Raw genomic sequence first — 57671 nt, forward strand, 5'->3', positions numbered from 1 at the left:
TAAATATGCAAAAGATAAAGGTATGTTAGATAGGTTAGGTGTATTTCATATTGATTATGAAGCACAATATAGTGAAACTACTAAGTATGTAGATAGAGTTTTTGAATCATTACCTAAAGAGGTAGAAAATTTAAGATGTTGTGTACCTTTAAAATGTCCTACATCAACAAGTATGTTTGAAACTTATTGGAGACCTTGGGAAGAGAGTAAAAGAGATATTTGGGTTAGAGAACTCCCTAAAAAATATCTTTCAAAAGATGATTTTGATTTTATAACAGATGATATGAGTGATTATGATTTCCAAAAAAGGTTTTCTCTTTGGTATCATCAAAAAAGAAAGGCAAAAAAAACTTGTGTATTGATTGGAATAAGAGCTGAAGAGTCGCTTGATAGATGGAGAACAATAGTAAGCGATAGAAATATTAATAAATATAAAAAAGTATCTTGGACTACAAAGATGTATGATAATGTTTACAATGCATATCCAATATATGACTGGAAAACAGAAGATATATGGGTTGCAAACGCTAAATTTGGATGGGATTATAACAAGTTGTATGATCTATTTTATTATGCAGGAGTTCCTTTAAACAGTATGAGGGTTGCATCTCCATTCCATGATGCTGCGAAAGCGAACTTGTCATTATATAGAGCAATTGATCCTAATATTTGGGGCAAGATGGTTAGTCGTGTAAATGGAGTAAATTTTACTGCTATTTATGGTAATACAAAAGCTATGGGATGGAAAAATATTACAAAGCCTAAACATTTTACTTGGAAACAATATGCAATGTTTCTTTTAGAAACTTTACCTAAAGAGATTGCAGATAATTATAGAAAGAAACTTGAAACAAGTATAAAGTTTTGGAAAGAAAAAGGCGGTGTATTAAGTGAAGAAGCAATAAAAGATTTGCAAGACGCAGGAATAAAATTTGAAATTGGAGGTAAAACTAATTATAAAACAGATAAAAAACCAGTAAGAATGGAATATATTGATGAAATAGATAGTAGAGATTTTAAATTAATACCTACTTGGAAAAGATTATGCGTAACAATATTGAAAAATGATCATGTTGGCAAATATATGGGTTTTTCTCAAACAAAAAGAGAGGCAGAAAAGAGAAAAATGGCAATGAAGAAATATAAAAATTTATAACAAGGAGTCTAACAATGAAGATAGATAAACTTATACAAGGCAAAGATAATCAGATTATATTTGGAACTATAGGGAGTTTATTAACTGATAAAAAAGTCCATGAAGAACTTGGAATGGCAATAACTTCTAAAGATAATGATGAATGGTATGTTATGTATAACGGTAATGATCTTTTAGGTTTTGCAGTTACAAGAAAAACCAAATCCACAAAGGCATTACATATTAGATTTTTGTATTTACTTGATATTGATCAGGCACATAAATTTAAAAAGTTATTGATAAAAGAGATAATAAAAAATGCTACCAATGACAATTTAAAAGCAGTATGGACAAATGATAGAAAAAAAGAGAGAGCATGGAAAGATTTAAAATTTAATTTTACTGAAAGAAGCAGGGGAGAATTTGGGCGATGGGAGAAGAAATTATAATACTATATATTTAATCAAAGATTAAGATATATAGTATTATAATTATGTAAAATATATAAGGAGTTGACAAATGTCATTTAAAAGTCCAATTTATAATGTTAAAGCTATTCCATTAGAAAAGATTAGAGCAAATTCATATAATCCTAATAGAGTTGCTCCACCAGAAATGAAACTTCTTGAAAAATCCATTTGGGAAGATGGATATACACAACCTATAGTATGTTATTACATTGAAGAGAAAGATATTTATGAAATAGTTGATGGATTCCATCGTTACACTGTTATGAAAACATCTAAAAGAATCAGAGAAAGAGAAAAAGGATTGTTACCAGTTGTTGTAATAGATAAAGATGAAAGCAATAGGATGGCATCTACTATTAGGCATAATAGGGCAAGGGGGACACATGATATTGATTTGATGGTTAATATAATTCAAGATTTAGTTGAAAGTGGTATGAGCGATCAATGGATAATGAAGAATTTAGGGATGGATGCAGATGAATTATTAAGATTAAAACAGATTAGTGGTATTGCTGCACTTTTTGCAAATGAAGAGTTTTCTAAAGGTTGGGAAAAGATAGATGGCTAATTGGTATGGCTACTCTATAAAGCAAAAATTTTTACTTTATGAAGGGAAAAAATCTTGTTTGTTTAGGGTGCCTTATAGTAAGTATAGATTTTGGCATCCTAAAAAACTTGTTAAAAATTCAAATAGCGATTTTTTTAAAATTTTATATACTGATGGTTTTAAATTTAGACTTTTTAAATCTAAAAAAGAGAATGATAATTGGATTAATTATGATGAAAAATCAGTTAGTATTGATGAATTAAAAAATTTTATTGAAAATCCTATAGTTTTAGAACTAAAAAGAGGTTCAATAGTTGCACAAACAGAAAATTCATATCTTTTTGGCTATATAGATTCAGATCGTAGATTTATAAAATTTTGGATAAGCAGAAACGATTGTCAAAAAGTAAAGGATACAATATTAGTATATTTAATGAGAGATGAAGAGTATGAAATAATTATCAATGATGATGATATTGAAGAAAAAAGAGAAAAAATTGATAGCGTTGACTTGTATTGTAACTATAAAGCAAATAAAGCTTTGCTAGATAGATTTGGAATAGATTTATCGCCAGAAAGATTGCCAGTCCCTAAAGATGTAAAGATTGATAAAGCTTTGATTGATGATGATTTATGTAATTATAATGAGACAGGTAAGTTACAAACTAAAACCACACTATTTTTACATCAGCAAAAGGCAGTAGCAAAAGTTTTACCAGCAAGGTATAGTGCTTTATTTATGGATATGGGAACAGGAAAGACAAGAACAACAATAGAGATTTTAAAAATAAGACAAAATAAATATAGAAAAGTTTTTTGGATAACTCCAGTATCGTTAAAATATAATGTATTAATGGAGTTTTTAAAGCACACCAATCTATCAAGAGAAGATATATATTTATTTGACGATAAAACAAATAATGAAATGGAGATAAAACAGAGATTTATAATTGTAGGAATAGAATCAATTGCATCTTCTGATAGAGTATATTTAGCATTGAAAAAGTTTATAGAAAAAGATGATTTTATTATTGTTGATGAGAGTAGCTTTATAAAAGGTAACTCAAGAAGAGTTAAGAGAGCAAAAAGAATTATTGAATTAACAAGAGACACAAGATATAGAATGATTTTAACAGGTACTCCAATTACACAAGGAATAGTTGATTTATATACTCAAATGTATTTTTTATCGCCTAAGATTTTAGGATATAGGAACTTTTATCATTTTGCACGAAATCATCTTGAGTATGATAAAGAAATAATAGGTAGGATAGTAGCAGAATATAATGAAGATTATATTGCAGCAAGAATCAATCCTTATATTTATCAAATCAGCAAAGAAGAGTGTTTAGAGTTAAAAGGCAAAAATTATATAGAAAAATATTTTTATATGACTGAAGAGCAGGAAATTGAATATAAAAAAACAAAAGATTATTTTTTTGAGAGATTTATATCATATGACATAGATTCAATTTTTCCACTATTTAATGAACTTCAGCAAATAGTAGCAGGTTTTAGATATAAAGAAAATGATGAAGTCGAAATTATAGATGATATAAGAGTTTATGTTTTACTTGAAGTTATCAACGAGATTGAACTAGATAGAAAAATAATAATATGGACTAAATATAGAATGGATATAGTGTTTATAGAAAAGATGATGAATGAAAAATTTGGAAAAGATAGTTATGTAGTATATGATGGAAATCTAAATGAGGAGAAGAAAAACCAGGCAATAAATAGATTTAAAACTGATAAAAAAGTTAGATTTTTTATCGCTATGCAATCAGCAGCTGCATTTGGATTAAATTTAGTTGAAGCCAAATATGCAATTTTTTACAATAATAGCTTTAAATATTCACAAAGGATTCAAGCGGAAGATAGAATTTATAGAATTGGGCAGGATAGTAGCGTAACATATATTGATATTATTTGTGATGAAAGTATTGATACAACTATTAACTATTCATTATTTTTGAAAAGAAATGTTGTCGAATACTTTAAAAATGAAATTAATGCAATAAAAGATAAAAAACTTAAAAAAGCACTATTGGAAGCAATTATAAATGGTGATTTAGATAGTTATGATGAAGTTAAGAAAAAGGCACAAAAAAGCAGTGCAGCTAAAAGGATGGAAAAAATGAGAAGAAAAAGAGGAGTTATACCAAGAGATGAATATATAAAAAATTCATTAATGCATAAAGCACCTTGGAAAGAGTTAGGTATCAGCAGGGCTACTTGGTATAGAAAATATAAAAATAAAGCGATATGACTTTTATGTATTTTTATATAAGCCATTAAAGGAAGAGAAACAATGAAAGAAAAAGAGAGTTACAAAAGCATATTTACACTTACAGAACTTGCAGACTATTTAGGAGTAACCAGACAAGCAATATCATCATACAAGAAAAACAATCCTAAAAGATTTGAACTTATATTACTTGGATATGCTGCTAAGAAGTTAGATATTAGCTATGACGACTTAAAAGAGCTGAATAAACTAAAAGGTTGCATTGTAGCAGATAATAAGAGGAATGATTATAGATATTTTTACAATATACAAGAGTTAGCAGATTTTTTAGAAGTAGCATTAGATACAGTAAGAGCATATAGAAAGAAAGATACATCACCTTATAAAAGAAATGAATTAATAAAATTAGGATTTGCAGTATATAAACTAAATGTTAATTTTAATGATTTAATAGAATTTGATAATTATAAAAAATCCAAAGACAAGTTAAGCAAATAGACAATATTTTATTAATATATATAAAAATATTGTCTAAATACTTGACAATCTAAGAAAAAATTGCTATAATAACGGTAACAAAACAATAAAGGAGTTACCAAATGGCATACATAGACAAAGAAACAGCAGCTAAAATCAGAAAAGAGATAAGAGCAATCGCTAAAAAGTACGGTTGCAAATTAAGCGCAAAAGTTAGAGATTACAGCAGTTTTGATGTTGTGATTACAGAGGGTGAACTTGATGTTGTTGCAGATTATCAAATCAGCGAAAACGAGTTTAAGAGAAACATTGTTAAAAAAATTGCAGAAAAAAGCCTTGAACTTGATGAAAAAGCCTTTATTGCAGAGCTTGAAAAATTAGTGCAGGGAGTACCTTATCCATACGAATACCATAACTCATATATGAGATATGTGGATCTTCTAAAAGGTAAAATCAATATCCAAAATGCTCAAAATGTTTTTACGGGCAAAACAGGCAAAATGATAGCAGAAATTGAAAAAGCCATTAGAAAGATTGGTAATTGGTACGATAGAAGCGATTCAATGACAGATTACTTTGAAACAGCATTTTATTACGATATAGATGTAGGAAGCTGGGATAAGCCTTACAAGCTAATCAAAAAAGCAAAAGCAGCATAAGGGATAGCCAAACGGCTAACCCTTTGAGACATGTATTATAGCGATGACATTATAGCAAAAACCAAATGAAAGGAGAAGAGACATGTATTATAGCAGCGGTGAAAGTCCAATTGAGACGATTTTTGTAGCGGTAGTAGTTTTTAGTTTGCTTATTTTGGCACATATTTAATGACACTCTCCCCCCGACTGCGAATGCAGTCGGGGCATCGCCAAAATCTTCAAACCTTAATAAAACTTTAAGTCTAATATAAATATATTAGCAATACTACTTTAAGCAAGGAGGAGCTTTACAAATGCAAACAATCCAGATAGAGATAGAAGATCCACTATATAAAGAGATAGTAAAAAAAGGCATTGATATTAAAAAAGAGCTAGAGGAAAATATCCGTAAAATTGTTTATGCCAAAGAGTATAAAATGGCAGAAGAGATCAAAACATCATTGCAAGATTTAAAAGAGGGTAAGTCAAGACCATTGAGTGAGTTTTTAGATGAGATTTGAAACTCTTCCGTTATTTGAAAAACAGGTTAAAAGACTTTTGAAAAAATATCCACACATAAAAGAGGATATAAAAAACTTTGCTAATGATTTTACTGAACTGCACCAGAAAGCAACTCCTATTAAGAAGAGTATCTTTAAAGTTAGAATAGCAAACAGTGATAAAAACAAAGGTAAGAGATCAGGTTATAGAGTTTACTACTATTATAAAGTTGATGATGTTGTTTATTTGCTAAACATCTATGATAAATCTAAGATAGAGATGATAGATGAAAAGATTGTATTTGAAGAGATAGAAAAATTTTTAGATAAAGAGTATTGATCCACAAACGAGCTATCAAAATAGCCCTGTAAAAAATCGCTCCAAAGCCAAAAATCACTTCTGGACAACCAAGCCACATATGAGCGGCTTGATCCGCCCTTTTTCTCTTTATAGCCAAAATTCCTCCTCAAAATTCCCGCTCTGTTGCTCTCCCAAGTCATAGACACCTTACGCAAGCTTTGCTTGCTCAGGTGTAATCGAGCGTAAACCCCTTAACTGTGGGATTTAAAGCCATTCTTTCCTTTTGATATTCACCTAAACCGATTGATACTTTTTTGAAAAAAAGCTTGTTAAATCCCTATATTTAGGGCTTGAAAGCGATTTTAAAAAATTAGCATTGTCAAGAACTAGTCAAGAATTAATCAAGAGCTAATCAGGAACGATGCAGAATTATCAAGAACTAATCAAGAATTACACAGAATAATCAAGAATTAGTCAAGAACCAATCAAGAACGATACAGAATAATCAAGAATTAGTCAAGAACTAATCAGGAATTTATCAAGAATGATATAGAATGTTCAAGAATAAAGATATGTATTGATTATAAATAAAAAAGTAGTTAGGAGTTAAAAAAATGGGCAGCAATAAAACAGCGATACAGTTTTTAAAAGAGTTTAAAAAACAGAATGAACCTAAAGTTGGTAAATCGATTTTTTGGAATTATGAACATGAAATAAAAGAACTAATATCAGATGGCTATACAATAAGACAGATCCACCAATATTTAAAAGAATATCGTGAGTTAAGAGTATCAGAAAAAACTTTGTATGATTTTATTCGAAGAAACCGAAACAAATTCTTTTCAGATGAACAACTGCAAAAATCACAAACCACTACAGCAGCTGCAGCACCATCAAAACAGATAGCTGAAAGCACAGAAGAACCATCATTAACTATTAATGAGCCTACTTCAAAAGATTTTGGAGAGTATTTATCTTGTTTTAGAGAGAGCGGAAGAGGCGAAGAAGATAAGCTTTTAAGAAGTGAATTTTTAAAAGTGATGAAAGCAATAACTAAAGATCTAAAAAAAGATTTTGCAGCTATTAAATCAGAACTTAATAGTCATGATCTAGTTGGCTATTTCAAATATAGCTTAAAACAGATCAAAAAAGAAGATGATTTGATAACTCCTGCAATGTATCTGCATTTAATCGGAGATCATCATCCGTTAGAACCACTACCCGAACAAATTCCTACCAAACGATAAAAATATGTATATATAACGAAACAAATTAATTTAAAAAAAGGAGATCAGATGACACTTGTAGTTGCAAATACAAAAGGCGGAGTAGGTAAATCTATTATTTCTCACATGGTTTTACCAGTTCTTTTTTTAGAGGATGATAAGACGATCAATGTTTATGAAATTGATGATAACAATCGCACTTCTTTAAAAAAGAATAGCGATAATCTAAACTTCAAGTCAATCAAAATAAAAGAAATGGAAGATGATATAGACAATGTAAAGATGGATACCATTATAAATGATGATAGTATAGTTAATATAATTGATTGTGGTGGTGGCAACGACACAATTGCAATTCTAAATCATCTTGCAAAAAGTGATATGTATGGTTTAGTTTATATTGTACCAGTCAATGATGATATTGAACAGTTTGAAAATACTAAACAAACTATTGATTTGATCTATTCCAATGATAAAGAGGCAAGAATTTTTCTTATATTTAACCGAGCTCATTCAATCGATTTTCAAGATGTAAAGCAGCAGTTTATTGCTTTTTTTGGCTCAACACAATATGGCATTGAAGGTAGAATGAAAGATATTGAAGAGCGGATAGAGTCTGAATTTGTATTAAGAGATTCGCAGATTTATGGCATTTTAAAAAATATTTACAAAGTAACTTTGGCAGATGAGTATCCAAAACTTAAATACACAGTCGAAAAATCACGCGAGTTGCAAGAAGAATGGGCAAGACAAGCAAAAGAACAGGGGAGAGATTATTTTAAAAAGAAAATGAGTTATCTAAGATTTGCAAAGGATGTTTTAGATCTAGTAGATGAAATCAAGCCTCTGAAAAACATGATCGAAAGGATAGATTGATGGATAGAAAAAATCTAGCTTTGGTTGATACAAAACAGATCAATGAGATGATCGATGAGTTGAGATACCTAGAGGGAACTTTAATCCCTCTACTTGGTGAAAATTCATCACTAATAAAACGGCTTGAAAATATAGCGGTCCAGCTTGATAATGCAAATAGCAATTTGGATAAGTTGATTGGGGATAAGCTAAATGAGAGTTTAACAGATATCACAATGGTAAACAAATTGCTATTTTATACGATAGTATCAGATCCAGAAGCTTTAGAAGATTCAGTTAGTTTTGCTAAAAAAGTGAAAGACAAGAATTTTCTTGAATGGTTAAAACAAAAAGGGTTATAGCCCTCTATATACAAAAGGAGAATTGACATGAAAAAATTGATTATTAGTGGTATGGCAGCAGTTTCTATAGTTTCTATGTTGCAGGCCGCAGGTAACTACTTTCCTACTCATGCTTGTGCTCATATCGACAAAAAGACAGAAAAGGTAAGAAAGGTAAATTTTTATTGCAAGGCATACGATGATAATGATGAGATCATAGACATTTTTAGAAAAAATGTTAAATTGCCTTATGAAGAGTTTAAAATATTTAACGGCATGCATCTTCAGTACAAAAACTATGGAAGTGGAGATACTATAACCTGTGCAGCTGATAGCAATAACAATAATTCAAAATTGTGTAATAGTATATTTTATAGCACAACTGCAAGCGATGCGGTAGCAAGTGCAATTTCTTCTCCATTTACTGCAATTTCAGGGTTGTTAACAAGCGCTGCAGAGGGCAAATATAATGGTGTTGTGAAAGTTACGAAAACATTTGATAGAGAAAAGTTTGAAGAAGTCATTAACAAAAATAACTTGTATAAATATCAAGATATATATGAATCTATTTGCAAACGAAAAATAGAGTTAGAAAAAAAATATCCCTTTGCAAAGGGTAATGTAATATCAATATCAGATTTAAAAGATATAGATGATATAGCTAATTATGACTATATATCATTCTTTAACACAAAAGAAGCAGAGCTTGAAAAAATAGTACAAAAGAGAGAGGAAGAACGCAAAGCGAGACTGGCCAAACAAGAGGAAGAACGCAAAGCGAGACTGGCCAAACAAGAGGAAGAACGAGCAAAAGAAGAAAAGGAAATAAAAAAGCTGGTGAAACAAGCTAAAAGTGGTGATTTTGAGGCACTATATAAAATTTATAAAAGATCACTAGGTAAATCAGCTACTATTACAACAGAAAATGAGTTTGGCGATAAAATGACTGTAAAAACTTGTAAGATATCAGTTTTGTCGCCAAATCCAAGTTTTATTGAAAAAGTTGCTTTGACATCTCTATTGTTGAATACTCATAGTATAGAAGTTCCTAAAACAGCGCTAGATTCTAATATAAATTCCCAAGTGGTTGCAGGAGTTATTTTAAAAGAAATTAAATGGGGGTGGTTGCCACCTAGAATTTCTGTAAATTCATCATCGCTCAATATTAAAGGGAAAAAATTGACTATAGATGTTGATGTTAATTTTATTGCAAATAAAATAGGAAATTATTTAAATCCAACAAATGCTACTACGGCAAAAAAAAGAAATATACTTTTGAATTCATTTTTGCTAACAAGAATTAATTATCCATTTAGCAAGATGGGGGGTAAATGTAATCCAGAATTGAATGGTGTTAGTATAGTTGAAAATTTAATAGTTATTTCAAGTAAATTTAATGATCCAAAAGCAAGTAAACTATTATACTTGTTTGCTAGTCAAGCTAGTTACAAAGATATTACAAAATATCTTTTAAGTGATCCTAATGTAAAAAAAGCTTTCAAAATGATTTTGGAAAAAGTTAAATAAACTCTAGTGGTTAGAACAAAAAGGGATATAAAACCCATATATATAAAAGGAGCATAGTCATGAAAATTAAAACTTTAGTTGTTGCTATTTTTATAGCATTTATTGTTGATAGTGCCAACGCATATTTAGAAGATATTCCGTCCATGCGTAAAGTTGGTAATGCAGAAAGGGGATATAAGACTTTTATGGACGCTGGCTGTATAGGTTGTCATAGTGTAAAATCAACTGGTTTATCTGCAACAATGAAGCCTACAGAAGCTGCAGAATTATTAGGTGCTAATCCACCAGACTTAAGTAATGTAGGTTCAATTTTTGATTCTCATTTTTTAGCTGCATTTATTAAAAATCCAGCTCATGCTTTGAAAGTTGAGCATAAATTTACTGGTAAAAAAAAGTATCCATATCCAATGGTGCCGTTTCGTAGTATTAATGGCGACCTTGACCAAGAAGTTGCAGATATTGTAGCCTATTTAAAATATATTGCTAAAAAACCAGAAAATATTACTCCTAAAATGGCATTTGAAACAGCATGTGGACGTTGCCATTCGTTAAGAACTTTTAATTGGACACAAATTGGCAAAAAGCCTAAATTTAACAAAAGAAGTAGAGAGCTTTCATTTGAATTAAAGGTAGCTGAATATCAAGAATATTTAGCTGAATACCTTAGTAAATTACCGCCAGACCTTTCAGAGATAGCTCAAAAAAGGCAAAAAGAATATTTAAAACAATTGATTAAAGATCCTCAATCAAAAATACCAGGTACTGCAATGCCACGTGTTGGAGTGACAGAAGAAATGATTAATAAAATAATTCAATACTTGTTTGAAGCGTCTTTTTCTAAAAATTTTAATCTACACGTAAAATAGTAAAAAAGTAGGAAGAAAATTAATCTTCCTGCTTTTCTCTTTTAATAAATAAATCTTCCAAAAACTAACTACTCCAAAAAATATGTATATAGATATAACCAGATTCAAATCAAAGGAGTAGATTATGAAAAAAATGTTATTTGTTAGTGGAGTAGTTGCTATTTTGTTGAATGGATGTGCTGTTGTTAATGATATTCCAAGCCCAAAAGAGCTTTATACAAAAGCTTTTTATGCAGATAAAATAGATCCAACAGACATAAAAGCTTATGATGAATCTCATTATAAACAAGATGTATTGTTTGCTATGCCAAACGCTCATACTTATCAAGAAGCTTTGCAACAATATAAACAATTGCTTTCTTCTGCAAGACCTATTTTTAATCGAAGATCTGCTGTGCTTGCAAAAAAATTAAATACTCGTTACCGTTCTGTTGGTGGGATGAGTTGTGAGTATTTTAAAACTTGGATTAATTATGATAAAGGCTTACCAGTTTTTGTTATGAAGCATGAGCTAGGACAAAATGTAGAATGTGTTCCTGTCAACTACAGATCTGATTCAGGCTACAATAGACTAGATCCTAAACAACAAATGGGATTTTTATTTATAGACCCAAGTAAAAAAACAATTTACAGTGATAGAAATGCAGTTTTTGTAAAGTTTAAACCAAAAAAGATCGGTGATACTTATTACCTAGTTTTGGATGATACAAACATAAAAAATAGAAGCATATTATCGGAAGCAACGATGGTTGTTGCCAGTGGTGGTGATGTAATCATGAATGGCCAGTTTTTTATGGACAATGATGAGCTGATGGAGCTTGTAAATTTAAGTTTCTTTGATGCACTTAGACAAAATGAAAAACATGCAGAAAATTTTGTTAATATACAAACAGGAAATGACTTAAATTATGTAGATTCTAGATCAGAATATTATCGACAAAAATATCTTGAATCTTTGAAAAATAAATGAAAGGCAAACTATGAAAAAGATAGTAGTAATGTTAATAATGAAAGGCAAACTATGAAAAAGATAGTAGTAATGTTAATGCTGATGGTAATTGGTGCTTTTGCTGAAAATTCTAGCATTTTTAATTATGCTGAATATGAAAAAGCTTGCGAACAGGGTGATAGTGTTGCCTGTGTTGTATTGAGTAGTTATGAACTTATCATTAACAAGAATAAAGGTAGTTCTAATAAATTAATTTCTAAAGCTTGTTGGAGCGGAGATCCTACTGCTTGCAGTATTATAAAACTTAATACTGGCAGATCATGTGATATTATTGAAGATACTGTACTTTGTAATTTAACCAAAGAAGATAAATATTGTAAGTGTTTTTATGATAATTTTGCAAATATTAATTCAAAAGATAATAATTTTGCATTTATTTTAAAATTTATTTTAAAATTTCCAGTTCAAGTTGAAGATGGCCTGTTTTGGACAGGTGTTGAAATCATTGATTCATCTACTATACTTTTTAACTTTGAACTTAATGAGCAAACATTACAATTTATTAAAAAAGGGATGAATGAGAATCATTTAAATTGGAATGATGTTAAAAGAATAATTAAAAAAGAGGATTTGCTTAATTTGCAAAATAAATTTATTTCAGAATCAGCTCTTGCAACAGGACTTCTGCTTTTTTTGAAAAAGGGAGGGAAAATTAAGTATTTATACAAAGATGAAAAAGGAAATGAATTATTTAGTTACTATATAACAAAATACGATTTTGAACATCTTCCTGAACCAGCTTTAGCTAAACAGGCAGCAGCTATTTATGTTACATCAATTGAAAGCGGACACTATAGTTGTAATACTGAAATTACGAATGGATCAGGTGTTATGAATTGTGGTACTTTTCAAATCAAGTTTAGCTTGAAGACATATGATTATGATTTAGATAATACAGGTAATAATATTGCTGATTATGTTATTGAAGCTCCTTTTTCATACACACTAAATACACAAATTTCAACTATTTTGAAAAAGCGAGGTTATAATATTGGAAGCAATACAAATACAATAACACCATTTGTAAACTATCTAATAGCAGTTATTGATAAATATGCACCAATGCTTTTTATTACTACTAAAAATGACAATATTGGACTTCCAAGAAATAGAATGACTAACTCTAATGTTTTTAGATTTAAAAGTAAATTATATAAAGTTGCTGATGTTGCAAGCACTTTAACAAGATTAGCAAATAATGGTGAAACAGCAAAACTACAAAAGTTAATCGATCTCTTTTTGAGAGATACAATTTTAAAAGACAAACAAAATGAGCAAAATTATAAAAAAGTTCGTAATCGTAATAATTTAAAAAATACAAGTGTTCCGATTTCATCTTCTGATACTGATGATAATGGTAAATTGATATATTTAAATAAATGTGCAGGATGTCATGGTATCGATGGTAAAGGTGCTAAAGATAAAATTTCAGCGTATGGTATGAAAGGAGGAGAATATCTTATTAAAGAATTAAGAGATGATCTCACAAAATATGGAACTATAGATGGAGTATTGTCAATTATACACAATGGAACCACTGGAGGTTTTGGCTATCCGATGGGTACAATGCCTGGAGGACTTCTTGTGGATGAAACAGCTGAAGAAGTAGCTAAGTATGTTGCTAACGATATGAAAAGCAAAAAGCCTACTGTATTTGTTCTATGTGCAGGATGTCATGGTGCAGATGGTAAAGGTATGGGAGGGATGACCCCAAATCTTACAAAATATGGAACTATAGATGGTGTAGTTGATGCCATCAATCGAGGTAGTAAAATAAATAAATGGGTACAACCTATGCCATCTTTTAAAAATGAACTTACAGAAAAAGAGAAACGTGACGTTGCTGCTTATGTTCTTACATTTGGTAAAAAATAGATTAAAGGGGTATAAGCTTTGTAACTTATACCCCTTATATTATATAATCTATGAAAAGACTAAGTAAAGAAAGATAAAAATGATTAAAAAACTGATCACTATTACTGCAATAGCATTGTTGCCAAATTTATTCACTGGTTGCTCTTTTGAGTTTCAGTTTAAAGAACAGAATGATACTATAGAGGTTTATGATGATATCGGACTTACAGTTGGAGTAGAGAAAGCATTTGTGACGGTAATAAGATACAACAAAAGTTTTGAAAGATATTCTGATAAAAAAGATGAACTAATAAAAATAGTAAAAAGCAATTTGTGTAGTAATCTAGAAAGGCGTGTTTTAATCGACAAATACGATATGAAAATTAAAGCATTTTTGCTCTTTAATGATAGAACTGCTGTTATTACCATTTACGATTGTAATTAGAAAAGAAAAAATAGATTAAGAAACAATATAATAAATTAACTCCCCAAAAACTTTCATTTTCTTCTAGTATTACTTAAAATGTATTTTGTGTGTATCTAAACAATGGTTAATGTGTATCTAAGTAGTTGCTAGTGTGTAGTTAATGTGTGCTTTATGTGTAGTTAAGTAGTTAGTAAGTAGTTATACAAAGTAATTCCTCAAATTTCCTCTCCAAAACATACAATTTGATATTTCTCAAGTGCGGTATTTTAAGAAAATAGTGCGGTATTTTGGGAAAAGATACGATGCTTTGTAAAGTTTTCCAAATATATCTTGACTTTTTTATTAAATTATTTTGACTAAGTATGATTTTTTCGTAGTTATTTTTACTCAAAATGAATCTTCTGCAAAGATCTAACTGTTTTTAGAATACATAGCGGCACTTTGGGAAAAACTATCTAACTAAATATGTATATAGATGTAACTAATTTTCCAAAGGAGCAGATTATGAAAAAAACATTTTTGTTGTCGATTGTTGCATCTATTGTGCTGAATGGTTGTAATAGCGATAGTGCTTTGACTACTACAACATCTATTGCAACAACTGATCCAATTACAGTAGATGCAGATACTGTACCTCCAGTTATCAAGCTATTAGGTGATAATCCATTGACTGTGATTGTAGGTAGTGACTATGTTGATCCAGGAGCAACTGCTATCGATAATGTTGATGGTGCTGTTGGTGTTGATATATACAACACTGTTGATACTACCAAAGAGGGTGAATACAGTGTTATATATACTGCAGCTGATAGCAATAACAATATATCTAAAACAACGCGAACAGTAAAGGTTGTAGCTGCCGAAAACGACACACTCTACAACATTGTTTCTAGTCTGAAGTTAGTAGGATATGCTTCAGAAATTGCATTATCAAGTGATGGTACAAAGGCATATATAGCTGATGGTGCTAACGGCTTGCAAATAATCGATATTAGCGATCCTACTAATATTTCTATTATTAACAGTATTAATACAAGTGATGCATCCGCAATTGCATTATCATCTGATGGTGCAAAGGCATATGTAGCTGATGGTACTAACGGTTTGCAAATAATCGATATTAGCGATCCTGCTAATCTTTCTATTATTGGCAATATAGATTTGCCGGGCAATTTGTCAGGAATTGCATTATCATCTGATGGCAACAAAGCATATTTGACTAATACTGTTAACGGTTTGCAAATAATCGATATTAGCGATCCCACTAATCCTTCTATTATTAGTAGTATTGATACTGAACATGCTTTGGCAATTGCATTATCATCTGATGGTGCAAAGGCATATTTAGCTGATGGTGCTAACGGCTTGCAAATAATCGATATTAGCGATCCTGCTAATCTTTCTATTATTGGCAGTGTTAATACAAATGATACATACGCAGTTGCATTATCATCTGATGGAACAAAGGCATATTTAGCTGATGGTAGTAATTTACGAATAGTTGATGTTAGCAATGCTGCAAATCCTGCAATCATCGGTAACATAAATGCATTAAGTTATATAACTGCAATTGCATTATCATCTGATAACATAGCATATTTAGCTGACGGCAACAACTTAAGAATAGTTGATATTAGCAATGCTGCAAACCCTGTTGAAATTAAAAACATTAGTATGTCTCCAGAAACACCACTAAGCGTAACCTTATCAAGTGATGAAACAAAAGTTTTTGCAGGATGTGCTAATTTTGCAGATGAAAATGGCTCACTAAAGATAATCAATCTACCTTAAAAAATAAAAAGAATCTGCTCCACAAAAAATATGTATTCATAATGTAATAAATATTATTAAAGGAGCAGATCATGAAAGTAGGATTTTTTGGTGGTTTATTGCTATTAGGTTTAACTATCATTTTTGCAATGATAGCACTACAAAACAACAAGATAGCTAGAGAAATAGCAATAAAAAATTTTGGCTTAGATAAGCAAGCAATAGATCTAAATGATACCAATCGAACTAAACAACAAAGCGATTTTGATCGCAAGTTTGAAGAGTTTGATAAAAAATTTGAAAACTTCTAAGGAGGCTTGAAAATGAAAAAGATAATAGCAATATCTTTAATTGTGGCAACATCGCTTTTTGCTGATTTATCTACCTCGACACAAAAGCAAGAGCAAAAATCTCAAAGTTTGAGACAACAGCAACAAAGAGGCGAAACGGAACAATTGCAGCACAATAAGCAATTATCACAAGGAAAAGAAAAAAGTACATCAAAAAATATAACTCAAACCCTCAACAAAATAAGATCCACTACTCATACAGTCTCTAAAAGCAGCAGCGGCACTTGGAGAATTGAGTTAAATCCAATCCCTTATATTCTTATGAAAATGAGAGATCTTGGCTGGAATGAAAAAGCCTTTTTTTTAACCAATAGAGATGTTGGAACTTCTTACTATTTAGATGATGACGAAGAGATTATCGATTTAAATGCTCAATCTTATTATGAAGCTAAAGCAAAGATGAGAGGGCGACTAGAAAAAGATGTGATGAAAAAAGTAGCATATTATATACAGCTACTTAATTTTACTGGACAGGTAGCAGAGTTAGCAGCTGATAAAATGCAGCATTATCCAAAAGCAAGTTTTGAAAATATTGAAAAGCTTGCAGAAGAAGCAGTATCTAAAGCATATAAAGAGATTCGACCAAAACGCATAAATATCTACGAATGCAGATTTGCAGGCAATAATGACAGCTATACTTGCAATAATGGGCAATATTCTTTAATTTTAACAGGTAGCGTACCAACTCTTTTAAAAAATGGAATGGCTTATTATTCAAGCACAAACATCGGATTTGCAAAACCTACATTAACTATCACATTTGCTACAAACATAAATGACGCACTTTCAAAGCTTGAACAAGATCAGCAAACAGCCAGTATAGCTAAGATGATAAGAGAGTACACATCAAAATTAGAGAGTCAGGGTAAAACAGAAATTGCCCAAAAAATCAAAAGCAAATTTATAGAGAAAGCATTAACCGAGAATGTATCTAACACAGCTTCCGCAGTTGTAAATGCTATCAATTCTGCTTCTCCGGTTTCAGTTTTGAATATATTCAAGTAAGCAGTTTAAAAAATATGTATATAGATATAGAAAATTAAAAACGAGGAGGAAAACATTATGGAATGGTTTTATCTATCTGTCTTAGCAGCTGCTGTACTTTTCGGAAGTTGGCTAAAAGCAAAAGGCTTTTAAAAAATATGTATATATACAGAAGAAACAATTCTTCTGTATCCAAAAAATTAAAAAACAAAGGAGACAACATGTTAATCGAAATCAAAAACAAAGAGATGGTTAAACATCTTAAAAAATTGGCAGAGGAAGAGGGAGTTGAAGTAAATGACATAGTAAATGATCTATTGGCATTTTCAATGGATAATGCAATCGCAACACTGGCGATGAGAAGAATCGAATACGCGCTGATTAATGAGATCATACCATCTATTAAAAGTGCTCAAGTCAACATTTATGCTGCTAGAAACCAAATTACAAACATGCATGCAGATATCTTAGAGGATGCAGACCGTGCATTGGCAATTTCACAAGAAGCTGGAAAATTGGGAGAAGAGGTTGTTTTTGATAACAGTGATACTGACGATGAATAAAAAGAGGTGAGTCATGAATTATAGTCAAAAATCTATATATGATACACCGCCTGCATATATGCAACATGGTGATCCATATAGTTTTAATTCAAACAATGGATCATTATTCGATAAATATAAATCAAATAGCAACTCTGCTATTGCTGCAGCAAATAATGGTGAGTATCATAAAGATGGAACATTGAGTATGGCAGGTGCATTGGTGGGTGCAAAGGTAGCAGGTAGCGTGCTGGCTGCAGGCGCTGCAGCTGTAGGTGGACCAACAGTTGCGCTTGCAGTGATTGGAACGGCGATGGGAGCCGGCGCACTGATGGGATTGTCTGGAAGCAAGTTGCTAAGTGCTAAAAACTTAATGAAAGTAGCGAAAGGTGTAACAAATATTGCAAAAGCAGGCGTTAGTTTTGCAAAGAAGAATGTTCCTTTAGAAAAAGATAAATTTGATTCTAAAGAACAGACAATAGTAAAGAAAAACCAAGCAGTCAACGTCAAAGAGCAGGTGCAAAAGTTCAAAAAAAACAAGGATGTAATAAACAAGTTCAACAAAGCTATTAAAGATATTAGAAGCGATTTTAAAAAAGGTAAAGATGTCACCAAAGACGTCAAAGAGCTTTACGAACACCGTCCACCATCTCGAAAATCTCTCAAAAAGCTCCAAAATTTGGCAGCCGATAATATGATAAAACGATCAGCAGAACAAAATAACGGAGTAGTCGACAAAAAATTTATCAAACAAGAATATCAAAAGCTTGGTAAAGAGCTTGGATGGAGTGAAAGTCGCGTGAAAGATGAAATTTCGTCAGTGGAAAGGAGAATTGAACATCATAAAGATAAACTTAATATAAAAGAGAACAACAAAATAAGTGGCAAATTTGGAGAGATAATCAACAAAGCCGCTCAACAAAAGTCGAAACAAAATCAATTTTCTTTTAGCACAAAGGAGCAAAAAGGGCTGGGAAAGCTACAACCGAGCCGACAAATGGAAAATGCAACTTTCAAAGCTGCTCAACAACAAGTACAGCAGACACAACAGACGGTTCAACAACAGAAACCACAACAACAAAACGTAAAAGAAGATTTAAATCGAAAAAGCGTAGAGGCGGATCAACAGCAACAGAAAACTGAAGCTGCTAAAAAGTTTGATCAGAAAGTTGAAGCAGTTCAAAAAGACTTTGAAAGTGGTAAGGATGTAACACAGCAAATAAAAGATCTGCATAGTTTTAGAATACCAAAATCAGCTGATACACAAAAGTTGCAACAAGTGACAGCAGACCATTTCATCAAACAATCGGCAGTTCAAAACAAAGGTTTTGTAAACAAAGATCAAATCAAACAAGAGTATCAACAACTTGCAAAAGATAACAATTGGAGCAAAAGCAAGTTGAAAGAGGAGCTAAACTTTGTAGATAAACGAATTGAACATCATAAAGATAATTTGAACATAAAAGAAAATGGCAAAATGGCTGATTTTGTTTCATCTCAACAAAACCAAATGACAAAAGACCAAAGTCAGACAAAAACAGAGATGTCTGCAAAGATGACAGACAAACAGCAAGCAGATAACAGAACAATAGATACTCATAAAATGGTAGCAGCTGCTAATAACCAAAATCAGCAGCAGCAAGACCAAGACAGAAGCAGATAAGGAGAAAAACTATGAACACAAAAACACCAAGCAAACAGACAGAAGAGGGCTTTTTTGCAGCAGCAAAACAGCAGTCAGCGTACCAACAAAAAATGGAAGAGAGCTTAAAACGTAATCAAGTAAAAAACAAAATTCCATCAACTCAAAGTTATGAAAAGGGCTTTTATAATCAGCAAGATCAAGGTATGAGTAGATAGTATAAAAGGGCTAAAAATGCATAAAATAGAAGATAAAATCAGATCGGCAGCAAAAACAGGTCTAGATCGTTCACTCGATAATAATCGATATCGTGCAATGGAGAAGATCGAACACGAAACGCAGATGCGTTTGAAGGCTTTTGCTATTGAAAACGGGGTGTATTTAGCCCCGTTGTTAGTTTTAAATTTTGGATACTTTATTTATGCAATATATCAAAATTCAATGTTGCCATACGGACAAGATTATCCAATTTTTTCATTTACTTTCTTATCTGTTTTTTTTATATCTATAGTATTGACTTTTTTAAATTTAAAAGTTGTAAAACCTCTAATCTCTTCTAAAATTGAAAAACAGCAAGAAGAGCTTACAGAAGATGTTTATGTAAGTGGTAACAAGCTTATTAAGACGAAAGAGTTTAATAAACATATCGATAATTTTATTAAAGCAGAGTACAAAATCTCAGGTGATGAACGGGTAAAAGAACACTTTATTATCGATACTATCGAACTTGCGAATGATGATAAACAGTTTGAAAAAGATCCAGAAGCTATTAAATTGCCTAGAATTGCACTTTCAACTGGACTTTGTATATCGGGTGCGCCTGGCAAAGGTAAATCTGTTTTAATTAATCAAATAATTAAGCAGATACCAGATCATAACAATGTAAAAACCGTAATAATAGACGTAAAAGGTGAGTTCGTAGAGAAATTTTATAATCCAGATACAGATATTATCATATGCCCATCTGATCTAAGATCTTCAAAATTCTCTCTTTATAAGCTCATAAAAACCAAAATTGACACAGGTTCAATAGCTGAAATTCTAGTGCCAGACGACAAAAGCAGTCAAGATCCGCACTGGGTTAATGCTGCAAGAGCGGTAGTGGAGGGGTTATTACTCTATGCTGCTAAAAATGAACTAAGTAATGAAGAGATCTATGAAACTCTTTCAAACTTAGAATTGTTGATGAAAATAAAAGATGACAGTGAAGTTTTTCCAATCGTAGCTAATTTCCTAAGAGTAGACAATAATGGAAATCCATCTAAAGAGAGTGAATCTATCATCTCAACCGCTATCAGAAAAGCTAAAGCATTGCAGTATTTAGCTTATTTAGATGACCTTGAAACTGAAGAAATCGAGTTTAAAAGATGGTTGAAAAATGGCAAGAGTGGAAAGCTATTTTTGCTATCAACTGAAAACCTTAGTAAAGTTTTTGCACCGCTTTATGGAGTTATCACGAGCTATTTAATTTCTACAATCCTTGATGATAGAGACGATCTAAACCGTGATATTTACTTTATATTAGACGAGTTGCCACGACTTGGAAAAGCACTTGGTGAAAACCTTGAAAAAGGGCTTGCAGTAGGACGCTCAAAAGGTTTAAAATTTGTCATGGCAATCCAAAATTTCGATCAGCTCAAAAAAGAGTTTGGTGATAAAGAAGCAGACGCGATCTTTGGAACTACTAACAGCTACATAGTTTTTCAAAATTTTTACGGAGCTCAATTTTTAGAAAAGTTGTTTGGCAAAACTACAGTCATAAAAAATAGTGAAAGTATCTCTTTCAGTGCCGAACCGATGGGAGATAGAATTACTGTAAGTCGGAGAGAACAGACGGAAGCACTTATAAATGACGCTAAAATTCAAAGGCTTGAAAAATTTGAATTTTTTGCAAAAATCGAGGGTAGTAAAGATGTGCTTAAAGCTAAGTTAGCACCAAAATTCATTAAGGGCAAAAAGGCAGAGCGATATTGTGAAAACCCTAAAATGTATATTCGCAATATGGAAGCAGATCGAGAGAGACGAATCAAAAAAATCAAAAACAGATTTGTTAATCTTGAAAATGCAAAATATAGAACAGGCTCAATTAAAGTCGAATTCTAATCCTCAAAAGCCCTAAATATAGGGCTTTAAAAGCAGAAGTAACCAATCTATCGAACGTGAGTGACCAGCTGCAACCATTTTGTCGAACGTGAGAGCATTTTATCTGCTTTTTCATATATTTTAAGTGCTTATTTATTAATATCTAAAAAATAAAATGAATAAAAGTATTATAAAATTAAATGCTATAGAATACTTATTCTATATAGTTAAAGAAATTCAATTTTTTTACCAAACATTCGGTGTTAATGGTTGCAACTGCTATCTTATTCGGTGTTTACGGTTGCAGCTATAATTTTTTTGCAATCGTAACCACTTTTTCGAACGAGATGGACAATCGTAACCATTTTTTCGAATAGCTACTTTTAAAAGCATATTTTTAACTACTAAAATCTATATTAAACTACATTTTATCCACATTTTTACTTGCAAATAACCTTTTAATCCACAAAAAACATAAGATTTTAATAGATTATTCCTAATCTATTGTTACGATTGCTTTCTTTACCTCTTCTATTCCTAATTTGCAGTTACGATTGCTTCATATCCTCATAGTGTTGAAAATTTATGTATATAGGTGAGCAACAAAAAAGAGAATCAAAATTTTTGCTGCTCAAAAAATATGTATAAGAGTAGAGAGCAAAAGACGAACTTTGACTCCTTTTAAAAATTTCGCGCAAAAAAAAGCTTGTAAGTCTTAGCTCTCTACTACTAAAAGAAAGGAGAGGCAAACAATGCTAACACTATTGACAATTTTGGCAGTAGCGCCAATCGTACCAGTTGTTCCATTGCTCCCCCTTGTTGCTCTTTAAAAAGAGCCAGAACACAAATAAAAATAAAAAACAGATGGAGGAAAATTATATATGAAAAAGTTAACAGTCTCTTTAATAGCGGCAATTGCAATATCTGCAGCATCTGCAATGGCAAGTGATACAACATCATCAGATGCAATGACTGATGAACAAATTCCTACTCTAATTGCAGCAGGTGTAAATAGTAACAGTAGTGATGTATATGATATGTCATTGATCACTGAAATATCGTTTGTGGATGCAAATATAAATCTTGCATTTGAATACAGTAAAGATCTCTTATCTTTTCAGGCCAATAAATTGGTAGCAAGTTATGTTTTCAATGATTCAACAACTTCATCAATTGGGGTGAATGCAGGCTTTTTCAAATTCTATGATTTTGATAACAAAGAGGAAGTAGCGGAGGACTGGGAAACAACTCAAATTAAAACAGTTCCAAAATGGAAATCCTCGCCTGTTGGCGGTATAACGGGTAGTGTTGTTTATAACATAAATGAAAAAGTCTCTTTTTTCTCAAAGGCTAGTATTGATCTAGCAGCTGATGATTTTGATACTTTCTTTGATGCACAAATTGCAGTTGCACATAAAGATGGATTGGTTGGAGGCATTAACTACAGAAAAACTGATCTCTTTAAATCTGAAAACAGCAGAGATATGACCACATTTTTTGTTGGTTATGCATTCAACTGGTAAAAGTAAAGCCCGTTCTAACATCAGATCGGGCTTTTTTAAAAAGGAACTTCAGATGGAAAATACTAAACAAAACAAAGATACAAAAAGAGATTATTTTCTCTTTAATAGCGTGGACGAATATTTAAACTATTTATATCAGCTACATGAAAATACAGGCCAGAATAAAAAGGAAAACTACTCTAAAAAAGAAGAAAAAAAGGCTTTAAAATGATATCTACTCCTACATGGATTAATGCAAAATCAGCTTTACAATATCACGCAGATCAAAAGGACAACTACTATCAGAAAGAGGGCGATCTTGGCACTTGGCAAGGCAAAGGGGCAGAGGCATTAGGTTTTGCAGATGGAGAGGTCATTACCAAAGAGGATTTAGAGAAAGTCCTTTTTGGTAAAGATAAAGAGGGTAATCAAGTCCAAAAAACAAGATTAGATAAAGAGGGAGACCGTGCACGAGCAGGGCTTGATCTAACTTTTTCAGCTCCAAAATCTTTATCAATTGCTTATGAAGCTGCACAGGCTTATGGTGATAAAGATGCAGCAAAAGCAATTAGGGAAGCTCATGAGAAAGCAGTTACAAAAGTTTTACAAAAAATTGAAGATAACTATGCTCAAACCAGACTTACAGAAGATGGAATAACACGAAGAGTTGATACTAATAATTTAGTAATCGCTAAATTTACGCATGAAGTAGCAAGACCAGTAAGCGATGGTAACAGTGTAACAGTTGATCCATCTTTGCATACTCATGCAGTAGTTATGAATATGACGCAAACTGAAAATGGAGAATGGAGAGCAATAGAGAGTAAAGCCATCTTTCAAAACTACATCAAACTTGGCATGAACTATCGAACAGAGCTTGCAGCAAATCTTAAAGAGCTTGGTTTTGACATCCGAATTATAGACGCTAAAAAGGGCTTTTTTGAACTTAAAAATGTAGATGACAAAGTGATTGATGAATTTTCCAAAAGAAGCGAACAGTTAGATAAATTAACCAATGAACTAAAAGAGCAATATCCTAATAAAAGCGAAAATGAAATAAAGCAAATGGCAACTTGGAAAAGCCGAGAGTGGAAAGGTGAAATAGACAGAAAAGCAGTTTTGGAAGATAATAAAAGCAGATTAGAAAGTATAGGTTATAGCAAAGAAGATATTTTACAGCGAAATGAGCCTAAAGAACTTACAGATGAAGAAAAAGAGACATTAAAACAACAACAAAAGGGAATTGCAAATAAAGCAATAACCAACGCTATTGAAGCAGTATCAAGTCAAGACAGTGTATTTACATCTGAAGATATTTTGGAAAAGGCGGGAAAATTTGCACTTAAAGATCAACTACCCTTAGACGCACTTAATAAAGCACTTGATAGAAACAAAGAACTTATTAAGCTAACCGATAACTACTACACCACAAAAGAGATTATCAAATCCGAAAAGAGCCTTATAAAAGCAGTTAAAGATAAAAAACACAAAGTTGCATCTGTTTTTACCCAGAAAGAAGCAAAAGAAGCTATTAAAGAATATTCAAGCCAAAAAGAAGAACAAACAGGTTACGGATTAACTGCAGGACAAAAGAGAGCAGCTGCACATATATTAAGTAAAAAAGACCTAGTTATCGGCATTCAGGGCGACGCAGGAACAGGTAAAACGACAATGCTAAAAGCAGTTAACGAGCTTGTAGGTAATACAAAATTAATAGGACTATCTTATACCGGTAAAGCAGCAAGTGAGATCCAAAAAGCCACAGCCAGCAAAGAGGCTTTTAATAAAGCAGGGATACAAAGTCAAACGATAGCAAGGTTTTTATCTAAAGTTGACAAATTAGACGAAGCGGAACTTGTAGCATATAAAAACTCTAAATTGATAGTTGATGAAGCAAGTATGCTTGGAACTAAAGACGCTAAAAAGCTGATAGATTTTGCAAAAAGAGTAGATGCACAAGTTGTTTTAATTGGTGATGTTAAGCAGCTAAAAGCAATTAATGCAGGATCTCCATTTGAACTATTGCAAGAAAATGGAATGAAAACAGCGGTAATGTCAGAAGTGCTTAGACAAAAGGACGCTACATTAAAAGAAGCAGTAAGCCACTTGAACAACTATGACAGTGGAAAAGCGTTTGATGTACTTGATAAAAACGGACTTATAAAAGAAACTGAAAACGGTATAGAAGATGTAAAAAAAGAGTTTTTTAAATTTGATGACAAAGAAAATACGCAAGCAGTAGTATCTGGTAAAGAGAGCTACCGAGATAGTATTATTCTAACCAATACGAACAAACTCAAAGAAGAGCTTAATAATACGATTAGAGAAGAGCTTAAAGATAGAGGTGAAATAGGGAAAGAGGATTTTACATTTACAGTTAGAGAATCAGCCAGATTAAGACCGAGTGAAGTATATTTATCTGAAAGCTATAAAACGGGTAATTCAATATTTATTCAAAAGAGCATTGATGATTCAATAAAAGCAGGTGAAGAATTTGAAATTATAGATGTAAACAATGAAAAAAATAGTATCACTATTTCAAATAGTAAAGGTGATTTTAAACGAACTCTAAATCTTTCAAAATATGGAAATCACTTACAACAATATCAAGAACAGCAAAAAGATTTTTCAATCGGTGAAAAGATAGTTTTTGAAAAGAACGATAAAAAGCTTGGAGTAAGTAACGGAGAGACCGCAATTATCCAAAATATCGATAAAGAGGGTAATTTAACAGTTGCAAAAGACGGACAGGAACTACAATTCAATATCAATAATTACAGTTACATAAATCACGGTTACGCTATCACTACTCATAAGAGCCAGGGGCAAACCGCTAAAAATGTAGTTGCATATATGGATAGTAAGATCCAAAATTTCAACTCTTTTTATGTAAGTGTAACCAGAGCAACAGACAATCTAAAAATCTATACTGATAGTAAAGAGGATCTTAAAAAGTTTGTAGAGGTAGAACAAGAAAAGCTTAACGCAGTTCAGGCAGTAGAGAAATTAGCTAACAAAGAGGAAGAGTGGGGCAAAGAACAGGCAAATAAGATACCCGCAACACCTAAACAGCTACAAACCGCTAACAATATAGCAAAAGCCCTAAATTTAGAGTTTAACGAGACTTCAAAGTTTGCAACGGGGGAGTTCATAGAAGCTAATATTAAAGAGTATAAAAACTATTTAATGCAACAACCGGCAAGCGATAAACAGTTAGATTTTGCTAACAAAATATCTAAAACATTGGGGGTTGAGTTTAATGGAAACACCAGGGCAGAAACCAAAGAGTTTTTAGATAAATACAGCAAGGATTTTACAGAGTTTTTGAATGATAGAACAGGCTATTTGATAAAAACAGATCCAAATAACCTAAACCAAAACGAAAAAGAAGAATACTATCAAAAGTATTATCATGAAATTAGTAGAAATATCGCTAAACAAGACATTAACAACATAGATCGACTATATGAACATCTTGAAAAAACAGACCCAGAAGAGCTTAATACAATTGGAAAAGGCATTAAGCTAGAGAGCTATAAAAAAGCTTTTAGGGTTACTAATAAAGAGATAGTAAACAAGCTAGCCGAAAAATATTTTGGAGATGATTCATTTTTAAAAGATGTTTATGCTAAAAAACCGCTTGAACTTGCAAAAGAATTAAATAATAATGGGATAGATTACAAACACGAAAAAGAGCTTGCAAAAGCGGATCTAATAGCTGAAAAATACGATGAGTACATAACCGATAAAATGGTAAACGCAAATGATGAAAAAGAGTTTAACGAGCTTTTAAAAAAAGAGCAAAATTTCAAAGAGTTTATAGATGATTACAAACAAGAAAAACAAGACGAACACGACTATGATAAATTGATTGATAAAATAGATGAGCATATGCAAAATAAAGATCCTTACAGTGCTGCAAAACTGATAGAAGAGAATAAATATGTATTGAAAGAAGAAGATCTGGAGATAATGCAAATGCAGCTTGACAAAACTTTTGATGAGGCGATGGAGATGGAAACACCTAGAATTGAAAAACAGCTTAAGCAAGAAAAGAAGTATTGGAGTAGGGAAAATGAGAGCTTTTATAATGCTATAGCGGAAAATAAGGATAGCGAAAAACAAGAAGTTGTAGAGGATAATACGAATAGTAGATGATTTTATGTATATATGTAGAAAACAAAAAATAAAAAAGGGGTAATGATGGCAAAAAAAAGTAAAATGGAATATTTTAGAACTGAAATTGAAGAACTGATAAAAAAGGGAGTAAGTATAAGAAGTGCTTGGAAAATAATAAATTCAGAGCTTCCAGACTATGCTAAAATCAGTTATATGGGCTTTTATAATTATGCAAAACAATTTAAAAAGAAATAGATTACCAGGAGGAAAATGCTATCCCTCCTATCGTTTCTTCTAACATATCAATAATCTTTTGTTTATTATAATTTATAAATTTAATATCTTGGTTGTCTAAAATATTTTTTACAAAGAATATAAATTTTTTTATATCTCGATTTGTGTAACCAGGATTTTTGGAAAAGTTTTTAAGTTGTTTAATTGTTTGTTTGAGACCAGTTTCAAAATATTCAATTGCAATTTCATAATTATATTCAACTTCATTTTCAATACAATAACTAAGTTGGTCAATCAATATTTGTTTAGCAGAATTTGATAAAATAAATAGTTTTAAATATAATAATCTTTTATCATATGGTTCATTTTCTTTTTCATATCTACCTATTTTTCCTGTTTCAAGAAATTCTTTTAAATCATTTTCTGTGAAATACTTATGTAATAATGCAATAATAGGTCTTTCTTCTTTTTTCCAATTGTAATATGTTTTATCAGAAATTGATAAAATAGATTTGATTATATCTTTCATTTTTACCTCTTTTTTGATTTTGATACATGTTTAGGAATTTATAATGTAACTATACCAAAAAAATTAATGTAATTGTTGACATTTTTTACACTTTTTTGTAAAATACATAATAATGTAAATAAATGTAATATTTACATTAGCATAACATACATAATACAAAAAAGGAGAAAATATGACAGCAGCAGAGACATTAAAATCATGTAACATAAGCACTGTTGAACAACTCATAAACAAAATAGATGCAGTTGTCGAAATCATGAAAGACGATGCAAAAAGAATCTGTATATCAAAAAAAATTGCAGTTGTAGATTTCGATTTTGCATTTTCTGTTTCAGCAGAAGCGACACTTAAGACGATTGAAAAAGGTGCAAAACTGCAGGGAGTTAAGCGTTTTCTAAACTGTCAAAATATCGATATCGCGGTAAATTGGTTATTACAACGTATAGTTGCAAACATTAAAAATACTTATGATAAAAGATATAAAATGCACTTTGAAAACAACGGGACATGTGAAATAAACGACTATACGTCAAAATACACTATCGATAAACAAATAGAAACAGAAATCGAAAAAATGAAAAAGATAGATAAAGAGAAAATTAAGCAAGGCTTAAAAAAAGTTTGGAAAGAGGTAGACCATGATGATTTTGATATAGCTGATTTTGTTGAATTATGTGAAAAACATGGCTTCAATGCAGAAGAAATTTTGGGGTTTAAGCCAATCGTAAACGCACAAATTAAAACACAGCAAGTTGAGAGTGGCCGCTCTCAACTTTTTTTCGATTTCTAAAATAAAGAAAAAATCATGAAAAATATAGCAAAAAACTGCAAAAAAATCAATGAAATTGATGTTGATACGATATCAAATTTAAATATTGAGCGTGCTGTTTTAAGTACAATTATCTTTGATCCAGTGCGGTATGAAGAGATTGCCGTACAGTTGAAACCGGAAGATTTTTACCACCCTTTTCATCAGCACCTTTTTGTAGCTATGGAGGAGCTTTTTAAGGGTGATCAGCCGATAGATGAAGAGTTTCTTAGGGAAAAATTGACTCAGAAAAATCAGTTTGATGAAGTTGCTTTTTTGGATATTGTTGCATACACTAATCCGCTCTCAAATGCCAATGCTTACATAAAAGAGATCAAGGCAAAAGCACAAAAAAGAAAGCTACTTGATGTAACTACTACAACTAAAAAAATGGTAGCCGACGGTAACAAGCCAGGCGATATTGCAGCTAACATTATGCAGCAAATCGATGAAATATCTAAAGAAATTGATGTTGAAGTAGTTCAGAAAAAAATCGAATATATGCAATCAAAAAATAAAAAAATAGAGAAACTTAACCAATTATTGCAGTCTCAATTTTTGAAGCTAGACGAAGAAAAAATAATACTTAACGAAATTGAAAAATTAAAAAAAGAGATAGGCTTAGACGAAGCACAGAAATGGGATGATAACATTGATGATTGGCTTGATAGATTTGACCTTGACCCAGATGAACTTGAAAACATAGAAGTTGAATATTTAGTCGATAATCTTATTGTTAAGCAAGAAATTTCAATGATTTTTGCACCCGCAGGCACTGGAAAATCCCTTGGTGCGGTAGATATAGCTAATATGTCTCTCATAAACGAAAAAGTTGAGCGTGCACTATATTTTGATTTAGACAACGGAGATGCGACACTTGCAGAGAGAAAAATACATGATTTAAAAAAACAGCACGGTAAAAAATTTAGATACTTTAGATCTGGTACAGATGACGTTTGGCGTGTGATACGCGAAATCTCAAAACGCGATCTAACTAATAGTTTAATTGTATTTGATTCAGCCAAAAATTTCATGCAGGGGAAAGACCGAGATAAAAATAAAGATGTATCACAGTTGACAGAAATTTTCAAGAGATTAAGAGATAAGGGAGCTACAGTTATTTTCTTGCACCATAGCCGAAAGCCACCTGCAGACCAAAATAAATTTGACCAAATATATTCAGGCAGCAGCGCATGGGAAGAAGACACATCTAATAGTTTTTTATTGATTAACAATCCACATAAAAATACTTTTATTTTTGTACCGCAAAAAAACCGGATTGGAAAAATAGAAGAACAAGCTTTTCAACATAAAGATAACCACACTTTACAAAAAGTAGAGCTACAATGGGCAAAAGAGGATGAATTATATGAGAAAATCCGAGATGAAATAATTGATTTTATTGATACTTCCAAGAATAAGCCAACTTTTTCACAAATCCTAACTCACCTAATGGAGATGGGCTTTTCAAAAAATAAATCAAATGAAGTGATCCAGTCCGGCAAAGGTAGGTATTGGAAAGTAGAGAAAGTGAAAAAGAATAACAAAAGCCTATTTTTCATTATCGAACCAGAGACTGCAGAGACAAAATTTGAAATTATTGAATTTGAAGCAGATAACACGGATAAGTCGGACAAGTCCTATTTTAGGGATTTCTCTAAGTCGGATAACTGCGGACAAGTGCGGATAACTGCAAACAAATCTAAGAATTATGTATCTGAACAGAATGATTATAGCAAAATAGATATACCAGTGCCAATTTAAGAGCTAGAGAGCTAGGAGGTGTAGCATGATGTTAGCCCAAGAGCTTGCAGAAATTAAATCAGATATTCAGATTATTAAGCAGTTTGTAATGGATTTTCCGGAGTGGATTCCATTAAGCGATTCACTTGCCAAAGAGTACGGATACAGTGGTGTTGACGGCTTAAGAGAATGGTGTAAAAGAAACATTCACCCGTCACAGTTTCAAAAACGTGGACGCATTTACCATCTGCATAAGTCAGCCCTTTCAATTCTAAAAAAAGGATGAAAGTGCTACCATTTCACATGCCCACAACCAGAAAGCAGAAAGGACTAAAAAGTGAGTCGTAGAAAAGGTTGTGCATACATCTGGGAAAGAAAAGATACCCGTGTTCTTTGGCTTTGTAGATATGTTAACAAGAAGCCTGTTCGAGTAAGCACTGGATTGCCAGATACAAAACAAAACCGCTTATTTTTAAACCGTAATGCTGAATCTGAATTTTGGCGTATTGCACTTGAACAAGGTAAAGTAGAACCAGATCAAATACCAAATAATTCATCTTTATCTATTATTATGCAGCAAGATCCAGCTATGCCAAAACTAAGAGAGTATGGCGAGTATACTTTAAATGCTACATTATCAGGTAGATCAACAAAAACTCAACAAGACGTTAAAAAGAAGTTTAACCGTATTTGTCTATATTTTGGAGATGAAACGCCTATAAATTCAATTACAGCTACAATGATAGCAGAATGGCAAACTAAGCTTAGCCAGGGTAAAGTCTCTTATCAAAATGGAAAGCCATACTCAAATAAAACAATTATAAATTATCGTTCAGTTTTAAACACTATATTGAGTGCAGCAGTAGATGATGGATTAATACAACGCAATCCGATGGAGTCAAGAATAGCTAAAGCCCCACGGATTATTAAAAAAATTCCAACCGTCTATTCACTTGAAGAGATTCGAGCTTTACTTGAATCTTGTCGTCATTATGCCAAAAATGCACGCAATTTTCAAACCGAGTGGGCATGGAAACAGATGTTTTATATGCTAAAGCTTGGTTTTTTTACAGGGTTGCGGTCAGGAGAGCTAATAGCTCTGCAATGGCATGACATCAACTTTGATCAAAATTACATCCATGTCCAAAGGCGAATAAGAGATGGTGATGAAGATTTACCAAAAGGCTATAAAAAACGTTTTGTTGATTTATTGCCACAAGCAAAAGAGGTACTAAAAACTCAACAGTTGCTTACAGGACTTAAAAGTAAGTGGGTATGGCTAACTTATCAAGGCAATCCTTATTCATCTACTGATAGCTTGGATGAAATGTTTAAAAAGGCTTGCAGACATGCAGGTGTAAAAGTTGGTAAATTTTATAATATGCGTCATAGCTTTGCTACATTGATGATAGAAAATGGAATGAGTGAAAGTTGGCTTATTCAAAATACTGGGCATGTTGATATATCAACAACCAGAGATTATTATTTTGGTAAAATAAAGCCTAATTTAGATGCAATTAATAAGCTTGTTGTATAGGTTTTATACACAGTTTATACACAGTTGAAAAATGAAGTGTTTGAAAAGCCCTATTTTAGGGGATTGAAGTGGCGGACAGGGAGGGATTCGAACCCTCGGTACCCGCAAAGGTACGCACCCTTAGCAGGGGTGTGGTTTCAGCCAGCTCACCCACCTGTCCGTGTAATGCTTAAGTGGGTGAAATTATAGCGGCTGAATCTTAATATTCTGCTTAAACAGCCTTGTATTGACTAGATTTTAGAATATTTTCCAGTAGCTTTTGAAGCTGTTCTGCCATTGCACTATTTTGTTTTTTTGCATCTTCAATGCGCTCTTTAAGCTTAACTACCAATTCTACCTTATCCAAAATTTTCATAACAGCTCCTTGAAAATTTATATTTAAGGATGCTCATATATTGGCAACCTGTATATTTCAAGTAAGCAATAATTGTTCCTTTATATATAATACTATATTGGAAAGATTTAGATACAATGCTATAAATAGTTTTTGATTTAGGAGAGTTGTAATGTTTCAGAAATATGCCCCACTGGTATTTGTTATACTTTTTGCACTGTTTGTAGGATGGATGATTTGGGGGATGGAAACAGCAGTTCCACAAGGGAACTGGTAAAAAGTTTTTTATAGAGCTTGTAGAATTTTTTCTACTACTTTAGCTGGTTCTTCAGACTTATAGACAGGTCGTCCTACGACGATTATGTCTACTTTCTCTTTTTTTGCAGTTTCAATATCTGCAACACGTTTTTGATCGTCACTCTTTTCTCCAAATGGACGAATTCCCGGTGTCAAAGTTAAAAATGACTTATCTGTTTCATGTTTAATCATACTGCTCTCATAAACACTGCATACTACACCATCAAGTCCTGCCTGATAGCTTTGAAGTGCAAACTCTTTTGCTTTTTCTTCAATATCAGTTCCGTAAATCTCTTTAAAACTATGATAGTCAAATGAGGTAAGAGCTGTTACAGCCAGTACAAGTGGTCTTTTTTCATATTTATCAAGACGTTCCATAACTGTTTGCATTGCCTTTTTACCAGCACTAGCATGAATATTGAACATATCTACATCCATTTTAGCTATCTCTTCAGCTGCATCAGCCATAGTATTTGGGATATCATATAGTTTAAGGTCAAGAAAAATTTTGAAGTTTGGGTTTATCTCTTTTATTTTATCTAAAAAATCTTGTCCATCACGAATGAAAGAACGAAATCCGACTTTAAGCCAAATATCGTATTTAGCAAGTGTTTGGACGAGTTGAAGATTCTCTTTTGAAGAAGGAAGGTCTAGAGCGACGCATAGTTGCATAGTATTTCCTTTTTGGAAATTATACCACGTCGCTCCCCTTCCTTAAAAGGTTTTAGCCTATAACACAGCTTTGAATTTTAGCAACAATGCTAGGATCTTCCAGTGTTGAGATATCTTGCTTAATCTCTTCACCTTTAGCAATAGCACGAAGAATTCGGCGCATTATTTTACCTGAACGTGTTTTAGGCAAGCCAGGAACAACTTTAATGGTGTCACATTTTGCAATATTTCCAATCTCTTTAGAGATTACTTGATTGATCTCTTTGGCAAGTTCTGCCTCTTCTCCAAAGCTATCCTCTACATCTTTGAGAACAACATAGGCAAATACACTTTCACCTTTGATGTCATCTGGTTTACCAACAACTGCAACTTCTGCAACATGTGGGTGCTTTTTAATGGCAGCTTCTATCTCTGCTGTACCCATTCGGTGTCCTGAAACATTGATAACATCATCAACACGTCCTGTAATTGTGATGTAGCCATCTTCATCAATAATTGCACCATCACCTGAGAAGTATACAGGTTTACCATCTTTTTTGGCATCACCAAAGTAAGACTTTTTAAATCGTTCAGGATCGCCCCAAATAGTTCGGATCATACTTGGCCAAGGTTTAGTAATGCATAGAAGTCCTTGTTCACCAGGCTCTACAGGTGTGCCATCACGCTCAATTACTTCTGCCATAATTCCAGGTAGCGGGAATGTTGCACAAGCTGGTTTAATAGGTGTAGCACCTGGTAGTGGACTAACCATATGACCGCCTGTTTCAGTCTGCCACCATGTATCAACAATTGCACAGCGTCCGCCACCAATTTTTTCATAGTACCACTTCCATGCTGGTGGGTCAATTGGTTCACCAACAGTTCCTAGAACTTTAAGTGAGCTAAGATCATATTTTTCAGGCTCATGTTCACCTGTTTTATGAAGTACACGAATTGCAGTTGGAGCTGTGTAGAACTGGTTAATTTTATACTCTTCAACCATTTTCCAAGCACGTCCTGCATCTGGATATGTTGGTACACCTTCAAACATAACAGTTGTTGCACCCATTGCAAGCGGTCCGTAAACAATGTATGTATGACCAGTGATCCAACCTATGTCTGCTGTACACCAGTATGTGTCATTCTCTTTGACATCGAAGACCCACTCCATTGTCATTTGTGCCCATAAAATATAACCTGCTTGTGCATGCTGAACACCTTTTGGTTTACCAGTTGATCCTGATGTATATAGCAAGAAGAGTGGATCTTCACTATCCATAACTTCTGGTTCACAAGTATCTGCTTCAAGATCAATTAATTCATTGTAGCTGTAATCCCGTCTTTCAATCCAGGTAATATCTTCATGGTTTCTTTGAACAACTAACACTTTTTCAACAGTGTCGCATCCCTCTTCAAGTGCAATATCAACTACAGGTTTTAGCATATATGGTTTACCTTTTCTGTAAGCACCATCAGCTGTAATAACTAGTTTAGCTTCTGCATCAATAATACGATCACGAAGTGCTTCAGCACTAAATCCACCAAATACGACAGAGTGGATCGCTCCAAGACGTGCACATGCCAACATTGCATAAGCTGCTTCTGGAATCATTGGCATATAAAGAACAACGCGATCACCCTTTTTGATACCGAATCTGTTTTTAAGAAGGTTCGCAAAACGACTAACATTACGGTAAAGTTCAAGGTAAGTAATGATTTGTTTATCACCACGGTCACCTTCAAAGATGATAGCCGCTTTGTTTTTGCGAACTTCAAGGTGGCGATCTATACACTGATAGCTGACATTAAGTTTACCGCCTACAAACCACTTATAAAATGGTGCGTTGGACTCATCAAGCACTTGTGTGAAAGGTTCAAACCAGTTAATCTTCTCTTTTGCCCAGTGGCCCCAGAATCCTTCATAATCCTCTTTTGCCCAATCAACCAATTCTTGATATTCACACATATTTTTAATACGTGCATTTTTTGCAAACTCTCGGTTAGGTTTAAATATAGGCTTTCTCTCTTCGCTCATTATTTTCTCCTTTAATTTAGTGTTTTTAAATTTTTAAGTTTAATATACATCATAGCTGTCATAATTGCATCATTAAGAGCATCATGCTTATTTAGTTTTGGAATATCTAATGCTTTGAGCATTGCATCAAAACGTAAATCAACATGTTCTTGATGTATTGTGCCTACTTTTTTATCATAGTATAGCGCAGAAATTTCTATTAATTGATTAGGTAAAGTTATTCCTAAACTTTCTTTAAGCATTTTGTTGACCATAGCTACATCAAATTCCAGATAGTAACCAACCAGTGTTCTAGGTCCAATAAAGTGTAAAAAACGTGCTATAGCTTCATCTGCTTCTATAGCATTTTTCATATCACAAGCTCTGATTTGGTGTATTTTTATACTTTCAGGGTTTATCTCACGGTTACATTTTATGTAAAGGTGAAGAGATGAACTAGTTAAAATACGATTGCCCTTAACCTTTACAGCACCAATTGAGATGATTTCATCACGCTTAACATCCAGCCCAGTTGTCTCTGTATCGAAAACAACCACTTCATCTTTAGGTGGTGTATCGAACAAAAAGGAATAGTGAGGGTCTTTTAATCTCTTTTTCATCCAATTGCGTTTAAGCCTATTTAGCATTACCCCACCATATTTAGTTTAAAGTGATAAGTAATGAACTTTTTCAGTTCACGCACTACCTTTAGTGCATCTTTTAACATGTCACGCTCCAGTTTGCTTAGGTTACGAATATCGACTCTATTATCTGGTTTTTTCCCCTGTGCTATTTGCGACAGTTTATTTTGTAAAATAAATGTAAGAATGACATCAAATGATTCAATAAGCTCTGTTGCAAATTTTCTGTCAATCAGTCCGATTTCATTGAGCTCTTTGATTCGTTCAACTGTTGAAGTTACCTCAATTTTTTGCTCCAATGCCAATGCACGTATACCGTGCATAAGGATGAAACTACCTCCTTTTTTAAGATCAATCTGATCGTTGCCAAATCCTCCTAGCAATCCTAGAGGTATATCAAAACGTTCAACAGCCTGTGCAAATATAGCCAGTGCAGTAGGGTGGTTGCTTATTTTGTTAAAAAGATAGTGTCGTAAATCTTTAAGAAGCTTAGTATTGCCTGCTACACATTTAGCATCAACAAGGATGGCTAGCTTCATCATTGCATCACTCTCTGGTATATCAACCCAATTATCAATTGCTTTTTTAAAATCTTGAAGAGGTTGAGACCACTCTGGATTACTGACCATTACATTACCTGGACATTCTGGAAATCCCAAGCTTTGCAGTGCTTTGCTAAATTGGGTCATCTTCCCTTCAAGTCCATCAGCATAAAAATCATCTTTTATAATGAGACCGTTGTCTTGATCAGTTCTGATGATCTGCTCCTCACGCCCTTCGCTTCCCATAACCATCAGTGCTACATTAGAATGCCACTCTTGAGGTATGATGAGTTCAAATACTTTTGCAAATACTTTGGCATTGAGTTCGCTGATAATACGGGCAATATATCGTGCTTTTATGCCTTTATGATGAAGTGTTCGTACAATGTTAACCATTCCATCCGTTGTACTTTTGAGTTCTTCAATGGAGCTTGCTTTTTCGATTTGAACACTTAGAAGGTAAGCATGGTTGGAAAAATAACTAAGTAAATCTATTTGCTCAATAGTGCCGCAAATATTTTTATTATGTGTGACAACAAGGCGTTTAATGCTATGGCGTGTCATCATCAGCAGGGCATTGAAAAGAAAGTCATCACGTTCTATTGTTATAAGTTTATAGGTTGCAATATTTGCAATCGGCTCTTGTAGTGAGACGCCACCTAAAATAATGTGATGTCTAAGATCACTGTCTGTGACAATTCCTATATGCTGTTGATGCTTAACCAAAATAGCAGTTGCTTTTACTGCTTCCATACCAGCTACTGCTTTTACAATTGGAGTTGTACCTTCGACAATGTATGGAGAGTGGATAAAAATATCACCAATACGTGCCGTAAGAAACTCAGTAAACTCTGTTTGCTGGCTCTGTTTGCGCAAAGCTTGTAGGCGTGTGGCTATATCTTCTAAATAAAAAGTTTTAAAAGCATCATTTGTTTTAATAAGCTCCAAAAAAAGTGTTTTTGGAATCTCATAACAAAGAAGCTCTTCAATCACACGGTAGATACGTTCATTTGAGTGTTGCAAAATTTCACAAGCACCTATAGTATCTAGTGCACCGAAATATTCGACATTTCCTTCCTTGTCACTTGCTTCAACACTACCTTTGATAATAATAGAGATATTATCTGGTTTTTTATCTTCATTAAAAAGGATAGTATCTTTAGGGTAGTAGGCTATATCCATAGCACTCAACACCCGTTCTAACTCATTGTCAGATAGGGAGTCAAATGGGTGAATAGATATAAGAAAGGATTTTTGTTCAACAATACTCATAAATAGTATCCTTCTTTCTAAAAAAGTAGCGATAAGTTTAAATCACTTATCGCTACAAAATGATTAGTGCGATACTGCCCCTTCAGCTCCGATCCCTGTTTGAGAGCGAATGTCTTGCGCTTCAAATGCTTCACGCTCTTTTTCGGCATCAGCACTTTTGTCTGTTACTGAGAAGAACCAGATACCTATGAAAGCAACAGTTACACTAAATAGTGCCGGATATTTATATGGGAATATAGCCTCATCAAACCCTAAAATCTGTTGCCATACAATAGGACCAAGGATAACCAGCATAACAGCTGTTGCAAGCCCCAAACTACCACCAATTACAGCACCGCGTGTTGTGAGATTTTTCCAAAACATTGAGAGGAAAAGAACAGGGAAGTTTGCCGATGCTGCAATAGCAAATGCCAAACCAACCATAAATGCAATATTCTGTTTTTCAAATGCAATACCAAGCAAAATAGCAACAATACCCATTGCAATAGTTGCAATTTTAGAGATGCGCATCTCTTGAACCTCATCTACACGACCACGTCTAAAGACATTTGCATAAAGGTCATGACTTATGGCTGAAGCACCTGCAAGTGTCAGACCAGAAACAACTGCAAGAATTGTTGCAAATGCAACTGCTGAGATAAATCCAAGGAAGAAGTTTCCACCCACTGCATGGCTAAGATGAATTGCTGCCATATTGTTACCACCGATTATCTTACCCGCTGCATCAAGGTATTGCGGGTTAGTTAAAACCATTACCACGGCTCCAAAACCGATGATAAATGTCAAGATGTAAAAGTAACCTATAAAACCAGTTGCATAAAATACCGACTTTCGTGCCTCTTTTGCATCTGCAACAGTAAAGAAGCGCATTAGAATGTGAGGAAGACCTGCTGTACCAAACATTAGTGCAATACCAAGACTAATTGCAGAGATAGGATCACTCACGAGACCGCCAGGGCTCATAATTGCATTATGGTTTGGATGAACTTCAACAGCTTTGGCAAAGAGTTCTTCAAAGCTGAAGCCAAAGTGTGCCATTACAGCGATTGCCATAAATGTTGCACCAGAAAGTAGTAGTCCTGCTTTGATAATTTGAACCCACGTTGTTGCCAACATACCGCCAAATGTTACATATAGAATCATCAAAACACCAACCAGAATAACCGCCAACTCATATGGAAGACCAAAAAGGATTTGGATTAGCTTACCTGAACCAACCATCTGTGCAATAAGATATAGAGTTACAGTTGCAATAGAACCAAATGCTGCAAGTGTTCGAATTGGAGTCTGTTTAAGTCGGAATGAAGCAACATCGGCAAATGTATACTTTCCAAGGTTGCGCAGACGCTCTGCTACAAGAAAGAGAATAATTGGCCAACCTACCAAGAAACCGATAGAGTAGATAAGACCATCATACCCTTTTAGATATACAAGACCAGAAATTCCTAGGAATGATGCTGCTGACATAAAGTCACCTGCAATTGCCAAACCGTTTTGGAAACCTGTAATTCCACCGCCAGCTGTATAGAAATCTTTGGCAGTTTTTGTACGTTTAGCTGCCCAGTAGGTTATGCCCAGCGTTGCAGCAACAAAGACTAGGAACATAATGATAGCTGAAATATTGAGAGGCTGTTTTTGGACTTCACCTTCAATTGCACCACCTGCAAAAAGTGCCAGTGATGAGAGTGTTAGTAGTAAGACTTTTTTCATGAAGCATCCTTTGCAAGCTCTTTTTCAAGTTCCTCTTTGACTTCACGGCTAAGATCATCAAATTCACTATTGGCACGTTTGACATAAACTCCTGTTAGCGCAAAAGCGATAATAATAATTGCTATACCGACAGGAATACCGACAGTTGTAACTTTGCCATCTCCAAGTGGAGTACCTAGCAGTTGAGGATCGAACGCTATGGTTAAAATGAATGCATAGTAGACCACTAGCATAATAATTGAAAGCGTCCAAGCAAAACTGCTGCGCTTTTTAACTAACATCTGATATTTGGGATTACTCCTAATATGCTCTATCATCTCTTTTGTCATAACGACTCCTTTTTAGTTAAAAGTTATAGTTTACAATGAAACGGTACTCATCCCAATCTATTCCAGGTTTAAAATCTCTAGGAAAGTTTCCTCTAAATCTTAGTTGAAGATTTTGAATTCCTTTAGGGTAGTACTTAATATCAAATCCACTCTCTTTGGCAGTCCATGCTTTACCTGTATCGTATGGATTGTTTTCACCAACATCAAAATTGCAGTAGTAGAGTGTAGCATTGGCATTTATACCCATATTTTGAAAGTTATAGTTTCCTGCAACTTTCCAAGCATCAGTGTCTGCAAAGAATTGGTGTCGTGTAACCATTCCCTGTGTAAATGCAGGCATTCCACCCCAAGGGCTTGCTATACTGGAACCAAGTGGATTGTTACTATCTGAACCTGTTGTTGAGTAAGCAACATATCCACTGACATTACCAACTTTTGCTCCAACTTTTGCTCCAATATAGTCTGAATCAAAATCTCCTGCAAGAGAGTCACCTGTATCACTTTCGTGTATATATTGAAGTGATGTTTTCATCTTTACGCTACCTATAGGAATAGCATAATCTCCTTGCAAATAGACAATATTCATTATGTCGTGAGCATAATAGTCCCAAGCTTGGAGAGTCAGGTTTTTAACTCCACTATATTTGACAGCAGCAATTGAGACACCGTCAGTTTCTTTTCCAATAGCATATTCGCCCATATCAATGAATTCACCACTTTTATTATTTGCACCATATCCAGCTGTTAATGCCAATGCTTTATCTGATTCATTTTTTGTTTCAGTAAAATCTTTATAAGCATTAGAGAAAGTACCAGCGGCAAACTTTGTAACATGTGCTGCAATTAAGGTAGTATCTTTTAGATCTGTGTTTGTAAAAAGATAGGCTTCAAAGAGGTTTGGAATCATACGGGCATCATCGCTGCCAGCCATAGGAGTATCTAAACGTTGACGACCAGCTTTAAAGGCACTGTTTTTGTATGTGTACTTTAAGTATGCTTCACCAAGGATTGTATATCCCTCTTCATTTTCCCCAAAAAGTGTAGGATCCAGTGAAGCACCTGGCAGGTTATCTGAGCCTATTCCAAAGCCATTTGTTGTATAAAAGGCTGTACCAAGACTAAATCCATAATAAGGTGCAGTCTCATACTTCAAATGACCACCTGCTGCAATGGCTGATCTGTGAAGTGTAACTCCTCCATCGTAGTCTCTATCTATGTAGAAAACACGAACTTGACCACTTAGTTTTCCACTGCTAAATGCCTCTTCTAAAGTATCGGCACCATAGGAAACTGTTCCAATAGCAGCAATAACTGCCATAGATAAAAGTTTTTTCATGCATACTCCTTATAAGTCTGTACAAGGTTATGCTAAAAATCAAGTGTAGCGTGAGTGTAGCAATTGAAATTTATGTGTAAATTTTGGAAGGAGATAAAAACTTATGTGTAAAAAAGTAACTTATTTATTAACTGCGATTTATGCGGTAACCTACACCACGAATGTTTACTATAAAATCCTCTTTTAGACTTTTTTTAAGACGACTTACTTCAGCTCTTATTGTAGCGTTATCAATAATAGCATCATCCCAAACATAGTGGCGTAGCATTTCAAAATCAACTACATTTCCTTGATGAATAGCAAGTAGTTGAATTATCTGCATCTGTCTTTTTGTCAATGGGACTGGTTCATTATCAAAAAGTAGGGTTTCGCTGGCTTTATCAAAACTGTAACGTTGACTAAGGCGTATATGCTGTTTGTCTCTAATTCCTAACAGTTGGTCTATTTTTTGTATGTGCAAAAGAAGTTCAGGTAGGTGAAATGGTTTTTTAAGATAGTCATAACATCCAAGTTCATATGCTTTTGCTATCTCTTCCATTCCATGCATTGCACTTATAAAGATAGTTGGAGTTTGGATTTTTTCAGATTGAATTATTTCTAAAAGTTTTAAACCATCAATATTAGGTACACTTATATCTAAAATAAGTAGATCGAACTCCTCTTTTTTTAAACACTCCAATGCTGCATTTCCTTCAAAAAATGAAGTAACATCATGATTGTGAAGTTTTAGAAACTCAACGATAGCATCGTTAAGCATCATTTCATCTTCAAGCAGTAGGATTCTCATTACTTTTCCATTTTGAAATTATATAGGTAAATGTTACCACGTTTTCATTGTGTTGTAGTGTAACTCCAATCATATTGCGCTCACATATTCTTTTAACAATGTAAAGCCCAAGTCCAAAACCATTTTCATGTTCACTATCTTGATAAAAAGGTTCAAAGAGTTTTTCTATATTGGTAATCTCTTTGGCTTTATTACTAAAGCTTAGTCTAATTTCATCTTTTTCATTGCAAAGTCTTACAACAATTTCACTGCCAGGCAATGCATATTTAATAGCGTTTGATAAGTTATTATCTACAAGACGAGTAAATTCTTCTATATTCAACCATACTTTTTCGCTTTTTTGAAGGATGAGTTTAAATGACAATCTATTTGATTGAGCTATCTCATTGAAAAAGTCTATACGTTGACGAATAAATGGCTCAGGATCTATTGGTTCTTTTTCATATTCTATACGATGATATCTTAAAAGATAACTTAAATCACCGTAAAGGTTGTGGATCATTTTGGCTGCTGCTTCAATCTTTTGTATGTAACGATTATCTTTCTCATACATTTTCAATAGGTCAATTTGCGCCATTATGATGGCTAGAGGTGTGTTTATTTCATGAATAGAGGTTTTTATAAAAGCATCTTGGGCTTTTACAAGTTGTTCACTATACTCCTTTTGTTGTTGAAGTTTTGCTGTTTTTTTACGTACTTTTTCTTCAAGTGACAAATTAAGCTGAATTAATTCACGATTTCGTTGATGTATGGTTTCAACCATATGGTTAACATAACTTGCTAGGGGAATAAACTCTTTAATCTTTATTCTATGTTTATTAATAACATTATAACGAGTGGCTGCAGCATTAAAAAACTCACTGAAAGTTTTGATCTCATCTTGAATAATTTTATTAATTAGTTTAATACCTGCAAATGCAAAACCAAAAAGTATGGCAGAAAGGGTTAAAATCTCCATAACATATTTTATTAGGCGGTTCTTCATCTCTTCTTCTTTTTCTAGAACCATATTTTCAAGCTCTCCCATGTAAACTCCTGTACCTACCAGCCAGTTCCATGGTTTAAAAATTTCAGCATAAGATATTTTAGGAGAAAACTGTTTTGTAGAAGGCTCTTCCCATTGGTAATATAGGTATCCACCACCATTTTTTGCTTTTTGTATAAGTTCTTTAAGTATGGGAATTCCTGTTGGATCGGTAATTTTCAACATATTTTTCCCTTTAATTTCAGGTCGGTTAGGATCAAATACATTGTAGCCATCTATTGTATATATGAAAATATATCTATTTGCTGGAAGATCTGTATAGAGCTGATTTATAGCATCAATAATATGTTGCTGTAACTTTTCTTTATCTAATGTATCTCGATAATTTTTATATTCATAAGTAATAAATTTTATAACTCTTTTTGTTTGATTTTTGATCTCTTCTTTCTTTTTTTTGAGATAATGGATTTTTAATTGTGTAACTTCAGTATTGAAATCTTTATACTCTTCATAAACTACTAAAGCAGTAAAAAGAAGGGCTAATAATAGCAGTGTAATTATTCCAATAATATTTATATTATTAATACTTAAAATATGTTTCATATTCGACATAAATATTACTTTTTATGTTTATTTTTGTTGTTAGAGTTTGATTGCTTACCCTAAAAGCTTAAATTATACATCAAAAAACCGATATTTTAATAAGAGTAACAGTTTTTAAAAGTATAATTCAAGGTTCAACACATAAATGTGAAAATGATAATTTAAATAGGGCAGAAAAGGTAGTGGATGAGTAATTTGACGAAAAGTGAACGTGAGGGTCTTAACGATCTCTTCTGTTACCTTGAAGTATCAAATTTTCCTATACATAAACGTATTCTGCTTAAAATTAATCGTTTATTAATCTTTATAAAACTTTATATTATCCGCTAATCAAGTAAAATATCAGCTATCTGATATATTTTCTATGATACTCTACATTCTAATCTTCATTTTAAATAGTTGAAATAAAATATAAATCAAGGAAGTAATATGTTTGGAAAAAAATTAAAGACATACGATTATGATCAAGATACACTGAATCAGTTTCAGTATGCAAAAATCAAAACAAACAAAGGTGATATTTGGCTTAAACTATATGTAGATGAGGTGCCAAATACTGTTGCTAATTTTGCTACACTTGCAAAAGATGGATTTTATGATAATCTAAAATTTCACCGTGTAATTAAAGGTTTTATGGCTCAAGGCGGTTGTCCTCACAGTGGTCCTGGAGGAAATCCAGCTAGAGTTGGTACAGGTGGTCCTGATTGGGCAATAGCTTGTGAAACTGAAAAAAATACCCATAAGCATGTAAAAGGAACAATTTCAATGGCTCATGCTGGTAAAGATACAGGTGGAAGCCAGTTTTTTATCTGCTTTGTGCCTTGTCCACATCTTGATGGTGTACATACTGTTTTTGGAGGTATTGAAGATAGCGATGCTGACAGTATGCTTGTTCTTGATTCCATCAACCAAAATGACATAATTGAAACAATAGAGATTCACGCTTCAAGATAATTAAATGGCATACGCATAGTCGTATGCTGTTTTAAAGAACTACTCCCCTCACTTAGGACAGGACATAACAATGTTTGGTTTTTATAGAGTTGCAGCCGCAGTACCAAAAGTCAGAGTAACTGATGTAAGTTTCAATATTGAACATATTATTGATTTATGGAAAATTGCTGCAAAAAATCAAAGTGCAGTCATACTTTTCCCAGAGCTTTCTGTTAGCAGTTACAGTTGTGCTGATCTTTTTTATCAAGAGACTTTGCATAGTGCAGTTGATGTTGGTTTATCCAAGCTTTTGGATGAATCAATCCATTTAGATACTGTTGCCATTGTCGGAGCACCTCTTTGGCATAAAAATCGTCTTTACAATTGTGCTGTAGTTATACAAAAGGGTCAAATTTTAGGTGTTGTGCCCAAAATTTTTGTGCCTGAGCATAAAGAGTATTATGAAAAGCGTTGGTTTTCTAGTGGAAAAGATGTGAAGAATGAGATGATCGAGGTTGCAGGTCAATCTGTGCCATTTGGTGTAGATCTGCTCTTTAAAAGAAATAGTGAGCTAATATTTGGCATAGAGGTTTGCGAAGATTTATGGAGCGTTGTACCGCCTAGTTCTTATCAAGCTCTTGCAGGTGCAACACTTCTTTTTAATCTCTCAGCAAGTGATGAGATTGTCGGTAAAAGTGATTACCGAAAGAGTCTTGTATCTTCACAAAGTGCTAGATGTATGGCTGCTTATGTCTATGCCTCCTGTGGAGTGGGGGAGTCAACTACTGATGTTGTTTTTGGCGGGGATGCTATGATCGCTGAAAATGGAAGTTTGCTAGAGCAGGGTGAGCGATTTTTGGATGAGTCTCAAATAATTTTTGCAGATGTTGATCTAGCTAGACTTAAAATGATGCGTATTAGCGAAAGCAGTTTTAGCGATGGAGAGTGCAGAGAGTTTAGAATAGTAAATTTGTCTGATGTACCTCAAATAGTACAATTAAACAGATTTATAGACCCTCATCCCTTTGTACCAAGTGATAAAAAAGTGCGTACCAAGAGATGTAAAGAGATTTTTTCTATCCAAGCAGCTGCTCTTGCCAAACGACTTGAACATATAGGCTCTGAAGTATGTGTAATAGGAATTTCAGGCGGTCTTGATTCTACATTGGCACTTTTGGCGACATATAAAACTTATGAGATTTTAAAAAAGGACCCAAAAGATATTGTTTGTGTAACAATGCCTGGTTTTGGAACTACCGGACGCACTTTTGAGAATGCTAGAAGGCTTTGTGAAGGGCTTGGTGTAACTCTTAAAACGGTAGATATTACCAATGCCTGTTTGGATCATTTTAAAGTGATAGGGCACGATCCAAATGAGCATACAATAGTTTATGAGAATGTCCAGGCAAGAGAACGCACTCAAATTCTTATGGATTTAGCAAACAAGCTGAATGGAATTGTAATAGGTACAGGTGATTTAAGTGAATCAGCTCTTGGGTGGAGCACCTATAATGGTGATCATATGTCGATGTATGCAATCAATGTCGGAATACCAAAAACCTTAATAAGATACCTAGTAGAGTGGGCGGCTGATACGCACCCTGATATTTCAGAAGTTTTACAAGATATTCTTGCAACACCTGTAAGTCCTGAGCTTTTGCCTTCACAAGATGATGATACTATTTCGCAAAAGACAGAAGAGGTAGTAGGTCCATATGAGTTGCATGACTTTTTCTTGTATCATATGATAAAAAGTGGAGCAACTCCGAAAAAGATTCTTTTTTTAGCCAAAGTTGCATTTAAACAAAAGTATGATGATGAGACTATTAAAAAGTGGTTGAAACTCTTTTTGTGGCGTTTCTTTTCGCAACAGTTTAAACGAAGCTGTATGCCTGATGGTCCAAAAGTTGGAACTATTGCTCTTTCACCAAGAGGTGATTGGAGAATGCCGAGTGATGCAGTAGTAAGTGAGTGGATCAAAGAGTTAGAGAGAGTTGAATAAAATGTTAGTACATATTTGTTGTAGTGTTGACAGTCACTTTTTTTTACAGAAGCTACGGGAAGATTTTCCTAATGAACGGTTAGTTGGATTTTTTTACGATCCAAATATACACCCTTACAGCGAATATAGATTAAGACTTTTGGATGTACAAAGAAGTTGTGATCGTCTTGGTATAGAGCTAATTGAAGGACCATATGATTTTGAAACCTGGATGAATGCAGTTAAGGGGTATGAAAATGAGCTGGAAAAGGGTGCTAGATGTGAAATCTGCTTTGATCGCAGATTTGAAGTTAGTGCAAAAAAGGCTCGTGAAATAGGTGAGAAGAGTATGACTACAACTCTTCTTGTAAGCCCAAAAAAATCGCAAGAACAGCTTAAAAGAACAGGTGAAAGATTTGCTAAAGATTATGGTGTAGAGTTTGTATATGTAGATTACCGAAGCAAAGGCGGAACACAGTTACAGCAGCAGATAAGTAAAGAAGAAAAACTTTACCGTCAGGATTATTGCGGTTGTCTTTTTGGTTTGACAATTCAACGTGAACAGCAAGGCAACTTAGCTGATGAACTCTTCTCTCCTGTTGATGGAAGAGTATTGCCAGGTTCAATTGAAGAGCGTCTTTCTATGTATGAAAATCGTCTGGCTATTGAAGAAAAAAATCAAGACTATAAAATAGTACGTCAGAAGTTTCTTAATTACAGGCTTAAATTTGGCTGGGTAAAACATAAAAAGAAGACTTTGCCAAGCTACATTTTGCCATACTCAGTTATGAAAAGACGATATACTAACGGCAAAGTTGAGATGAAAATAGATGGGCTTTACTGGTTTAACAGAGAAGAGATTAGGTTTATGACACTTGAAAATTACAATCAGCTCTCACAGTGCAGTTACAATAGTGTTAAAGAGCTTATTTTTAATCCGCCATCTTTTGAAACAGATATGCTTGTTAGAGAAAAAGCTGGATTAGGGCTTTGGGATCTCTCTCCAATGATAGTTTTAGAAGAGATTCCAGAAGGAAAACTGGAAATTTTGATAGAATCTGAAGCTTATAGAGATGTCAGAGAAAAATTAGTACTCTTGTGATAAAATAAGATAATTTTCAACCCAAGGACTGTTTAAAAAATGATGGATGTTGTACAAATTCAGAAAATTTTACCTCATAGATACCCTTTTTTATTGGTTGATCGTGTTGTTACTTGTAATAAAGGTGAGTCAATAGAAGCTTATAAAAATATCTCTATTAGTGAACCTGTTTTTGAAGGACATTTTCCTGGTCATCCAATCTACCCAGGTGTTATGATTATAGAAGGAATGGCGCAAGCTGGGGGAATTTTAGCTTTTGAAAGTATGGATGAGAATGATCAAGAAGAGACTCAAGATAAAGTTGTCTACTTTATGAGTATAGATAAATGTAAGTTCAGAAACCCTGTACGACCTGGAGATAAACTTGTTTATAAACTTGAGGTTATTAAGCATAAAGGTGCTATTTGGGTACTTGACGGTAAAGCATATGTTGATGATAAACTTGTGGCGGAAGCAGAACTTAAAGCCATGATTGTTGATAAATAGATTCGGTGGAAAATAATGAGTGTTAAGATTTCACCACTTGCTATTGTAGAAGATGGTGCTCAGCTAGGAGTTGATGTTGAAATAGGTCCTTATGCTTATGTATCGGCTAAGGCAAAAATCGGTGATCGTACGACAATTGGGCAGTGTGCACGCATTGATGGTGATACAACAATAGGCAGTGACTGCCGTATATTCTCTCATGCAGTTGTAGGCTCAATTCCTCAAGACCTTAAGTTTCATGGTGAAGATGTTCAATTAATCATTGGTGATCGTAATACAATAAGGGAATTTACACTGCTTAATCCTGGAACAGAGGGTGGTGGCAGTGTTACTAAAATAGGCAATGATAACCTTTTTATGGGGTATGTTCACGTAGCGCATGATTGTATAATTGGTGATCGCTGTATCTTTGCCAATGCTGCAACTTTAGCCGGTCATGTTGAGATTGGAAATGGAGTAGTTGTTGGAGGAATGACACCTATTCATCAATTTGTTAAAATAGGGGATCTTGCAATGATAGCAGGAGCTTCTGCTTTAAGTCAGGATGTACCTCCTTACTGTCTTGCAGAGGGTAATCGTGCAGTTTTAAGAGGATTAAATTTAACTGGGTTGCGCAGAGCACTCTCTCGTGATGCGATAAACCCATTAAGAGTAGCATATAAAGAGCTTTTTGAGCGGGGTAAACCTTTAAAAGAGACAGCAGAAAAGTTGCTGGAGACCAGTGAGAGCGAAGAAGTAAAAAAGATGTGCCGTTTTGTAATAGAGACAAAACGAGGCATTCCATATGAGAGGAATAATGAATGATAAATAGAAGTTGCAGTTTCTGTGGAGTTAATGAAAGTCAGGATAATCCACTTTTAGCAGGTAACAATGTATACATATGTAAAAATTGTGTGATATCTGCGTATAAAATTCTTTTTGGTGAGCTTGAAGATGAAAAAGAGGTTGTTGATAAGGAGTTAATGACTCCAAGAGAATTAAAAGCTGCATTAGATGAGTATGTAATAGGTCAAGAGCGTGCCAAGCGGATCTTTGCAGTAGCTGTTTATAACCACTACAAAAGAATTTTTAAACAGAACAGTCTTGAAGATGATGATACAGAGATAGCAAAATCAAACGTACTTCTTATTGGACCAACAGGAAGCGGTAAAACATTGATGGCACAATCAATTGCAAAGTTTTTGGATGTGCCTATAGCAATTGCTGATGCAACAAGTTTGACAGAAGCTGGTTATGTTGGTGAAGATGTTGAAAATATTTTAACAAGACTTTTGCAAGCTGCTGACGGTGATGTTAAAAAAGCAGAGCAGGGGATTGTCTTTATTGATGAAGTAGACAAAATTTCCCGTATGAGTGAAAATCGCTCAATTACACGTGATGTTTCCGGAGAGGGTGTTCAGCAGGCTCTTTTGAAAATTATTGAAGGAAGTATAGTCAACATTCCACCTAAAGGTGGTCGAAAACATCCAAATCAGGACTTTATCCAGATAGATACATCAAATATTCTTTTTATATGTGGCGGTGCATTTGATGGTTTGGCAGATATTATTAAACGAAGACTTGGCGGTAATGTTCTTGGATTTAACCAAGAGAAAAGATCTAAACGTGATGATGAGCAGATATTAAGTTTTGTTGAAGCAGATGATTTGGTTGCTTATGGGTTGATTCCTGAGCTTATTGGGCGTTTGCATGTTCTTGCAACTCTTAATGAGATTACAAAAGAGGATATGGTCAAAATATTGACTGAACCAAAGAATGCTCTAGTTCGACAATATAAAAAGCTTTTTGCAATAGATGGTGTTACTTTGACTTTTGAAAAAGAGGCTTTAGAAGCTATTGCAGAGTTGGCAATTAAACGCAAAACAGGTGCAAGAGGACTCAGATCTATTCTTGAAGAAGTTATGGTTGATATTATGTATGATTTACCTGAGTATGCAGGTTATGAAATTGTCATTACAGAAGAAGTTGTGACAAAAGGTGCCAAACCGCTGCATATAAAACAAACTAAAAAAAGTGCATAAATTATAAAAAATATTTTAAAGGCGGGTAGAGCATGTTTTTGGATAAATTGATAGGTTTTTTTTCAAATGATATGGCTATAGATCTTGGTACAGCAAATACTCTTGTTTTGCTAAAAGGTGAGGGTATAATTATTAATGAACCATCTGTAGTTGCTGTACAGACAAATAAATCCGGAGTAGAGCGGGTACTTGCTGTTGGGCATGAAGCAAAAGAGATGGTTGGAAAGACCCCTGGCAATATAAGAGCTATACGTCCTATGCGTGATGGAGTTATTGCAGACTTTGATATGACGGAGAAGATGATCCGATATTTCATTGAAAAAGCCCATCATCGCAAATCATTTGTTCGCCCTCGTATTATTGTTTGTGTTCCTTATGGATTGACTCAAGTTGAACGTAAGGCTGTACGCGAATCTGCATTGAGTGCCGGTGCTAGAGAGGTATTTTTGATTGAAGAGCCAATGGCTGCTGCTATTGGAGCAGGACTGCCTGTAAAAGAGGCTCATGGTAACCTTGTTGTAGATATTGGCGGTGGAACAACAGAGATTGGTGTAGTATCTCTTGGCGGTATTGTTATTAGCAAATCTATTAGAACAGCTGGAGATAAGATAGATAAAGCAATATCTGAATATGTAAAGAAAAAGTATAATCTTTTAATAGGTGATCGTGTCGCTGAAGATATTAAGATAACAATAGGAACTGCTATGCCTCTTGAAGAGGAGTTGACTATGACAGTCAATGGTAGAGACCAAGTCAGTGGATTGCTTAACTCTATTGAATTGACAAGTGAAGATGCAAGAGAGGCAATGGCAGAACCTCTTAGAGAGATTGCTGAAGCATTAAAAAGTATTTTAGAACAGGCTCGTCCAGATCTTGCCGGTGATATTGTTGAAAATGGAGTTATTCTAACTGGGGGCGGTGCGTTGATCAGGCTTTTAGATAAATATCTTTCTGAAGTAGTTAAACTGCCTGTCTATGTTGCTGAAGAGCCGCTTCTTGCTGTAGCAAAAGGGACAGGACGGGCTCTTGAAGAGATAGATCTTCTTCAGCAGCTTGCATATGAATAAATTTTTTTACCGCATACCATTTCTTGTATCACTATTACTGGGGGCTGGAGTATTAGTTTACTACAGTCCCTCTCTTCGTACATATATTACACTCTTTTCATCTAATGTTGAATTATTTTACCATTCAATTGCTCAGTCTATTTCAAATAAAGTTGAGTCTCATACTTTTCAAGCAAAAAAGATTGAAGAGTTAAAAGATGAGTTAAACTCATGCAAAAATAGCTCTTACATATATCGCAGTGATGCAGAACGATACTACTCTCTAAAAAAAGAGCTGTCACATAATAATGTAAATATATCAAATCAAATTGTACAACCACTTGGTTATGCTCAGTTAGGTAATTTTCAAAAGTTGTGGCTTGAAAAATTTAAAGATTATGATCCTAAATATATTTATGGTGTATTAAAAGAGGGAAATGCAGTAGGTGTTATTGTTGAGAGTCAAAACAGACCATTAATGATATTAGCAGGAGATCCTGAGTGTAATTTTGCTGTGTATATAGGAAAAGAAAAAGCTCCTGGCATTGCATTTGGATTAGATGCTCGTACTATGGTGGTTCGATATATTCCTGAATGGATAAAGATTAATGTTGGCGATAAAGTAGTTACAAGTGGCTTGGATCATATTTTTCCTATAGGAGTTCCTGTTGGAGAAGTTTTAGAAACAAAGAAGATGCAAGGATTTCAAGATGCGAAGATACGTCTTTACGGTGATACACTTCATCCAAATTTTCTTCATATAACTTACCCACTTAAAAGATAAATATGGCAAGTTTTAAGAGCTTTTTTAGTAAAATAGTTTTTTTGTATAACATATTATCTTCATTCGATGGTAATATGCTATGTAAAAATAAAAAATTTACTCAGGAGAGGTTATAGATGCCCAAACGAGATGATATTAAAACGATATTGTTGATTGGATCTGGGCCGATCGTAATTGGTCAGGCTTGTGAATTCGACTACTCTGGAACGCAGGCAGCCAAGACGCTGAAAGAGCTTGGTTACCGTGTTGTGCTTATTAACTCCAACCCTGCAACGATTATGACCGATCCTGAGTTTGCAGATCGTACATATATTGAGCCTATTACCGAAGATGTAGTTGCCAGGATTATAGAAAAAGAGGGTGTTGATGCTATTTTGCCAACAATGGGTGGACAAACAGCACTCAATGTTGCTATGAGTATGCATGAAAAAAGTATGCTTGAAGGTGTTGAGTTTCTTGGCGCAAATCCAGAAGCCATTAAAAAAGGTGAAGATCGACAGGCATTCAAAGAGGCAATGATCAAAATTGGAATGGACCTTCCAAAAAGCCAGTATGCATACTCTATGGATGAAGCTATGAATGCTGCCGAAAATATTGGTTTTCCTCTAATTATTCGTGCTTCATACACATTAGCAGGTGGCGGTAGCGGTGTAGCTTATAATATTGATGAGTTTAAGGCATTGGCTGCAGCAGGATTGGAAGCTAGTCCTATTAATGAGATTCTCATAGAAGAGAGTCTGCTTGGATGGAAAGAGTATGAGATGGAGGTTATCCGTGACAGAGAGGATAACTGTATCATAGTTTGTTCTATAGAAAACCTTGATCCTATGGGTGTTCATACAGGAGACTCTATTACTGTTGCACCGGCATTGACACTAACTGATAAAGAGTATCAGCGTATGCGTGATGCAAGTTTCCAGATTTTACGTGAAATTGGTGTTGATACTGGTGGATCTAATGTACAGTTTTCTGTAAATCCTGAAACTGGGCGTATGATTGTTATTGAAATGAACCCTCGTGTCAGCCGCTCTTCGGCATTGGCTTCAAAAGCGACAGGTTATCCGATTGCAAAAGTTGCTACGCTTCTTGCTGTAGGGTTTACACTTGATGAGATTAAAAATGACATTACAGGTACTCCTGCAAGTTTTGAGCCGGTAATTGACTATATTGTTACAAAAATACCACGCTTTACATTTGAGAAGTTTCCTCAAGCAGACTCAACTTTGACAACTTCAATGAAAAGTGTCGGTGAAGTAATGGCAATTGGACGTACCTTTAAAGAGTCTGTCCAAAAGGCACTCTGCTCACTTGAAACAGGTCTTGTAGGATTTGATCCTGTAAATTGTGATGATGAAACACTGCGTCGTGAAATTCGTCGACCAAATGAGAAACGTCTGCTCTATGTAGCTCAAGCTTTAAGAGTTGGGTACAGCATAGAAGATATTCATGAACTAAGCAAGATAGATCCTTGGTTCTTGCATCAGATTAAGCAGATTGTAGATTTGGAAAAAGAGATTGACATTGAAATTCTTCAAAATCCTGAACTGCTTCGTAGAGTAAAAGCAGATGGTTTCAGTGATGCGATGATTGCGAAGCTTATTAATGAAAAAGATAATATGGATTTGAGTGAAAATGATATCTATGCAGCACGTAAAAAACATGGTATTGAGTTAGAGTATCATGAAGTTGATACTTGTGCCGCAGAGTTTAAAGCACTTACGCCATATTTGTATTCTTCTACAAATATAATGAAACTTCCACAGGCAATAGAGCCTGAAAAAGATAATGATGATAAAAAGAAAGTTCTAATCATAGGTGGTGGACCTAACCGTATTGGTCAAGGTATTGAGTTTGATTACTGCTGTGTTCATGCTGCATTTGCTCTTGAAGATATGGGTGTTACTTCAATTATGTATAACTGTAACCCTGAAACTGTTTCAACTGACTATGATACCAGTGATATTCTCTACTTTGATCCAATCGATTTTGAACATGTTAGAAATGTTATTGAGAGAGAAAATCCAGATGGAATAATTGTTCACTTTGGAGGACAAACACCTCTTAAACTTGCAAAAAAGATTACCTCTATTGGTGGAAAGATTATTGGAACCAGTGCAAAGGTAATTGATGAAGCTGAAGATAGAGAGAAGTTCTCTAGTTTTATTAAAAATCTTGGACTAAAACAGCCTGCAAACGGTACGGCATTTACCAAAGAAGAGGCATTTGCAATAGCATCAAATATTGGTTATCCGGTACTTGTGCGTCCAAGTTATGTACTTGGCGGTCGTGCAATGCGAACAGTTTACAATGAAGGTGAACTGCGTGAATATATGGATGAAGCAGTTAGTGTAAGCAATGAGTCGCCTGTTTTGATAGACAAGTTCCTTGATCATGCAATTGAGCTTGATGTAGATGCTATTAGTGATGGTAAAGATGTATATATAGGATCTATTATGCAGCATATTGAAGAGGCTGGAATTCACTCAGGTGACAGTGCATGTTCTCTTCCAACTGTATCTATCAGCGATAAACTTGTAAAAGATGTTGAGAATCAGACTAAAGCAATTGCTCTTGGTCTTGGTGTAAAGGGACTTCTTAATATTCAGTATGCAATATATAAAGATGAAGTTTACTTAATAGAAGTTAACCCTCGTGCAAGTCGAACAGTTCCATTTGTATCTAAAGCTACTGGTGTTCCTTTGGCTAAAGTTGCAACGCGTGTTATGTATAAAGGTGATTTGCGTGAAGCATTAAAGTTTTATGATACATTTAATGTTGTAACTGATGATGGAAATGTGCTTAAACCTAAGCTAAAAGATCATATTGCTGTTAAAGAGGCAGTTTTTCCATTTAATAAACTTTCTGGTTCTGACCTTATTCTTGGGCCTGAAATGAAGTCAACCGGTGAGGTTATGGGAATTAGCAAGTCATTTGGTATATCGTTTGCAAAGAGTCAGTTTGCATCTAAAAACCATCTACCTCTATCTGGTACTCTATTTATGTCTCTTACAGATCACGATAAAGATGAGGCAGCAGAGATTGGTCAACTATTTATAGATTTAGGATTTAAAATTGTTGCAACATCAGGTACTCATAAAGTTCTATCAGAAGCAGGTGTAGAGTCTGAAGTTGTTTTAAAAATATCTGAAGGTCGTCCTAATGTAGAGGACCTACTAAAGAATGGCGAAATAGATATGGCACTGAATACTTCAGATAACAAATCTAGTAAAGATGATGCAAAAAGAATTAGACAGGCTGTTTTACGCTTCAATGTACCATACTTTACAACATTGGCTGCGGCAAGAGTATCTGCTGCTGCTATTAAAGAGATGAAAATTGAGGGTGCATTAGAGCCAAAAGCACTTCAGGACTATTTGAGTGAATAATGAGAGGAGATTGGGTATATTTAACTCAAACAGATACAACAGTAGGGTTTTTATCTCAATCACAAGATAAATTATGTACTGTAAAGGGAAGACCTTCAAATAAACCTTTTTTAAAAGCGATCAGTCGATTTGAAAATTTACACAGTGTCGGGCGGGTTCCCCGACGCTTTCGCTCTTATTTGCGTCGAAGCAAAAAAAGCTCCTTTATCTTGCCTAATGGACAATCTTTCAGAAAAGTATCTGGCTCTCATAAAAGATTTATTGAACAGTTTGGATGGATGTATACAACTTCAGCAAATAAGCATGGTGCTAAGTTTGATGAGGAGTTTGCAAAAAGTGTATGCGATGTTATGGTAGAATCAGATAAAAAGCTTTTTGAGAGTGAACCATCTTCCATTTGGAGACTCTATAAAAGTAGAAAGGTAAGAATTAGATGAGCAAAATTATTACACTGCTGCTTTTTGGTCTTCTTTTTTGGTTAGTATTCGATTTTATTTTTTATGCAGGATTGATGGTTAACTATATAGAGAAGTATGACATTCCAATCTATTTCAATCAATTTTTTATTGAGAGTCAGCTTTGGTGGCTTTGGCCAATAGGCATATTGCTATATGGTGCAGTCTTTATGGTAAGAAACAGCAATATATCGAAAATTATATTTTACATACTCTCTTTTGGGCTTGCTGGACTGACTTGGATTCCTGAGTATGGAGATCTTATAGGTAAAGCTTTATTTGCAAAAGAGAATGTATCGTATCAGTTTAAAACATTTACTATAAAGAGTTCTACATTAATGTTTAGTTCACGTGGTTTGGATTATGTACTGTTACCTGGTAAAAAGAGAGTTATAAAATATCCTTCTTCGTATAGAATTAATAAATAGTGATATAAATTTACTTAATTTTAATATTGAAAACAGCTCCTTCCAAAATATTTTTTGCATTAATCTCTCCATTAAATTTTGTTTGTATAATATTTTTTGCTATAAAAAGTCCAAATCCTGAACTATTTTTTGTTTTGGAAATAGTAGGTGTAAATATATCCTCAATATTTCCATCAATACCGCCACCATTATCTTTAACAGTTATGATGATAAATTTATCTTCTTTTCTTGCATCTATAGTAATGGTTGGGTTTTGGATATTACGTTCTTTAAAAATATTTTGAGCATTTGTAAAAAGTGTAAGTAGTACTTGTTCAAGTTGATTCTTATTACCTATTATACGCAAATCTTTTTCTATATTTTTATATATTGTAATATTATGTTCTTCTATACTATTATGTATAATTTCTAGAGTTTCATCTATAGCTTCTTCAATAGAAAAATACTCTTTCTGATCATTATCTTTATAAAAATTATTGAAAGTGTCAATTGTATTTGTCATAAATTGTATACTTCCTTTCATTAATTTTGTTATTCTTTTTAATTCATCTTTAGAAATATCTTGATTTAAAAATAGTTTAGAGTCTAAAAGCATAATCCAAGAAGATAATTCATTGAGTGGAGCTTTCCATTGATGTGCAATATTATTTACAATATTTTTCATTGACTCTTGTTTGTTATAGTAAAATAAAAGAGTTTCTTGTAACCTATTTTTTTCAATTTCTTGGTTTACTTTTTGTTTGAGTTTAATATTCCAAACTATTACAAATATAATTATTAATAGAGTAAAAGAGATAATTTTAATAATGAGCATATAATCAATATTAGATATATGTCTCATAAACCATTTATTCATTAGTTCATTTTTCTCTTGTTCAGTGATGTTATTTATGCCTTTTTGTAAAATATCTCTTAATATTTCTTGTTGCTTATTTGTCGCTATTCGAAGTTTTACACTAAAATGTTTGTTTTTTACATCAAAAGCTGGTTTTAAATTGCTTATATTGTATTTTTGTATTGTATAGTTTAAAACACCTAAAGTATTCATGAAACCATCAGCTTCATTAAAAGCTACTGCCTTTAATCCATCAAGTGTATTATTTACTAACAGTACCTTTATTTTAGGATAATATTTTTGAATTAACTCTTCTTCTGAGAACCCTTTTATAACTGCTAATATTTTTCCATTAAAATCATTTAAACTTTTGTATTTTTTTGCATTCTCTTCTCTTGTTACAACACTATCTATTACTTCTTTGTAAGGTGATGTAAAAGATAAAAA

At 33.5% G+C, this 57671-nt stretch carries 54 protein-coding genes and 1 tRNA gene (2 of these 55 cut by a window edge); 42 read left to right on the forward strand and 13 right to left on the reverse strand.

Annotation, left to right across the window (positions count from 1 at the left end; genetic code table 11):
- The 27 genes from BM227_RS02330 to BM227_RS12685 all read left to right on the forward strand — a co-directional run.
- Positions 1–1156: the 3' portion of a DUF3440 domain-containing protein gene (locus BM227_RS02330; protein WP_092910793.1), read on the forward strand. It extends 134 nt beyond the left edge of the window; 1156 of the gene's 1290 nt are visible here — the last part of the coding sequence; its start codon lies beyond the left edge, outside the window; it ends in the stop codon at positions 1154–1156.
- A gap of 14 nt (positions 1157–1170) precedes the next feature.
- A complete protein-coding gene (locus BM227_RS02335) occupies positions 1171–1584 on the forward strand; it encodes a hypothetical protein (RefSeq protein WP_092910796.1) in 414 nt (137 codons plus the stop codon).
- 70 nt (positions 1585–1654) lie between these two features.
- Positions 1655–2173 (forward strand): IbrB-like domain-containing protein, encoded by a 519-nt coding sequence (locus BM227_RS02340; RefSeq protein WP_092910798.1) that lies wholly within the window; start codon positions 1655–1657, stop codon positions 2171–2173.
- On the forward strand, positions 2166–4424 hold the full coding sequence (locus tag BM227_RS02345) for an SNF2-related protein (protein ID WP_092910801.1): 2259 nt from the start codon (positions 2166–2168) through the stop codon (positions 4422–4424). Before BM227_RS02340 ends, BM227_RS02345 begins: the two co-directional genes overlap by 8 nt.
- A 42-nt stretch (positions 4425–4466) precedes the next feature.
- Positions 4467–4901 carry a helix-turn-helix domain-containing protein gene (locus BM227_RS02350; protein WP_092910803.1) on the forward strand — a complete coding sequence of 145 codons (435 nt, stop codon included), beginning with the start codon at positions 4467–4469 and terminating at the stop codon, positions 4899–4901.
- A 101-nt stretch (positions 4902–5002) separates the two neighbouring features.
- Positions 5003–5539, forward strand: a complete 537-nt coding sequence (locus BM227_RS02355) for a hypothetical protein (protein WP_092910805.1) — start codon at positions 5003–5005, stop codon at positions 5537–5539.
- A 293-nt stretch (positions 5540–5832) separates the two neighbouring features.
- Complete coding sequence (locus tag BM227_RS02360; protein ID WP_092910808.1) at positions 5833–6039, forward strand: hypothetical protein; 207 nt, start codon at positions 5833–5835, stop codon at positions 6037–6039.
- A complete protein-coding gene (locus BM227_RS02365; RefSeq protein WP_092910810.1) occupies positions 6029–6358 on the forward strand; it encodes a hypothetical protein in 330 nt (109 codons plus the stop codon). Before BM227_RS02360 ends, BM227_RS02365 begins: the two co-directional genes overlap by 11 nt.
- Positions 6359–6933: 575 nt before the next feature.
- A complete protein-coding gene (locus BM227_RS02370) occupies positions 6934–7566 on the forward strand; it encodes a hypothetical protein (protein WP_092910813.1) in 633 nt (210 codons plus the stop codon).
- 48 nt (positions 7567–7614) lie between these two features.
- Positions 7615–8421, forward strand: coding sequence for a P-loop NTPase family protein (locus tag BM227_RS02375; RefSeq protein WP_092910816.1), 807 nt, complete (start codon positions 7615–7617; stop codon positions 8419–8421).
- Positions 8421–8762: a hypothetical protein gene (locus BM227_RS02380; RefSeq protein WP_092910819.1), complete on the forward strand. Its 342-nt coding sequence runs from the start codon at positions 8421–8423 to the stop codon at positions 8760–8762. The genes BM227_RS02375 and BM227_RS02380 overlap by 1 nt, the downstream gene beginning before the upstream one ends.
- A gap of 27 nt (positions 8763–8789) precedes the next feature.
- The gene (locus BM227_RS02385; protein WP_092910822.1) at positions 8790–10268 is read left to right on the forward strand and encodes a hypothetical protein; all 1479 of its coding nucleotides are present in this window, start codon (positions 8790–8792) and stop codon (positions 10266–10268) included.
- A 59-nt stretch (positions 10269–10327) separates the two neighbouring features.
- Positions 10328–11134, forward strand: coding sequence for a c-type cytochrome (locus BM227_RS02390; protein ID WP_092910825.1), 807 nt, complete (start codon positions 10328–10330; stop codon positions 11132–11134).
- Positions 11135–11258: 124 nt separating this feature from the next.
- Positions 11259–12104: a hypothetical protein gene (locus BM227_RS02395; RefSeq protein ID WP_092910827.1), complete on the forward strand. Its 846-nt coding sequence runs from the start codon at positions 11259–11261 to the stop codon at positions 12102–12104.
- Between the two features lie 51 nt (positions 12105–12155).
- The gene (locus tag BM227_RS02400; RefSeq protein ID WP_092910830.1) at positions 12156–14018 is read left to right on the forward strand and encodes a c-type cytochrome; all 1863 of its coding nucleotides are present in this window, start codon (positions 12156–12158) and stop codon (positions 14016–14018) included.
- A gap of 118 nt (positions 14019–14136) precedes the next feature.
- Positions 14137–14442, forward strand: coding sequence for a hypothetical protein (locus BM227_RS02405; RefSeq protein WP_143089678.1), 306 nt, complete (start codon positions 14137–14139; stop codon positions 14440–14442).
- A gap of 486 nt (positions 14443–14928) precedes the next feature.
- Positions 14929–16215, forward strand: coding sequence for an immunoglobulin-like domain-containing protein (locus BM227_RS02410; RefSeq protein WP_177201952.1), 1287 nt, complete (start codon positions 14929–14931; stop codon positions 16213–16215).
- Positions 16216–16286: 71 nt separating this feature from the next.
- Positions 16287–16505 carry a hypothetical protein gene (locus BM227_RS02415; RefSeq protein WP_092910835.1) on the forward strand — a complete coding sequence of 73 codons (219 nt, stop codon included), beginning with the start codon at positions 16287–16289 and terminating at the stop codon, positions 16503–16505.
- 12 nt (positions 16506–16517) lie between these two features.
- Entirely contained in the window at positions 16518–17549 is a 1032-nt protein-coding gene (locus BM227_RS02420; RefSeq protein ID WP_092910837.1) for a hypothetical protein, read from the forward strand.
- Between the two features lie 200 nt (positions 17550–17749).
- Positions 17750–18091 (forward strand): hypothetical protein, encoded by a 342-nt coding sequence (locus BM227_RS02425; RefSeq protein ID WP_092910839.1) that lies wholly within the window; start codon positions 17750–17752, stop codon positions 18089–18091.
- A gap of 13 nt (positions 18092–18104) precedes the next feature.
- The gene (locus BM227_RS02430) at positions 18105–19733 is read left to right on the forward strand and encodes a hypothetical protein (RefSeq protein ID WP_092910841.1); all 1629 of its coding nucleotides are present in this window, start codon (positions 18105–18107) and stop codon (positions 19731–19733) included.
- Positions 19734–19744: 11 nt separating this feature from the next.
- Positions 19745–19930 carry a hypothetical protein gene (locus BM227_RS02435; protein WP_092910843.1) on the forward strand — a complete coding sequence of 62 codons (186 nt, stop codon included), beginning with the start codon at positions 19745–19747 and terminating at the stop codon, positions 19928–19930.
- Positions 19931–19946: 16 nt separating this feature from the next.
- On the forward strand, positions 19947–21815 hold the full coding sequence (locus tag BM227_RS02440; RefSeq protein ID WP_092910845.1) for a type IV secretory system conjugative DNA transfer family protein: 1869 nt from the start codon (positions 19947–19949) through the stop codon (positions 21813–21815).
- Between the two features lie 860 nt (positions 21816–22675).
- The gene (locus BM227_RS02445; protein WP_092910847.1) at positions 22676–23317 is read left to right on the forward strand and encodes a hypothetical protein; all 642 of its coding nucleotides are present in this window, start codon (positions 22676–22678) and stop codon (positions 23315–23317) included.
- Positions 23318–23369: 52 nt separating this feature from the next.
- Positions 23370–23528, forward strand: a complete 159-nt coding sequence (locus tag BM227_RS12680) for a hypothetical protein (RefSeq protein ID WP_177201953.1) — start codon at positions 23370–23372, stop codon at positions 23526–23528.
- The gene (gene mobF / locus BM227_RS02450) at positions 23525–27454 is read left to right on the forward strand and encodes a MobF family relaxase (RefSeq protein ID WP_092910849.1); all 3930 of its coding nucleotides are present in this window, start codon (positions 23525–23527) and stop codon (positions 27452–27454) included. Before BM227_RS12680 ends, mobF begins: the two co-directional genes overlap by 4 nt.
- 45 nt (positions 27455–27499) lie before the next feature.
- Positions 27500–27670, forward strand: a complete 171-nt coding sequence (locus BM227_RS12685) for a hypothetical protein (protein WP_177201954.1) — start codon at positions 27500–27502, stop codon at positions 27668–27670.
- 1 nt (position 27671) lies between these two features.
- Here BM227_RS12685 and BM227_RS02455 read toward each other — a convergent pair whose 3' ends face one another.
- Positions 27672–28178, reverse strand: coding sequence for a hypothetical protein (locus BM227_RS02455; RefSeq protein WP_092910850.1), 507 nt, complete (start codon positions 28176–28178; stop codon positions 27672–27674).
- 172 nt (positions 28179–28350) lie between these two features.
- Here BM227_RS02455 and BM227_RS02460 point away from each other — a divergent pair, with 172 nt between their 5' ends.
- The 4 genes from BM227_RS02460 to BM227_RS02475 are packed head-to-tail and all read left to right on the forward strand — an operon-like array spanning position 28351 to position 32266.
- On the forward strand, positions 28351–28968 hold the full coding sequence (locus BM227_RS02460) for a hypothetical protein (RefSeq protein ID WP_092910852.1): 618 nt from the start codon (positions 28351–28353) through the stop codon (positions 28966–28968).
- 15 nt (positions 28969–28983) lie between these two features.
- The gene (locus BM227_RS12690) at positions 28984–30750 is read left to right on the forward strand and encodes a DnaB-like helicase N-terminal domain-containing protein (protein ID WP_177201955.1); all 1767 of its coding nucleotides are present in this window, start codon (positions 28984–28986) and stop codon (positions 30748–30750) included.
- A 28-nt stretch (positions 30751–30778) separates the two neighbouring features.
- Positions 30779–31015 (forward strand): hypothetical protein, encoded by a 237-nt coding sequence (locus BM227_RS02470; protein ID WP_143089679.1) that lies wholly within the window; start codon positions 30779–30781, stop codon positions 31013–31015.
- 51 nt (positions 31016–31066) lie between these two features.
- Positions 31067–32266: a tyrosine-type recombinase/integrase gene (locus BM227_RS02475; RefSeq protein WP_092910856.1), complete on the forward strand. Its 1200-nt coding sequence runs from the start codon at positions 31067–31069 to the stop codon at positions 32264–32266.
- A 69-nt stretch (positions 32267–32335) separates the two neighbouring features.
- Here BM227_RS02475 and BM227_RS02480 read toward each other — a convergent pair.
- The 11 genes from BM227_RS02480 to BM227_RS02525 all read right to left on the reverse strand — a co-directional run bounded on the left by BM227_RS02480 (position 32336) and on the right by BM227_RS02525 (position 43776).
- Positions 32336–32426 (reverse strand) — tRNA-Ser (locus BM227_RS02480).
- Between the two features lie 51 nt (positions 32427–32477).
- A complete protein-coding gene (locus BM227_RS12695) occupies positions 32478–32621 on the reverse strand; it encodes a hypothetical protein (RefSeq protein ID WP_177201956.1) in 144 nt (47 codons plus the stop codon).
- A gap of 264 nt (positions 32622–32885) precedes the next feature.
- Complete coding sequence (pyrF, locus tag BM227_RS02485) at positions 32886–33569, reverse strand: orotidine-5'-phosphate decarboxylase (protein ID WP_092910858.1); 684 nt, start codon at positions 33567–33569, stop codon at positions 32886–32888.
- A 52-nt stretch (positions 33570–33621) separates the two neighbouring features.
- Positions 33622–35583, reverse strand: a complete 1962-nt coding sequence (acs, locus tag BM227_RS02490) for an acetate--CoA ligase (RefSeq protein WP_092910860.1) — start codon at positions 35581–35583, stop codon at positions 33622–33624.
- Positions 35584–35594: 11 nt separating this feature from the next.
- Positions 35595–36209: a 3'-5' exonuclease gene (locus BM227_RS02495; protein ID WP_092910862.1), complete on the reverse strand. Its 615-nt coding sequence runs from the start codon at positions 36207–36209 to the stop codon at positions 35595–35597.
- Positions 36209–38017 carry a putative nucleotidyltransferase substrate binding domain-containing protein gene (locus tag BM227_RS02500; RefSeq protein ID WP_218147902.1) on the reverse strand — a complete coding sequence of 603 codons (1809 nt, stop codon included), beginning with the start codon at positions 38015–38017 and terminating at the stop codon, positions 36209–36211. Before BM227_RS02500 ends, BM227_RS02495 begins: the two co-directional genes overlap by 1 nt.
- Before the next feature lie 63 nt (positions 38018–38080).
- Entirely contained in the window at positions 38081–39727 is a 1647-nt protein-coding gene (locus BM227_RS02505) for a cation acetate symporter (RefSeq protein WP_092910864.1), read from the reverse strand.
- The gene (locus BM227_RS02510) at positions 39724–40056 is read right to left on the reverse strand and encodes a DUF485 domain-containing protein (protein ID WP_092910866.1); all 333 of its coding nucleotides are present in this window, start codon (positions 40054–40056) and stop codon (positions 39724–39726) included. Before BM227_RS02510 ends, BM227_RS02505 begins: the two co-directional genes overlap by 4 nt.
- A gap of 16 nt (positions 40057–40072) precedes the next feature.
- Positions 40073–41392, reverse strand: coding sequence for an OprD family outer membrane porin (locus BM227_RS02515; RefSeq protein ID WP_092910868.1), 1320 nt, complete (start codon positions 41390–41392; stop codon positions 40073–40075).
- Between the two features lie 127 nt (positions 41393–41519).
- Positions 41520–42179, reverse strand: a complete 660-nt coding sequence (locus BM227_RS02520; RefSeq protein WP_092910870.1) for a response regulator transcription factor — start codon at positions 42177–42179, stop codon at positions 41520–41522.
- The gene (locus tag BM227_RS02525) at positions 42160–43776 is read right to left on the reverse strand and encodes a sensor histidine kinase (RefSeq protein ID WP_092910872.1); all 1617 of its coding nucleotides are present in this window, start codon (positions 43774–43776) and stop codon (positions 42160–42162) included. Before BM227_RS02525 ends, BM227_RS02520 begins: the two co-directional genes overlap by 20 nt.
- Positions 43777–44196: 420 nt before the next feature.
- Here BM227_RS02525 and BM227_RS02530 point away from each other — a divergent pair, with 420 nt between their 5' ends.
- From BM227_RS02530 to BM227_RS02580, 11 genes are all read left to right on the forward strand, one after another.
- Positions 44197–44721 carry a peptidylprolyl isomerase gene (locus BM227_RS02530; protein WP_092910874.1) on the forward strand — a complete coding sequence of 175 codons (525 nt, stop codon included), beginning with the start codon at positions 44197–44199 and terminating at the stop codon, positions 44719–44721.
- Positions 44722–44791: 70 nt separating this feature from the next.
- Positions 44792–46702 (forward strand): NAD(+) synthase, encoded by a 1911-nt coding sequence (locus tag BM227_RS02535; RefSeq protein WP_092910876.1) that lies wholly within the window; start codon positions 44792–44794, stop codon positions 46700–46702.
- 1 nt (position 46703) lies between these two features.
- The gene (locus BM227_RS02540) at positions 46704–47783 is read left to right on the forward strand and encodes an epoxyqueuosine reductase QueH (protein ID WP_092910913.1); all 1080 of its coding nucleotides are present in this window, start codon (positions 46704–46706) and stop codon (positions 47781–47783) included.
- Between the two features lie 39 nt (positions 47784–47822).
- Complete coding sequence (fabZ, locus tag BM227_RS02545) at positions 47823–48269, forward strand: 3-hydroxyacyl-ACP dehydratase FabZ (RefSeq protein ID WP_092910878.1); 447 nt, start codon at positions 47823–47825, stop codon at positions 48267–48269.
- 15 nt (positions 48270–48284) lie between these two features.
- Positions 48285–49073 (forward strand): acyl-ACP--UDP-N-acetylglucosamine O-acyltransferase, encoded by a 789-nt coding sequence (gene lpxA / locus BM227_RS02550; protein ID WP_092910880.1) that lies wholly within the window; start codon positions 48285–48287, stop codon positions 49071–49073.
- Entirely contained in the window at positions 49070–50290 is a 1221-nt protein-coding gene (clpX, locus tag BM227_RS02555) for an ATP-dependent Clp protease ATP-binding subunit ClpX (protein ID WP_177201957.1), read from the forward strand. The genes lpxA and clpX overlap by 4 nt, the downstream gene beginning before the upstream one ends.
- Before the next feature lie 32 nt (positions 50291–50322).
- Complete coding sequence (locus BM227_RS02560) at positions 50323–51357, forward strand: rod shape-determining protein (protein ID WP_092910882.1); 1035 nt, start codon at positions 50323–50325, stop codon at positions 51355–51357.
- Complete coding sequence (mreC, locus tag BM227_RS02565) at positions 51350–52120, forward strand: rod shape-determining protein MreC (protein WP_092910884.1); 771 nt, start codon at positions 51350–51352, stop codon at positions 52118–52120. Before BM227_RS02560 ends, mreC begins: the two co-directional genes overlap by 8 nt.
- A 116-nt stretch (positions 52121–52236) precedes the next feature.
- Positions 52237–55506, forward strand: coding sequence for a carbamoyl-phosphate synthase large subunit (carB, locus tag BM227_RS02570; protein ID WP_092910886.1), 3270 nt, complete (start codon positions 52237–52239; stop codon positions 55504–55506).
- On the forward strand, positions 55506–55943 hold the full coding sequence (locus BM227_RS02575) for an L-threonylcarbamoyladenylate synthase (protein WP_092910888.1): 438 nt from the start codon (positions 55506–55508) through the stop codon (positions 55941–55943). Before carB ends, BM227_RS02575 begins: the two co-directional genes overlap by 1 nt.
- Positions 55940–56389 carry a hypothetical protein gene (locus BM227_RS02580; protein ID WP_092910890.1) on the forward strand — a complete coding sequence of 150 codons (450 nt, stop codon included), beginning with the start codon at positions 55940–55942 and terminating at the stop codon, positions 56387–56389. The genes BM227_RS02575 and BM227_RS02580 overlap by 4 nt, the downstream gene beginning before the upstream one ends.
- Before the next feature lie 10 nt (positions 56390–56399).
- Here BM227_RS02580 and BM227_RS02585 read toward each other — a convergent pair whose 3' ends face one another.
- A protein-coding gene (locus BM227_RS02585; protein ID WP_177201958.1) for an ABC transporter substrate-binding protein crosses the window boundary here: on the reverse strand, positions 56400–57671 show its 3' portion. It continues 1143 nt past the right edge of the window; only the last 1272 of its 2415 coding nucleotides appear in the window; the start codon falls outside the window, past its right edge; it ends in the stop codon at positions 56400–56402.

This window comes from Hydrogenimonas thermophila (assembly GCF_900115615.1).
Taxonomy (GTDB): Bacteria; Campylobacterota; Campylobacteria; order Campylobacterales; family Hydrogenimonadaceae; genus Hydrogenimonas; species Hydrogenimonas thermophila.

What these genes read in the sequence shown, in the direction of transcription:
- BM227_RS02365 (WP_092910810.1), top strand. Translation starts at nt 6,029, where the DNA reads ATGAGATTTGAAACTCTTCCGTTATTTGAAAAACAGGTTAAAAGACTT.
- BM227_RS02510 (WP_092910866.1), bottom strand. Translation starts at nt 40,056, where the DNA reads ATGACAAAAGAGATGATAGAGCATATTAGGAGTAATCCCAAATATCAG.
- BM227_RS02350 (WP_092910803.1), top strand. Translation starts at nt 4,467, where the DNA reads ATGAAAGAAAAAGAGAGTTACAAAAGCATATTTACACTTACAGAACTT.
- BM227_RS02410 (WP_177201952.1), top strand. Translation starts at nt 14,929, where the DNA reads ATGAAAAAAACATTTTTGTTGTCGATTGTTGCATCTATTGTGCTGAAT.
- BM227_RS02395 (WP_092910827.1), top strand. Translation starts at nt 11,259, where the DNA reads ATGAAAAAAATGTTATTTGTTAGTGGAGTAGTTGCTATTTTGTTGAAT.
- BM227_RS02375 (WP_092910816.1), top strand. Translation starts at nt 7,615, where the DNA reads ATGACACTTGTAGTTGCAAATACAAAAGGCGGAGTAGGTAAATCTATT.
- BM227_RS02415 (WP_092910835.1), top strand. Translation starts at nt 16,287, where the DNA reads ATGAAAGTAGGATTTTTTGGTGGTTTATTGCTATTAGGTTTAACTATC.
- BM227_RS02385 (WP_092910822.1), top strand. Translation starts at nt 8,790, where the DNA reads ATGAAAAAATTGATTATTAGTGGTATGGCAGCAGTTTCTATAGTTTCT.
- BM227_RS02515 (WP_092910868.1), bottom strand. Translation starts at nt 41,392, where the DNA reads ATGAAAAAACTTTTATCTATGGCAGTTATTGCTGCTATTGGAACAGTT.
- BM227_RS02335 (WP_092910796.1), top strand. Translation starts at nt 1,171, where the DNA reads ATGAAGATAGATAAACTTATACAAGGCAAAGATAATCAGATTATATTT.
- BM227_RS02540 (WP_092910913.1), top strand. Translation starts at nt 46,704, where the DNA reads ATGTTAGTACATATTTGTTGTAGTGTTGACAGTCACTTTTTTTTACAG.
- BM227_RS12685 (WP_177201954.1), top strand. Translation starts at nt 27,500, where the DNA reads ATGGCAAAAAAAAGTAAAATGGAATATTTTAGAACTGAAATTGAAGAA.
- carB (WP_092910886.1), top strand. Translation starts at nt 52,237, where the DNA reads ATGCCCAAACGAGATGATATTAAAACGATATTGTTGATTGGATCTGGG.
- mobF (WP_092910849.1), top strand. Translation starts at nt 23,525, where the DNA reads ATGATATCTACTCCTACATGGATTAATGCAAAATCAGCTTTACAATAT.
- BM227_RS02535 (WP_092910876.1), top strand. Translation starts at nt 44,792, where the DNA reads ATGTTTGGTTTTTATAGAGTTGCAGCCGCAGTACCAAAAGTCAGAGTA.
- lpxA (WP_092910880.1), top strand. Translation starts at nt 48,285, where the DNA reads ATGAGTGTTAAGATTTCACCACTTGCTATTGTAGAAGATGGTGCTCAG.
- BM227_RS02445 (WP_092910847.1), top strand. Translation starts at nt 22,676, where the DNA reads ATGAAAAAGTTAACAGTCTCTTTAATAGCGGCAATTGCAATATCTGCA.
- BM227_RS02500 (WP_218147902.1), bottom strand. Translation starts at nt 38,017, where the DNA reads ATGAGTATTGTTGAACAAAAATCCTTTCTTATATCTATTCACCCATTT.
- clpX (WP_177201957.1), top strand. Translation starts at nt 49,070, where the DNA reads ATGATAAATAGAAGTTGCAGTTTCTGTGGAGTTAATGAAAGTCAGGAT.
- BM227_RS02420 (WP_092910837.1), top strand. Translation starts at nt 16,518, where the DNA reads ATGAAAAAGATAATAGCAATATCTTTAATTGTGGCAACATCGCTTTTT.
- mreC (WP_092910884.1), top strand. Translation starts at nt 51,350, where the DNA reads ATGAATAAATTTTTTTACCGCATACCATTTCTTGTATCACTATTACTG.
- fabZ (WP_092910878.1), top strand. Translation starts at nt 47,823, where the DNA reads ATGATGGATGTTGTACAAATTCAGAAAATTTTACCTCATAGATACCCT.
- BM227_RS02530 (WP_092910874.1), top strand. Translation starts at nt 44,197, where the DNA reads ATGTTTGGAAAAAAATTAAAGACATACGATTATGATCAAGATACACTG.
- BM227_RS02575 (WP_092910888.1), top strand. Translation starts at nt 55,506, where the DNA reads ATGAGAGGAGATTGGGTATATTTAACTCAAACAGATACAACAGTAGGG.
- BM227_RS02470 (WP_143089679.1), top strand. Translation starts at nt 30,779, where the DNA reads ATGTTAGCCCAAGAGCTTGCAGAAATTAAATCAGATATTCAGATTATT.
- acs (WP_092910860.1), bottom strand. Translation starts at nt 35,583, where the DNA reads ATGAGCGAAGAGAGAAAGCCTATATTTAAACCTAACCGAGAGTTTGCA.
- BM227_RS02400 (WP_092910830.1), top strand. Translation starts at nt 12,156, where the DNA reads ATGAAAAAGATAGTAGTAATGTTAATGCTGATGGTAATTGGTGCTTTT.
- BM227_RS02560 (WP_092910882.1), top strand. Translation starts at nt 50,323, where the DNA reads ATGTTTTTGGATAAATTGATAGGTTTTTTTTCAAATGATATGGCTATA.
- BM227_RS02495 (WP_092910862.1), bottom strand. Translation starts at nt 36,209, where the DNA reads ATGCTAAATAGGCTTAAACGCAATTGGATGAAAAAGAGATTAAAAGAC.
- BM227_RS02425 (WP_092910839.1), top strand. Translation starts at nt 17,750, where the DNA reads ATGTTAATCGAAATCAAAAACAAAGAGATGGTTAAACATCTTAAAAAA.
- BM227_RS02390 (WP_092910825.1), top strand. Translation starts at nt 10,328, where the DNA reads ATGAAAATTAAAACTTTAGTTGTTGCTATTTTTATAGCATTTATTGTT.
- BM227_RS12695 (WP_177201956.1), bottom strand. Translation starts at nt 32,621, where the DNA reads ATGAAAATTTTGGATAAGGTAGAATTGGTAGTTAAGCTTAAAGAGCGC.
- BM227_RS02355 (WP_092910805.1), top strand. Translation starts at nt 5,003, where the DNA reads ATGGCATACATAGACAAAGAAACAGCAGCTAAAATCAGAAAAGAGATA.
- BM227_RS12690 (WP_177201955.1), top strand. Translation starts at nt 28,984, where the DNA reads ATGAAAAATATAGCAAAAAACTGCAAAAAAATCAATGAAATTGATGTT.
- BM227_RS02455 (WP_092910850.1), bottom strand. Translation starts at nt 28,178, where the DNA reads ATGAAAGATATAATCAAATCTATTTTATCAATTTCTGATAAAACATAT.
- BM227_RS02440 (WP_092910845.1), top strand. Translation starts at nt 19,947, where the DNA reads ATGCATAAAATAGAAGATAAAATCAGATCGGCAGCAAAAACAGGTCTA.
- BM227_RS02525 (WP_092910872.1), bottom strand. Translation starts at nt 43,776, where the DNA reads ATGTCGAATATGAAACATATTTTAAGTATTAATAATATAAATATTATT.
- BM227_RS02345 (WP_092910801.1), top strand. Translation starts at nt 2,166, where the DNA reads ATGGCTAATTGGTATGGCTACTCTATAAAGCAAAAATTTTTACTTTAT.
- BM227_RS02435 (WP_092910843.1), top strand. Translation starts at nt 19,745, where the DNA reads ATGAACACAAAAACACCAAGCAAACAGACAGAAGAGGGCTTTTTTGCA.
- BM227_RS02505 (WP_092910864.1), bottom strand. Translation starts at nt 39,727, where the DNA reads ATGAAAAAAGTCTTACTACTAACACTCTCATCACTGGCACTTTTTGCA.
- BM227_RS02430 (WP_092910841.1), top strand. Translation starts at nt 18,105, where the DNA reads ATGAATTATAGTCAAAAATCTATATATGATACACCGCCTGCATATATG.
- BM227_RS12680 (WP_177201953.1), top strand. Translation starts at nt 23,370, where the DNA reads ATGGAAAATACTAAACAAAACAAAGATACAAAAAGAGATTATTTTCTC.
- BM227_RS02580 (WP_092910890.1), top strand. Translation starts at nt 55,940, where the DNA reads ATGAGCAAAATTATTACACTGCTGCTTTTTGGTCTTCTTTTTTGGTTA.
- BM227_RS02460 (WP_092910852.1), top strand. Translation starts at nt 28,351, where the DNA reads ATGACAGCAGCAGAGACATTAAAATCATGTAACATAAGCACTGTTGAA.
- pyrF (WP_092910858.1), bottom strand. Translation starts at nt 33,569, where the DNA reads ATGCAACTATGCGTCGCTCTAGACCTTCCTTCTTCAAAAGAGAATCTT.
- BM227_RS02380 (WP_092910819.1), top strand. Translation starts at nt 8,421, where the DNA reads ATGGATAGAAAAAATCTAGCTTTGGTTGATACAAAACAGATCAATGAG.
- BM227_RS02340 (WP_092910798.1), top strand. Translation starts at nt 1,655, where the DNA reads ATGTCATTTAAAAGTCCAATTTATAATGTTAAAGCTATTCCATTAGAA.
- BM227_RS02360 (WP_092910808.1), top strand. Translation starts at nt 5,833, where the DNA reads ATGCAAACAATCCAGATAGAGATAGAAGATCCACTATATAAAGAGATA.
- BM227_RS02370 (WP_092910813.1), top strand. Translation starts at nt 6,934, where the DNA reads ATGGGCAGCAATAAAACAGCGATACAGTTTTTAAAAGAGTTTAAAAAA.
- BM227_RS02520 (WP_092910870.1), bottom strand. Translation starts at nt 42,179, where the DNA reads ATGAGAATCCTACTGCTTGAAGATGAAATGATGCTTAACGATGCTATC.